This window comes from Microvirga sp. P4_A5 (assembly GCF_056402495.1).
The window spans coordinates 1-57,671 of sequence record NZ_JBFUHH010000006.1; the positions used below are offsets into that span (position 1 = coordinate 1).

Sequence of the window (57,671 nt, forward strand, 5' to 3'; positions counted from 1 at the left end):
GGACTGAAAGGCCGCCTGGTCGAGTAGCCGTTGCGAACTCTAACCCTTGAGGCCGTCCACCTAGAAGTGAGGGCCGATTGCTGATTTTCGGACTGCAAGTCTGTTCGCGCGCTAGTGGCCGCACATGCGCAGTCGAGTCTTCTCAACAATTCGCACCATAATCACTCAAATCTGATCTGGCACGCCAGTTTTGCCATCTCCGCTATGCCAACACCGAAACTGCCGAATCGCCGCCGGAACTACGCCCGAGCGAAAAAGTGGAAAATAATCCGATGGCGAAAAGCATAGTAACGATGGCAGCCGTCGGTTCAGAAGTCCGAATCGCTTTACGGTGGAATGGTCGAGTTTGACCCAAGGCAGACAGCGCATAGTCGTGGTTGAACGGCCGCTCTGCGCCGATGTCGGCCATTGAGGCAAACTTTGTTTCAGCCCGGAAGCAGACGCCGTCGGTGCCACGTCCGTTGTCGAACGTGGGGTGGAATGGAATTCCACTTCCGAAATTAAGTCCCCCCGGCACCTGCCTGCGATGGCGCAAGACAAGCCTCAAGCAACACACGGAGATCACCAGCAACTTCATGGTTATTCGAGACGCGGTAAGCGTTCAGCAGCTTGTCGTCATGACCGGCAGCCTTGACGACCTCCTTGAGTGCCGCAAGCAACTTCTTGCCCTTCACAGTGTTCGGGCCCGCTCCGCCAGCGGCGTCCCATAGGGTATCCGAGTTTGGCGATCCGCCGTCCGGATACAATTCGCGATTTACCAGCTTACGCTTTGAGAAGAAGGTGTCCTTCGCCTGCCCGACCTTAGCCGCTGCGGCGGTCCTCCAGCCTTCCGCGACATCCATCGTCACGCCGTAGAGGGCTGCAAGGTGCGACGCGATGCAGAAATATGCCTCCACGTCGCATCCCGATGTCACCCATGGGAATGTGCCATTGGTGTTGAAGCGGTCAGACCACATCTGCGCTTCATCGGCACTCATGAAATCGCCGTCACGGTGGATGATGGCCTTTATCTTGAGCTGGCCGTCGACCAGCAATCCACTCAGGAGCTTGTCCTTGGGAAGATTATCAATCCCGAAACAGCGACAAACGGCGAGTTGCCTCGACAGCTCCGGCCACTGACGGAGGATCGCGCGAAGCGCCGTATCGTCCTCGTCCTCGACAAAGAACAACGCGGACTTGTCGAGACCGCCCCAGCCTAGCAGACGGCGGATTGCCTCCCCGTCGTCGGTTTCGACCTTCCCTTCGTTCATCCACACCAGCTTTACGGATGGACTCGCCCCACGGGTAATGTGGGGGCTGTGGGTCGTCAGGATAATCTGAGTCTCGGACTCCTCCGCCGCTAATTCCAAGGTCTCGATCAACCGCTCCTGCTTGTCGGGATGCAGATGAGCATCAGGCTCGTCAATGAGCATGATCTTCGGCTCGAAGAGGATTAGGTACGCGAAGATCTGGATTACCTGCAGTAACCCAGTGGCCGCGGTTTCCAGAGGCCGATCCTGATTGCCAAGGCCGGGTGAGGAGTACGTCGCCGAGATGTGATAGTCCTCACGTTCATCGAACGACACGTTCACGCTGATCCCAGGATGGACCGTGCGGACATACTCGTTGAGCCGCCTAAGGCGCGCGATGCCCTCGGATTCGTCAGTCTCGTTCACACGACGGCTGCGAAGGTTCAGAAGGATGTTCCGCATGACGCCGCCAGCATCTCCGCTCGCTGCCTGCCTGCGTAGAGACGGCTGGGCGAGGATGCTCTCCCGTTCGGCGAGACCCGCAAGCCCCGGAATGTAAGCCGTGATAAACTGGAAGCGCTGCTTGTAGGGCGTAACTGTGCCCCCACCCTCCATGTACGCCGTGATGCCCCCGCGATTTCGGGCCGCGCGGATCTTGACCGTGGCATGGGCTCGTTCCTCCCCGACCGGAACATGCGCGAACACGACCTCAACTGGCGAAGATGTCGAATCCGTCTTTAGTTCGCCTTTGTGCGCCGTGCGCAACGGTTCACTCGAGGGAACGTAGTCGAGGCGCTCGAAGGAGATCATCTCCTTTGTGTTCTTGGGTGCGACATAGCTCGCTGCACGCGCGGCCCAATGCACAGCCTGAAGAACCGAGGATTTACCGGAGCCGTTGGGACCGACCAGGATCGTCACCTGGCCGAGCGGGATTATGGCCTCCTGCGTGGCCTTGGAGTTGCGGACCGTAATCGAGTCGAGTCGGGTCCACGGCGCGCACGGTTAGAGCGGGTGTCGGTGACACCTAGCGCAGGCTGTTCATCACGGATCTCCGCCTGATAGTCCGCCTCAGGAATGTCGCTGACGAACGCAACGGCGCTAGTAAGATCGCCGGCCTCCTTGAGGATTTGCACGTCGCTTGGTGCCGCATGCGGCGCGCCTGCCTCAACGGTCTCAATTGCTACAATTCCGGTGACAGGAATGGCAATCGCGCCATGTTCGGATTCAGTCTCGCTCAAACCGCTTTCCCCCACCCAACGACAAAGACGTAAACTGAACTCGACATGACGCCAATAGGAACAACGATTCAGTCTCGCTCAATGGCAGCTTTTGCCCATGTGTTCCGAAAACCCGCCAGTCTGCAATCGGCCCAGTGCGGTCATGTCCAAGACACGGTTTGCAGGAGAAGGTGGCTCAGCGGGACCCTCGGCAAAGCTACCGCGTCTGTTCGATGCGCGAATCGCATTCAAGGTGTAGAGCGAGCGTCCCGTATCATGCTGGCAAGAAGGCTCCCACGTTTGCCCTGATCACGATTCGTCGGAAGAATGGGGGCATGAAAATCCTCCCCACAACGGATCCATCAACGCAATATCGCGGGAAAACGACGTTTCCACTTCTCGGATCTAGCCAAGTAGGTGGCCTTTGGCGGGCGTCGGCGGCGCCACGGGCTTGGCGCAACTCTGTCTTCGTCACGTTGTTTGTTTTCTGGTGCCGGAGCCGAAATTGCCGCTGGTGTCATGTCTGTCGCTAGGAATGTCGAATCCTTTTGCCCAGTAGCTTTCGGTAAACGAGGCTCACGCTTCTTGCGTGTTTTAACCGGCTTAGACGGGGTGTCTGAACAGACACTAACCGACCCAAATTCGGGAACCAGACTCGGCAGAATGCGCCCTTTGGACGGTTTTTCGGCATCGATCGTCGCGTTGTTCGGCGGGCTGGATTGCGAATTCTTCTCCTCGCCGATCGGCGAGGCGGTTACCTCTTTGGAAATGAGGTCTGCCCAGGACAGAGGAGCGGGTTTACGACGACCGCGGATTTCGACCGTGAAGGAGCGACTGGGACGAGACATAAAATGATCGATTTCAGACGGATGGAAGTGCTAGAGACGCTGACGGGTTGAAGAATTGCGGCGCGCTTCTGTCGTGGACGAGGCCGTCTGCGGTAACCCTCACACAATGGCGGTTTGTAGAAACCCGAATAGCTTTGCGATGACTTAGATGTCCATACACCTCGAGCGCTCCCGACGCCAGTTTTGGCAAATGGCACCGCTGGGATCCCCCTTATGCTCCCAGCATTGCTGTCATCTGTTCCTGCCAATCGAGGGGCGGATCGGCAAGACGCGAGAGACCTGTGCCGCGAGGAAGCGTTCCTTCGACAGCAGCTTTGACAAGAACCGGATTCAGGAAGGCAAGGTTCAGTGTCATGCGGATCGACCGCGCGGTCGCCCCTTCCTGTGCCGCAATGTCTTCGATGGCGGTGATCCGCCCAGTGACGAGATCTTCGAGCCAGGCGCGCCCTTTGGCGACACCCTCGAGAAGCCGGGCTCGCGCCTCGGCACGTATGGGATGGAGAGCGACCGGGGAAGTCTCGCCGGACGCCGTCGGAGCAGGAGCGATCACCTCCCGCCGACGGATGATGCGGCGAGGCTCCCACGCGAGGGTCGTTCGTTGCTCCGATCCATTTGCAGAAGGCCGATAGTCGATCTTCAGTGAGCCGGGCGACAGTGTTACGCGGATCAAGTGTTGCTCCACGAGAGCGGCGTCGGACAAAGGCTCATTCACATTATCGATGACGATGATATCGCGCAAAGCGCCCACTACAACAGCTTCGATCTCCGGAGCAGAGATGCGGGGGATGGTGCCTGCCTCTTCTTTGCGCCCCTGAGCGAGAACGCAGGAGACATAGTATCGATAGCGCGCTCCGTTCTTGCGGGCATGGCTCGGTGTCATCGCATGTCCCCGGTCATCGACCAGCCTGCCCATGAGAAGAGCATCCGATGGGATCCGCAGCTTCTTCGCATGGTGGTTCGCCGTCAGTCGTTCCTGAACGGCCTGGAACAGTCCCTTGTCGATGATCGTGTCATGATCGCCAGGATGGCTTTTGCCCCGGTGATTGATCTCGCCGCGATAAACCCGATTGCGCAACAGATGCGCGAGGGGACCATTGGTAAAGGGAATATCACCGCTCGCCTGTCCGGACGAACGGTGGCGTAAACGGGTCCGGATCCCCTGTTGCCGCAATTCGCCCTGCAAGGCCGGCAACGATCCAAGCGCCAGATAACGCGTAAAAATCTGCCGCACGACAGGAGCCTCCTCCGGATCGATCACGAGCCGTCGGTTATTGACCCGGTAGCCAAAGGGCACGTGGCCACCCATCCACAATCCCTTGCGCTTGGAGGCGGCGATCTTGTCGCGGATGCGCTCGCCGGTGACCTCGCGCTCGAACTGGGCGAATGAAAGCAACACGTTGAGCGTCAGCCGACCCATGCTGTTGGTGGTGTTAAAAGCCTGCGTCACCGAAACGAAGGAGACACTATTGGCGTCGAACAGATCGACCAGCCGCGCGAAGTCAGCCAGCGAGCGGGTAAGGCGGTCGACCTTGTACACGACAATGATGTCGATCAGGCCCGCCCGCACGTCGGTGAGAAGCTTTTGGAGGGCAGGGCGCTCGAGCGATCCGCCCGAAAATCCACCATCGTCGTAACGGTCCGGATGCAGTCGCCAGCCCTCATGGGCCTGGCTCTTGATATAGGCTTCCGCGGCTTCACGCTGGTTGTCCAGAGAGTTGAACTCCTGGTCAAGACCATGATCCGTCGAGACGCGGGTGTAGATAGCGCAGCGCTGGGCTTTCGGTCGGTCGCGGCTCACTTGTTGTCCTTCGTAGTGGATGGGTTTCTATCAGCGCGCAGTCCGAAAAAGCGCGGTCCGTTCCACCGGGTTCCCGTGATGCCGCGAGCAATCTCGGAAAGGCTGCGGTAAGATCTACCATCCCAGGAATAACCGCTCTCAGCGACTGTCACCCGGTGGACCACCCCGTCGTATTCGCGCACGAACACGGTTCCCGGCATAACGGATCGGGGCGCCTGCACCGCGGGGACGTGAGCTCGTCCGTTACCATCCGCGCTGCGTTGACGACAGATACCGTCAAGAAGCCGTATCGTATCTCGGTCGAGATCGCCGAGCGCCTTGGCCTGAATTCGGTAGGCGATAATGCGTAGCAAAAGCGCCTTCGAGAGGTGCGGTGGAACGTCAGTTCGAAACAGCTTGCGCCAACGGACACGAAGGCCGTGGAGGTCGAGGGCGACTAGTGCCGCTACTTCGGACGAGAGAGCTGCGAGCTGGTCGGGAGTGACAGATGTCACCCCCTTCGTTGGAGCGAGTTGCGACATTAGGGACCTCATTCGCCAGATCGGATCCGGTAGACGCTCGTGCCATCGCGGTCCTCCCGGCTAAGCACGATCCCCGCTTGGCGCAGCCGGGTCAGAGCGGCTCGCATGGTATGAGCCAGCCAACCGGTTGCCGCTGTGAGTTCCTGTATTGTGGCTCCCTCGTCGCGGGAGAGGAGATCCTGGACAAGCGCCTGCTTCGACCCCGGCTTGGGTGTTGTTCGTTTCCGGGCAGCCGGGGCGGGTCTCGGATCGGGTGGCGTCTGCGAGGTCGGTACATCGGGAGCTTGGTCTTCAGACACGATGCCAAGTGCTCCAAGGCCCGCCGTTGTTAGACGCAAGCCGACATGCTCGTCTCCCTCCTCACGCCAGGAGGGATCATTGCGAGTGACGGTGGTTTCCTCGATCAATCCGTGGCGAAGAAGCTTTTGGGTGGCCTTGCCGATGCCGCCACCGGTAGAGCCCGCGGGTCGAGTGAGAAGCAGATCGTCGCGCTGTGAAGCGGCAGATAGAAGCCGAAGCTGGGCATCGGTGAGTTTGAGCGTGGTAACCATGCGGATTCCTTTGAGATCGGCAGCGTCATTGCTGTCCTCGCCCGAGGGCGCATTCTAGGTGGAGGAGCGAGAGTGCTTCGGGCCAGTGTCAGACGGCGTGAACGTACGAGGCATGGGGCTTGCTCTTCACCGCGACCGCCCAGAGTTCAAAGGTGTCGGCATATTCGCCCGGTCGGATGAAGTGTTGCGAAGAGCAAGGAGTGCGGCTGAGAACCCGCATCTGGTAGATCTGCATCTCGCCATTGGCATCTCGCCAAACCGAGGAAAGCGCGAAGCTGAGTTCGCCCTGATAGGAACCCTTGCCTCGTCTGGACCGCTGATGGGCGCATGCCAGGATCGCAGCGAGATCGTAGCGACCTCGTGCGGTGATAAAGCGAAGTCGGTGGTTAAGAGTGTCGGTCATGGCGATCGCCCTTTGTCAGAAGAACGGCATCGGCGCCGTCACTGACGCGGGCCCCGGTCAGCGGGGCGGTTAAGGGATGATCATCGCCTGCGAGGCGCGTTAGCGCTCACGTGGAAATTGGTTAGCCTTTCTTGACATCGAGACGACCGTAATCAGGGCTTCTCTCTCGCTGAGCAGCACATCGAGCTGTGTTCAACATCATTCGGAATGCTGTCGCCTAGCCACACCGATCGTCCAGCGATACCCATGGATAACCGCAGTCTCACCAGGCTGTGGACCCCTTTCCTACAGCTTGTCCCGCCCCTTCGAACTCGTTCCTGCATCGGCCTCCACCCCATGTTGACACTCACCATCAATGCTCGGCGGGCGGGTGAAGTCGAGCCGAATGACAGCAATGAAATGGCGTTGTTCGGCGTTGAAATGTCCGAATGTGATCTGTGCGCTGCGGCAAGTATTTAAACGTCCGAAGCAGCTCGTCGAGCGCCTCATCTGGGTCGAATCCGGTGATCTCGTCGAGCTCTAACAACCCTACAACGTCGATCCGCCGCGGACATTTTCCATGTGGGTGAGCAAAGGATGATAGCAGGCGAGGGCTGACGCCACGTTGCACTGCTTTAGCCTCGGTGCAGATTTGCATCGACCAGTGTCTCGGCCAGCAACTGGGAGCGGACGGCGAGGGACATGACGGGACCGAGCAAAGAGGTGCTCGCAAATTGGGTACATGAATGAAAGTAATGACAAGCAGTTAGATGCTCTAGTCAAAAATGGGCTGGACTTGTTCGGTATTTTTATCCTGTGATGATTCATGATCGAAGCTTTAGCGCGAGCCTCCGACCTTAACGCTAGGTTGGAATCCATCCGTCGCATCAGGTTTGGCTTTCCTTTTGATAGTCCAGTAAACGCCCTAACGGCGCACAAGAAAATCCAGATGCTCTAATCGAGCTAAAGTTGGTTAATGCTGGGAGGCGGATGGGACCGTCTCGAACATGTCAGCAACCACGCTGCTCCTTACCGCGTAGAGCTTGCTCGGTTGTTCGTGAACCTGAGCAGCTCGTTGTGTTCCTCGGCGGCGCGGACGCAATTTCGCCCTTCCGCCTTCGCCCGGTAGAGGGCCGCATCGGCGGCGTTCAGAAGGGTCGCACGCACCATCTCCGAGGACGGCTTGACCGAGGCGACGCCAAGACTGACGGTTGCAATTCCGTCGTGCCGAACGCCTAATGCCATGACGGCTTGGCGGATCGTCTCCGCGATCAACAGCGCACCGGCCCGATCTGTCTCGGGCAACAGGACGGCGAACTCTTCGCTGCCATGCCGGGCACACCGTCACGCGGTCGCCGAACGTCGTCGTTCAAGGTGTTGGCTATGTCCCAGTTCAGAACGCTGGTGACCTGCCTCTGAACTTTCATCCGGCGACAATTAGAGCCTCGGCGGTTGATACGCCTTGTGGCGCGCGAGAAGCAAGAGGCCAGCGCGCGGAGCTTTCCCGTTGCGCAGCGTGATGGCCTCTTGCGGTTTGGAGACCCTCGGCAAACGCCAAGGGTGTTCGATAGCCCAACGAGGAGTGTGGCCTCGTGGTGTTGTAATCCCGGACCCACTCAGTGATGAGCTTGCGGGCGTATCAGCAGGATGTGCAGCGGCCCGACCCTGTGAACCAGAACAGCCTCTTGCGGCGACCGGAAGGCAAGGGGGAAATCGACCGGGCCAGACACGGCGGGCGACCGGTAGAGTACTATTCATTGTGTCCGTTTCCGGAACGACAAACGCTTAACTACGTTGCCTGCAAGCAGGGGGCGGCACATGACAAAGTTGGGGGTCGGGCTACGAACGTGGGTGAAGCCTTCGGGCATCTTTGCGTCGGCCTTCGTTCTCGCGGTCGGGACCTTCGCCCTTCCTGCAAGAGCCCAAGATATTTTCGGGGTTTCCAAATTTTTGTCTCCGGCTGTTGCGGCAGTTCCGGTGCGGCCATTCGAATCCCGCACGATTGAGAGGCCCAAGCGCCGGGCACAATCCCATCCGAAGCCGGTTCCTATTGAACAAATTTCGGTCAAGACCACGGAAAAACTGAAGGCTCCGGGGGAGATCGACAACCCTTTTCCTGCTCTCATGACCGATAGCACCCTCCGACCCGGAGACATGGTGATGTTCCCCGATGGTTTGCGGGTTTTCACCGGGCAGCCGGGAAATCAGCACAAGCTGGCTGCGTTCAAACCTATAGCGCAGGCGGGAAAGGCTGTTCCCACCGATACTCGCAAGCTCGTTGCTAACCTGCGTCCGAGCGTGAACAGCGCATGGACGACAGATGGGTTTCGATCAGGTGACAAGTTCGCGGTCAACACGATTGATGTCGAAACGACCGGAAGTACTGCATCAAAAGCGAAGCGAGGCGGTTCACGCTCGCTGCGATAGCGAAACTCGCAGGGTAGCGATATAACGCTTGCGCGCGCTCGACCGCAGCCTACTCCCGAGTTATTGACATCTTGTTTGGGGAGACCACTTGCGTCGATGTCCGATCCCAGAGCCAATCCTGTCTATAACGGTGATTGTTATGAAGAGATTGTGCCTGATTGTCGTCTCAACGACCTTGCTTACAACCGTAACACTTGCCCAACCGCGTCCCCGAACGCTCGGAATGAGTTGTCGTCAAGCCAGTTCCCTAATTACCAGTCGGGGGGCGGTTGTCTTAGAAACCGGGCAGTACACGTATGATCGCTATGTCAGTAGCGGAGCCTTCTGCTTAGCAACTGAGTTTACCCGACCAGCTTGGATACCCACGGCTGATACCCCACAGTGCTTTGTTGGTTATACCTGCGTGGAGCAGCCACCCAACGTAGGATGGCTGTCGCGTCGACCACCTGTTGAATTGAAGCCAGGCGCAGATGATAGTTTCCTGTAAAGCTATTTATCACTAGCTCGGAGGGAGCCTTACTAGGGTCAGCCGATCAGCCAGTCGGTGAGGGGCCGAAGCCTCCTCCGTGTCCGCCAGCAGGCGGTTGGCGCGATGCCCTTATCCTTTCGGAGCCAGCGACATGGCAGACAGCTTTCTGAGGCGGGAAGGTTATCCTACCACAGAGCAGTTTCAGAGGCATTCTGGACGGGGATCAATCTCGGTTCGCGAATAACTTGCGTTTGCTGAACCCGCACTCCTGTCCCCAAAGCATCAAAACGTTGCGACCGATCAAAGAGGAACGAGACACGCACGTTTAGAAGTGTTCGATACCAATCGACCTTGGACCATGGCATGCCGCCCCGACCGAACCACTTGAGGAACACGATTTCGGCGGCGTTTTCGCTGGCACTGCACGCTTTGCTCCTCGGGTCCGGTGTCTCGGCAAAGCCGCGCGACACCATTCCATCCCCTGTCGGCCATGCTCATATTGTCGATTGCCCTGACGAGGCCGGAGAACCCGCGCCGGTCGATGACCAGCACAAAAAACATGACCGGCGGTTCTGCTGCATTCTGTGCGGAAAGCTCGGCGTCGATATCGGCCCCACTCCTGAACTACTTCTTCCTCCAGTTCCGCGTCTGGTCGCCATCGCGATCAAGTTCGATCAGGACCCACCAGCATGGGGCCGAGCTTCATCCGTGTTTCCAGTAGGAGCCCGCGCACCGCCGCCCCTTGGTTGATCTCCAATCATCTCCGATCAATTCCAACAACTGGACCTTAGCCATGTCTCTCATCAATCGCTTCGGCACGTTTGGTGCTGCGGTATCCCTGTGTCTTGTCGCCTCTGCGGCCCTCGCGCACTCGACCCTTGAGGTGCAAGAGGCTCCCGTCAAATCAACCTACAAGGGCGTCGTCCGCGTCGGCCACGGGTGCGATGGCGCTGCCACCCTCAAGGTGCGCGTTCGCATCCCTGAGGGCGTCATCGCGGTCAAGCCGATGCCTAAGCCCGGCTGGGCGGTGGAGACGGTCAAGGGGCCGTACGCCAAGGCGTATGACAACCATGGCACGCCTGTGTCGGAAGGCGTCCAGGAAATCATCTGGACAGGCAAACTCCTGGATGAGCACTACGATGAGTTCGTGTTCCGAGGAGCCCTGACCGACAGCCTCCAGGCGGGGACGACCCTCTATTTCCCGATTGTCCAGGATTGCGAAGGCGGCAAGGCTGATCGATGGATCGAAATTCCAGCCGAGGGCAGGAAGGCAGACGACTACAAGTATCCTGCCCCTGGGGTAAAACTGCTTCCGGCGAAAGCCTCGCACTGAAGCACAAGACGCGCGGGTGCTCGTCGCATGCGCGCGTCCAACCCGGTATGCCAAATGACCCTGCGGACGATCCTGGTCTTGCTGCTGATGGCCGTCGCGGTTGTGCTTGCTCCGCGAGGAGCGTTCGCTCACGCATCTCTTGTCGCCGCCGAGCCGTCTGACGGGGCTGTTCTCCAACATAAGCCGGACCGAATTGTTCTCCAGTTCAGCGAGCCGGTCTCGCCTCTCATCTTGCGGTTGATCGGCCCAAAGGGCGACGCAACCGATCTCAAGCAGTTCAAGTTGCTCCACCAGTCGGTCGAGATCACGCCACCGACGGGGCTCCCTGATGGAACGTATGCCCTTAGCTGGCGCGTCGTATCGGCTGACGGCCATCCCATCAGCGGCTCGCTGCTGTTCTCCATCCGGTTGCCGGTCGCTGACAACCGGTCAACCGAAGTCACATCGAGCGGCGCAGTCCAGGTCGGCCTGTGGTCGGCGCGGCTGCTCATGTCCATCGGTGCCTTTGCGGGTGTCGGGGGTGCGTTCTTTGCCGCGTGGGTCGCAGGCTCGAAGCCGCATGGGTCTGCCCGTCAGGTGGTTGTAGTTTTGATATGGGGCGGCATCTTCGCCACGTTTCTGTCAGTGGGCCTGCAAGGGCTCGACGCTCTTGCGCTTCCGCCCACCGCGCTCGGCAATAAAGCCGTTTGGCTCCAAGGCTTCGAAACCGCTTTTGGGACCACCGCAATTCTTGTGGTCCTCGCTCTTCTGAGCAGCCTTTTTTCGGTCGTGGTGGTCGAGCATCGGCAGGCAAAGGCGCTCTCGGCGGCTGCTTTAATCGCAGTTGGCATCGCCTTCGCCGCGAGCGGTCACGCGGCCACGGCAGAACCGCAATGGCTCACGCGCACAAGCGTCTTCATCCACGTGGCCGGTCTGGTCTTCTGGATTGGTTCTCTGATGCCACTCTTCATGATGATGCTGCGCGCCGATGACCCGTACTGTGTAATCGTTTTGCGCCGCTACTCGGTCGCGATCTTGCCGGTCGTGATCCTTCTGGTGCTCACAGGAGGAATTCTTACGGTCATTCAGGTTGGGTCGTTTCAGGCGCTCTGGAGAACCTCATACGGCAACCTCCTGCTCGTCAAATTGCTCGCCGTCGGTGGTCTTCTGGTCCTTGCGAGCCTCAATCGCCTTGTGTTTTCGCCAGCCTTGGCCAAAGGCGTTGAGAAGCCGAGAAAGCGGTTCGCCCAATCTATCGGAGCGGAAGGCGTGCTTGTCCTGCTGATCCTCGGGTTGGTGGCCGGGTGGCGGTTCACGCCGCCTCCACGCGCGCTTGCTGCAATCCCCGGCAGTTCTCAGAATACGGCACCTCAACCTGTCTCTGTCCACATCCATACGGACAGGATGATGGCGCAGGTGACCTTTGCTCTGGGAAGCGCTGGCAAGACGGTGGCGACGGTCAGACTTGCGTTGGGGTCAGGTGCTCCCCTCAACGCCAAAGAGGTGGTGGTCGCCTTGTCCAAGCCGTCCTCGGGTATTGAACCGTTCGAACGACATGCCGTCAAAACGAACGAGGGTACGTGGCGCGTCGATGATCTGCTGATCCCCATGCCCGGACATTGGCAGGTGCGGGTTGACGCGCTCGTGTCGGATTTCGACAAAGTCACGCTGGAAGGCGCAATCGAGGTCCGTCCCGAAACACTGGCACGTCAAGGTGAGCCGAAATAGTTTCCGTCGACGGGAATGCGAGGCGTTTGGAGCAAGATGACCTGAAAGTCAGCCATGCCGAGGCTACGATTCGCAAAACCCATCATCGAGGCTACCTTGAAGCCTCGCCCACCAGCTATTCTTTTTATTCTGGAGGCTACGTCCTACCGGGCAATAGGAGTGGCATCAGTGAAAAGCTGGTCCAGAGGCGCGTGAGGAATACGGGGCTTTGCGTCGTGCTATCTCCCGGCAGAAAACATCAGACCCACCCACCCGATTCCTCAGATCAGCCGCCGGCGCTGACGTCAGGCTCCCGCTGCCAGCTCACGCGCTCAGGAACATGACGGCCGAGAGCAGGGTCTGGGGCTCGCTGTGGAGGACGCCGATGTCGAGATCAAGCATCATCCGTATAGCCCCTGTCCGCGCCGCCCTCGGCGCCGATGAGGCGCCGCGTGCGCTGGCGCCTTGTCGAGCCGGTGATTAGCCGCACGTAACGCTCGGTGGTGGTGAGCTCGCTTCGCATCTGTAACTCCCCGTGTTGTCGTGCCCACATAGTGCGTGCCCGACAGCCTAAGTCGAGCCAAACGAGAGCAAGAAGAGTGCGTTGTTGAAGCGGTTCCTGTCATAGTGTGATCAAGGCGAACCGGCCACATGCCGGTTTATCAAGGCCGCGTTGAGTAGACCCGCGATGGCGAACTCCGTTGCAGCAAGTGCGTACTTACGGAGTTCAACCGCCGGCGGTCTCCCGACGCCCGATAAGCTGCTGACATGGCTGGACAAAATCGGTCAGGTGGGGCCATCGCTTCTCACCCGCGGCGGAGGCAAGATGGCGCGTGAAATCGCCGACGGCGGCCTCCCGTGGTCCTCGGCCGTCTCTGCTGCCTTGATTGGGCGCCGCGTGTGAGGCCGGTGGTCCCCCCGGCTCCCGCCACGTTCGCGACTACGATCTGCTGACCCAGCGTGCGTGGCATGTGCTCGCCGACGTTGCGGGCGATGACATCGGTCGGGCCGCCGGCCGCAAAGGGCACGATCATCGTGATCGGACGGGTGGGATAGCCTTGAGCTTGGGCAGCCGTGGCGATGACACCTGTGAGCGCGGCAAGAACAAGCGTTACCTTCTTCATCAGTTTCCTCCTGTGGACGTCTAATCTGATTACATTCCCGTGAGGCAGCGCCTCTTGCTTCGGATCCCGTCTTTGTTGTTGGTCTCGCGCGATGTCTGCATTTCCTATGCAGACATCGCGCCGGGCCGCGCCCCTTGGGTCGAGAGTCGGTTACTCGGCCAGTTCCCGCATCACCTTGATCAGGTCCGACTTGCCCTCGAAACCGATGCCGGGCAGATCCGGCATGACGATGTGGCCGTCCTCCACCCGAACGCCGTCGGGGAAGCCGCCGTAGGGCTGGAACAGGTCGGGGTAGCTTTCATTGCCGCCGAGTCCGAGACCGGCTGCGATGTTCAACGACATCTGATGGCCGCCATGCGGGATGCAGCGGCTGGGGGACCACCCGGCGACCTTCAGCACCTCGAGCGTCCGAAGATACTCGCAGAGACCGTAGGAGAGGGCGCAATCGAACTGGAGCCAGTCGCGGTCCGGGCGCATGCCTCCGTACCGTAGCAGGTTGCGGGCATCCTGGTGGCTGAACAGGTTCTCGCCGGTGGCCATCGGTCCCGGATAGAACTCGGCCAGCGCCGCTTGCAGCGMGAAGTCGAGGGGATCGCCGACCTCCTCGTACCAGAACAAAGGATACTCGCGCAGCATCTTGGCGTAGGCGATGCCCTGCTCGAGCGTCAGCCGCCCGTTCGCGTCGACCGCGAGTTGGGCCTTGCCGTCCAGCTCCTTCAGCACCGCCTCGATCCGGGGCTGGTCCTCGGCGATGCTGTTGCCGATCTTCATCTTGACCACGTTGTACCCGCGATCGAGATAGCTCCGCATCTCGCCACGCAGTTCGTCGAGGCCCTTGCCCGGGTAGTAGTAGCCGCCCGCCGCATAGACGAAGACCCGCGGATTGGCCTCGCGGCCATGTCGTTTGGCCAGGAGCCGGAACAGGGGCTCACCGGCAATCTTGGCCACCGCGTCCCAGACCGCCATGTCGATGGTACCGACCGCGACCGAGCGTTCGCCGTGACCGCCGGGCTTCTCGTTTTTCATCATGATCGCCCAGATGCGGTCAGGATCGAGGTTCTCTCCCGTATCGTCGAGGAGGGACTCAGGAGCCGCCTCCAGGATGCGCGGCGCGAAGCGCTCGCGGATCAGGCCACCCTGGCCGTAGCGGCCATTCGAGTTAAACCCGTAGCCCACCACCCGGCGGCCATCCCGGACCACGTCGGTGACGACGGCGACGAGCGACAGCGTCATCTTGGAGAAGTCGATGTAGGCATTGGCAATTGATGAGGCGATCGGCGCCGTGACTTCGCGGATCTCGAAGATTTTCATGACTTGGTCTCCTGTTGCTGGATTGAGCCAGGTTGGGTACGTCGTATAGACATCCCGTCAGCGGCCGCCCAATGCCAAGACCGAGGATCGACATGCACGATCGGCATTGCCCATGGATGCGACCTGGCTGGAAGATTTTCTGGCGCTGGCCGAGCACAAGACCTTTGCCCGGGCCGCCGAGACCCGGCACGTGACGCAGCCGGCCTTCAGCCGTCGTATCCAGTCCCTTGAGGATTGGATGGGGACGCGCCTGTTCGTGCGATCACCGCAAGGGACCACGTTGACGCCGGCCGGGGCCTTCCTGCGCGCCCATGCCGAAGACCTGACCCGCAATATCTACAGGGTGCGCCAGGAGACGCTTGAAGTTGCGGGGCGGGAGGCCTCGGCCATTTCCATTGCCGCCACGCACGCCCTTTCGTTCGTCTTCTTCCCCGACTGGATCCGGAGCCATCCCCAGTTCGCAACCCTGGGCCCCCTCAACTTGATCTCGGACACCATGGAGGCGTGCGAGCAGATCATGGCGAGGGCGACGCCAACTTCATGCTGTGCCACTACCATCGCGATGCCATGCCCCGCCTTGAGGCCAGCCAGTTCACGAGCGTCTCGGTTGGTCGCGATGTTCTGCTGCCGCTCTGTGCTCCCTCAATGATGGCACGCCGCAATGGTCGATGCCCGGAGATCCTTCGTCTCCATCGCGCCTGCTGTCGTACAGGCCGCAGTCTGGCCTCGGTCGGATTGTGACCGCCGTCCTAAAGAAGAACTGGCCGACACTTTCACTCCAGAAGACACTCACGGCACAGTTGGCGGCGACGCTGCTGACCATGGCGCGTCAAGGCGATGGCATTGCATGGCTCCCGCAAACCCTCGCCCACGACGACATCGTGGCCAGCCGTCTCGTTGATCCGGGGCATGGCAATTACTCGATTGACGTCGAGATCAGATTGATCCGACCCTTGCGCCGGCAGGGCCCGACAGCGGAAGCTTTCTGGAAAGCCATCGCCGGCAGTGTCAACGCTTCCGAGAAACCCTCTCCCACCTGAGGTCCTGTCATCGGTTGACGCTGGCATAGGCCAGAGGCGCACCTAGGGGCTGTCGCCTTAGACACCAGACTTTGCTGGCTAACGGCCCTATGTACCCGGAAGGTCTTCAAATGGCACATTGCGGAAGTGTAGCCTTGGGCCTCTCACGGCCGGTAAGCCGACGTCAATCACGAAAGTCGAAATTTGACGGGTACGGTTTCGGGCGAGATAGAGTTACGAACTCTCGACATGCGCGACTTTGTCGCCGATTAGGTTTAGCAAGTCTCGATTTCAGGTCCCCGCAACCACCGATACTTGACACCCCCGAACGCAACCGCGTCGGGGGTGTCTTGTCGTTGGGGGCCTCCCGTACCAGCCTGGCACAGCACCAGGATGCGGGCGAGATCGCCGCTTAAGATCGCCTCAAGACCGCCAGCGTCGTCCCGTGGGGTTAAAACGATCCCCTCGATCATAGCGCGGATGATGGTCATCGCGTCCTCACGGGCCGTTGCATCGTCCAGAAGCGATTCAGTTCCTCCACCTTGCGGCGATAAAGTCTGGCAAGATTGGGATGCACCGACACTTTTGGATTGGGCCGTGGCGCCTTCTGGCGCGACAGCAAAGCCGCCTTCTCGGCCTCAAGGTCCGTCAGGCGTGTCTTCATCGCCGGTTGATACATCCCGTCTTCGATCGCCCGCATCAGACCATCGATCTTGCGTTGCACCGCTGCCAGCTTCCCCGACAGGGCGGCGTCCTCGTGATTAGCARCGGCGACCAGGCGGTTGTCTCCTGGGTGTAGGCGTGCGTGAACTCGGCCACCAGCTCCGGCGTCAGTAGGTTCTGCTTGATCGCCTTGAGGATGCGGCCCTCGATCTCTTGGCGGGTGACGGTGCGGTCGTTCCGGCAAAGCCCTTGGAGCGGTGCCCGGAGCAGCCGTAGCGATCCTTGGCCATGATGGTGTAGCTGCCGCCACAGCATCCGCAGACGAGCAGGCCGGAGAGCAAGAAGCGGCGACGATGAGCACGGTTCATCGCCTGACCGCTATCGTCGAGAGATACCGCGAACGTGATGCTCTCCTGCCGACGCTTGACCGCCAGCCAGAGCTCCTCGCTAATAATCCGCAGGTCAGGAACCCGCATTCGCTCCCACTGCGACGAAGGATTGGGGCGCGCGACGCGCTTGCCGGTGCGCGGGTCCTTCACATAGGAGCAGCGGTTCCAGACCATCTCGCCGATATAGAGTTCGTTGTTGAGAAGACCGGTGCCGCGCTCCTTCTGGCTGCGGATGGTGGTGTCCTGCCACAGCCTTCCCTCCGGACCGGGCACGCCCTCTTCATTGAGCCGGCGGGCGATCGCCCGTGGGCTCACGCCCAGAGCGAACATCGAAAAGATCCGTTCGACGATCGTGGCCTCGGCCTGGTTGATCGTCCGGCCACCGCGCTCGACACCCGCGACGACATCATAGCCGAAGGCCTTACCGGCCGCCGACTTGCCCTGCAGCACCCGGCCGAGCTGGCCGTGTTTGGTCTTCGAGCGCAGGTCCGACAGGAAAATCTGCGCCATGGTGCCGAGCATGCCGACATGCATGGTGGTGATGGCGCCCACATTGACCGCATGCAAGCTCGCCCGGTGAAACGAGAGTTCATCATGGACCCCGGCGATGTCGGCCAACTTCCTCGCGAGTCGGTCGACGGCCTCAACGATCACCACATCGAACGAGCCCTTGCGGGCTTCCGCCAGCAGCTGCTGATAGCCGGGCCGATTGTTGTTCGAACCCGAGATCGGCCGGTCATTGAAGGTCGCCGTGACCTCACAACCCAGCCGCGCCGCATACCGACGGCAGACCTCGATCTGGTCCTCGATCGATTCCTCGCGCTGGTTCTCGCTCGAGCAGCGGGCGTAGATGGCAGTGCGCATTGTGCTTCCTTCGTGAGCCGGAGGAGTTTTGAGATCATAGGCGCGCGCGCCTGAAGCGACGTGGCCTTTTGATAATAGCGCTCGGTTGTGGAGAGGCTTGCATGGCCGAGGAGCGGCATTGCCGTCAGTGGCGCGGTCTGGAGCCTGCGGACCCGGACCCGGAACCGGATCGAGAGCGTGGCCTTGACGCTGATTTTTGCCGGAGCGTTCGGCAATCTGATCGACCGGGTGAACCGACCCGATTTGAAGCCTTGATTTCAGTTGGCGTCCATGAAGCGTTTGAAGGCTTCCAATGTCTCGACACTGACGTGATGCTCGATCCCTTCGGCGTCGATACGCGCCGTCTCCGGGCTGATGCCGAGCGCGCAGAGGAAGGACTCGACGATCTGGTGGCGCAAACGGCTCTTTTCGGCCAGCTGACGTCCATCCTCGGTCAGAAAGACGCCGCGGTACGGGCGCTGCACGACGAACCCATCGGCTGCAAGGCGCTTCAGCATCTTCGCGACAGTCGGCTGAGCGACCCCAAGACGTTGTGCGATGTCGACCTGTCTTGCCTCGCCGCCATCGTCGAGCAGATCGGCGATGAGTTCGACGTAATCCTCCGCCAGCTCGGTGCGACGCGCCTGTCGTGCCTGTCGGAAGCTTTCCACCTGCGTATCGGTCTGAACGAGGGCGCCTTCGGCTGGCTCGATTCGTTTCAACTTTGCCGTCATTCCACCTTATCCAAACCGCGCGGTCGGACAGACTACGCCACGGCCTAAATCTTAGCAATTGCTATAAAACACATACTGTGGAGACAGTCAGCCTTCCAACCCAAGGACCTTTGACCGAAAACATCAGAAGGGCTTGCCTAGGCTGAGTTCCAAAGCCTCGCCTCGCTATTATAGTATTTGCTATATTTAATATGCCGTGCTTTTCTACGCGGGTTAGCTCGGGGACGTTGGTGATGAAGACGCGCAATTGGCTGGAACAGACATTGAACCGGCGCGGCCTGCTCTGGGGTGGGCTAGCGGCAGCCGGGGGGACGGCCATCGCGATGGGCAGCGCGGTCGGTCAGGCCCCTCATGCGGGACATACGGGTCACCCGGCGGCTGCCCCCGCCGTCGGCAACAACGCGCCGGCCCATACGAATGCTCATGGTGCCATGCTGACCGTGGGCGACGTCGACAATGCGACGAACGGCTTTGATCCGACGGCGCTCCTGACCGACTGGGACATTGGGACCCTTTCGACTCTCCCGGGCGGCCGCACGCTGCGAACCTTCGAAATCGTCGCCGAGGACAAGGAGATCGAGATCGCGCCGGGCGTCATGTTCCCGGCCTGGACCTTCAATGGTCGCGTGCCAGGACCCTCATTGCGGGCAATGGAGGGCGATCGCCTGCGGATCGTGTTCAAGAACTATGGCTCGCACCCGCATTCGATGCATTTCCATGGCATCCACGCCGCGCGGATGGACGGCGTTCCCGGCGCCGGCCTGATCGGTCCCGGCGAGGAGTTCGTCTACGAGTTCGACGCAAAGCCTTTCGGCTGTCATCTTTACCATTGCCACGCTTTGCCGCTGAAACGGCACATGCACAAGGGCATGTACGGTGCCTTCATCATCGACCCGGATCCGGCCCGTCATCCGGAGCACCAGGCCGTTGCCCGCTCGCGCCTCCTCGGCACGCCCGAGAACGCCGAGTGGCAGGAACTGATGATGATCATGAATGCGTTCGACACCAATTTCGACGGCGAGAACGAGTTCTACGCGGCCAACACCATCGCCCATGCCTACGCTAAGAACCCGATCAGGATTCTCCGCGATCGGCCAGTGAGAATCTACCTTATCAACGTGACCGAATTCGATCCGATCAACTCTTTCCATCTGCACGCGAACTTCTTCGATTATTTCGATCAAGGCACGACGCTGACGCCGACGCTGAAGACCGTCGACCTGATCACACAATGCCAGGCGCAGCGCGGAATTCTCGAATTCAGCTTCAAGGAGCACGAGACTGGCCAGTACATGTTCCACGCCCATCAATCTGAGTTCACCGAGCTTGGATGGATGGGGATGTTTGATGTCGTTGAGGCCGTGTCATGAACGAAGCCGTGCGCCCCGACCTGACGGGAAGGCCGATCATGCCGACTCCGAGATCGTCCACCCCAGCGAAGCTCGCCTGGATCGCGCTTCCGCTCGTGCTGCTCGGTCTCGCGATCGCGTGGCTCGTGGTCGCCGATCCCCTGAAGAGCTTCAACAACGGCGCCCCCCCGATCGAGAAGCTCACCTTCGAGCGCACGATCCTCGACAGCAACGGATTGCATCTCCTCGTCCGCGGCGGCGGCTCGGAGCCGATGTCGATCGCCCAGGTTCAGGTGGATGACGCCTATTGGCAGTTCGTCCAGGATCCACCCGGCAAGATCGCCCGGGGCGCCACCGCATGGCTGCATCTGCCCTTTCCATGGGTCCGAAGCGAAGCTCATGCGGTCAAGGCCGTGACAGGCTCTGGTGCCACTTTCGAGCATGAGATCGAAGTTGCGGTCCCGACGCCGACGGCGACCTCTGGCCAGCTCATATCGCAGGGCATGCTCGGCATCCTTGTCGGGATTGTGCCCATCGCCATCGGTCTGATGTTTTATCCGGCTCTGCGCGGCCTCGGTCAGAGCGGCATGAACTTTCTGCTCGCCCTGACGATCGGCCYGCTGGGCTTCCTGTTCGTTGACACCGTCGAGGAGTCGCTTGAATTCGCCGAGCGGGCCGCAGCCATCTTCCAAGGTCCGGCGATGGTGGTGCTTGCCGCCGCGGCGAGCTTCCTGTTGTTGATGGCTGTCGGTCGCCGCGGCGGAACACCGACCGGGCTTGCGCTTGCGACCTACATCGCCCTCGGCATCGGCCTGCACAATCTTGGCGAGGGCCTGGCGATCGGCGCTGCCTTCGCCGCTGGTGCGGCCGGGCTTGGTTCCTTCCTCGTCATCGGCTTCACGCTGCACAACATCACGGAAGGCATCGGCATCGCGGCGCCGATGCTGAAGGTGCGCCCGCCGCTTTGGGTCTTTGCTGGATTGACGCTGCTCGCCGGCGGGCCGGCGGTCGTGGGCATGTGGCTCGGCAGCCTTGCTTATGCGCCGCATTGGTCGGCACTGGCACTGGCGATCGGCGCCGGCGCGATCCTCCAGGTCATCATTGAGGTCGGCGCCTACCTGATGCGAATGACTGGCGAAGGAACGCGCACCCTGTTCGCGCCGAGCACGATGGCCGGGCTCGCGACCGGTGTCACCTTCATGTACGTCACCGCGATGCTTGTGAAGATCTGAGCCTGTGGGGACAGCCGTGCGTCGCTTGAAAACCAAGCCCATGTCCCACCTCGCCAAGCAGAGTGTTGCGGCGACCGGGGTCCATTTGCGAGGGACATGTCTGACGATGATCAATCAGATCGAAACGCAGTGCCGTAGACGGGGATTGAGACTGACGGGTCAACGTCGCCTGATCACCCAAATCCTGACGGAAGGGGAGGATCACCCGGATGTCGCCGAACTGCATCGCCGGGCAGTCGAACGCGACCCGCACGTCTCTCTCGCCACTGTCTATCGGACGGTAAAGCGCCTTGAAGGCGAGGGCATCCTAGAGCGCCATGCGTTCCGTGGCAGCCGGTCCCGTTACGAGGTAGTCACGAAGACGTCCCACGATTACTTGATCGACATCGAGACGGGAAGGGTCGTTGAATTTCGGAACGCCGAGATTGAGCGGCTGCAAAATGCGATTGCCCACGAGCTTGGCTATAAACTCATCAATCATCGCCTTGAGCTATACGCGGCGCCGTTGAAGTCGAGTAGGCGGGTCACCGACTGACATCAGTCCGTGGTGAATAAGGAGCTGAAGCTCGGCGAATCCGTCGTCGCGGTGCGGCTCGTCGACAAGCGCTCCGGCAAGCCGGTGCCGGACGCGGTGATCTTCGCCAAGCGCATCGACATGGCTCCTGATGGGATGCCGACGATGGACTCGCCCATCGAGCAGGTGCCGTCGACCGAGCCGGGCGTCTACCAGTTCAAGACAAGGCTGACGATGGCGGGCGGCTGGCAACTCTCGCTTGGTGCCAAGGTCCAAGGCGAGAACGGCACGGTCGAGAACAAGTTCGTCCTCAAGGCCACCAAATGAGCCGGGCCGCATTGTTTGCCGGAACCCTCGCCGCGCTAGCGGCGGGGGAGCCGGCTATTGGGCGGGACAGAACAGGCCTGACGTGACGGCAAGGATCTGTCTTCCGGCGCTGATTTCGACCGTCCGCACGCATCTCGGTATCGGGTCGCCCGCGGCCCCGGTTGTGACCAAGGCCGCGTCGAGCGAGCCGGTCGTGTATTACCGCGGCTGCCGATCCTGTGGAGCACAGGTACCGGGTCGGAGGTCTTGCGGCGCATCGCGGTTCCGATGATCGGGGGAATGGTTTCGTCGACCCTGCTCACCTTTATCGTGATTCCGGCAATCTATGAGCTTGCCAAAGAGCGAGGACTTCCGAAAGAGGCGGCAGTCGGTAGCGGGACAATCGATCCCGAGACGCGAGGGTTAAAGCATGCCGCGGAGTGATTACATGAGGAGGACATCATGATGCACGACTCTATGGGCGGCGGAATGATGTGGGGCATGGGGCTGTTCGAGCTCTTGGCGCTTGTCCTGGCTCTGGTCGTCATCGCTGCCCTCGTCAAATACGTCTTCTTCCGGTGAGGGCCGACAGCCTTCGACGGGTACGAAAGCAGAGACCAAGGAGAACAACGTGCGAAAATCATTGGCATGTACCCGGCGAACCTTCGTTGCCGGACTCGCGGGAGCAGCCTTTGTGACCCCGCTTTGGGCGGCCGGAGGCTTGCCGAAGGTGGTGGTGATGAAGGATCCGACCTGCGGCTGCTGCTCCGGATGGGCGGACCATCTGAAGCAGGCGGGTTTCCCGGTTGAGATCGTCGAGACGTCGGACATCAACCGCGTCAAGACACGCCTCGGCGTGCCGCGGGCGCTCGCGTCGTGTCATACTGGCGAAGTCGGCGGCTACGTGATCGAGGGGCATGTGCCTGCCGCATCCATCAAGCGTCTGCTTGCCGAGAAGCCGCAAGCCAATGGACTGGCCGTTCCCGGAATGCCCGTTGGATCGCCCGGCATGGAAGTCGAAGGCATGGAGCCGGACATCTACAAGGTGATCCTGTTCGGGCCGTCCGGCCAGCGCACCTTCGCGCGCTATCGCGGTGATCACGAGGCCTGACGAATTCCGGGTCTGCCCTGGCGACGATACGAACGGCGGGGCCGATACTGTCGTTGTTGACAGGCGCCCGGAAGGAAAAAGCGAGACGAAGTGATCAGAGGTCGATTGAAAACCTAGACACGACAACTCCGAACAAAGCTCCACTCGGTGCCCACAGATTCGGATGGACCGAAACCTTCAGGTTTGGTCCCGGCGCACGCTGGCGTGCCAACCGCGACGCCTTCTCCGCTTCCAGTTCGGCCCGCCGCGCCTGAGTATTCCGCGTCGGAAGGAAGTTCTGTTGGAAGCCAACGCAAAAGAAGAGAATGCTTCATTTGCTCGTTCTTTAAAAAGAACATTCTGGTTGTAAAAAAGGAATTATCATCAAATAATCTGGTCCAGCGGCAAGGCAATTCGCCCCAGCCCCCAGGTGGGTGGTGGCAACAGAAGGATCAGACATGGCCCACTTGAATACGCACACCGGCCTGACAGTTTTGCTTGCGGCATCCTTTGCAACCGCGATGGCTTTGTCGGCATCGGCACAAGCCCAGACTCCGGTTAAGGGCGGCACGCTTGTCTACCTCGAGCAGCAGCCGCACACCAACCTCTATCCACCAGCCGGCGGCTTTTATCCGAACGGCGGAATCCTCAACCAGATCACCGACAAGCTGACCTACCAGAATCCGAAAACGCTGGAGATCGAGCCGTGGATCGCCGAATCCTGGGAGATCAACAAAGCGGCGACGGAGTACACGTTCAAGATCCGCAAAGGCGTGACGTTTTCGGATGGATCTCCGGTCGATGCGGCCGCAGTAGCAAAGAATTTTGACACCTATGGACTTGGCAACAGCAAGCTCAAGTTGCCCGTCTCCGAAGTCATCAACAATTATGACCGCAGCGAAGTGATCGATGCGCTTACGGTGAAATTCTACTTCAAGAAGCCGTCTCCAGGCTTCCTGCAAGGGACCTCGGTCATCGGTTCTGGCCTGGTTTCCTTAAAGACGCTTGAATTGCCGTTCGAGAGTCTGGGCGATGCCACCAAGATCATCGGGTCGGGTCCCTTCGTAGTGTCAAACGAGGCGCTCGGCCGCGAATTGAATCTCTCCGCTCGCAAAGATTATGCGTGGGGACCGGCGAAACTTCCGCAGCAGGGGCGGGCCCTTCTTGATGGCATCAAGTTGATCGTCGCGCCCGAAGACAGCGTTCGCATCGGCGCCTTGCTGGTCGGACAAGCGGATTTCATTCGACAGGTTCAGGCCTATGACGAGAAGCAGGTCGAGAGCCAGAAGTTCAAAATCTACGCGCCTTCGACGCGCGGAGTGAACAATAGCGTGGTCTTCCGCCCCGACAACCCGCTGGTCGCGGATCTCAGGGTTCGAAAGGCCCTGCTCCACGCGACGAACGCAAAGGAAATCGTCTCGACGCTGTTCTCGCCCAATTACCCGCAAGCCTCTTCCGTGATCGCCAAAAGCGCGCAGGGTTATGTGGATATCTCGTCGAAACTTACCTACGATCTCGACAAGGCCAAGGCGCTCCTCGACGAGGCAGGCTGGACCCTTGGGCCCAACAACACGCGGCTGAAGGATGGCAAGCCCCTCGTTCTTACCGCCTATGAATCGCCGCCCCAGCCGCAGAACAAGGAAACGCTGCAGCTCGTGGCTCAGCAATGGGCGAAAGTCGGCGTCAAGTTGAACGTTCTCGCGGGTGATTCCGGAAGCCGGGTCCTCGACAATCTCGATCCGACCAAGACGCCCGTCTCTCCGGCCATGGTGGGCCGCGCCGATCCGGATGTGATCAAGAGCAATTTCTACCCGACCAATCGCAACGTGCTGCTTCAGAAAGGCGGAACGGGCGAGAAGGTTCAGACTTTCGTCGACGAGAAGCTCAACCGCCTGCTCGACGAAGTGGCGTCCGAACCTGACACGGAGAAGCGGCTCCTGCTGACCGGCGACGTGCAGACCTACGTCATCGATCAGGCCTATGCGATCCCGATCTTCGAAGAGCCGCAGGCCTTCGCTGGTGCTCCTTATGTGAATGGCGTCGCCTTCGAGGCGGTAGGCCGTCCCAGCTTCTACGGCGTGTGGCTCTCGAAGCGCTGAGTATCCGGTCGCCTCCGGACGCGACTTCAGGGCGTCCGGAGCGCCACACCAGGGAAAGCAATGGAAATGGCCACGTGGCGATATCTCCTTAGCCGGATCAACCAGGCGGCGGTCGTTCTCTGGGCTGCTTTCACCGTCTCGTTCATCCTGCTTCAGGCGCTGCCCGGCGATGCCATCCTCATCAAGTTCCTGAGTCCCGAGCTCGGTCTCAGCCCCGCGCAGCTCGCGGAAATTCAAGCGGCCTATGCATCGGATACGCCTATCCTGACGCAATACGCGGGCACCATCGTCAACTTCCTGACCGGGAATCTCGGCTATTCCGTCCAGGCCGGCGTGCCGGTCAGCCATCTCCTTTCGGCCAATCTACCCTCGACCCTTCGCCTTGCTACGCTCGGCTTCCTCGTGGCGGCCATCCTGGCCGTTTCGATCTCGTTCCTCGCAGCCATGTCTCGCTTCTCATGGCTTCGCTCTCTCCTGCAGTCGCTGCCGTCCCTGTTCGTCTCCATCCCGGTCTTCTGGCTCGGCATCATGCTGATCCAGATCTTCTCCTTCCAGCTGCGGCTGATCCCGGTCATCAATCCCGGGGAATGGCAGGCCCTCGTGCTGCCGGTCCTGACCCTGGCGATTCCGATCTCCGCTCCCCTGGCGCAGATAGTGATGCGGAACATCGATGCGGTTCTCACCCAGCCCTTCGTGGCGGTGGCGCGAGCGAAGGGGGCGACCCGGAGCTGGGTGTTGTGGAAGCACGTGGGACGCAACGCCCTCCTGCCGACGCTGACCATCGCCGGCATCCTTTTCGGCGAACTTCTCGCAGGTGCGGTGGTGACGGAGGCGGTCTTCGGGCTGAACGGAATCGGAAGCCTCACCCAGCAGGCCGTCGGCAACCAGGACGCTGCCGTGCTTCAGGCACTGGTCGTCATTTCGGCGACAGCCTTCGTGGTCATCAACCTCGTGGTCGATCTTCTCTACCCGGTCTTCGATCCCCGCTTGAGGATTGGAAAGGAAGCGACCGCATGACAACATCCGACATCATCCTGCAAGATTCCATTGGAACGTCCGACGCTGGCCTTCGCGACGGATTGCGCGGCAGGTTGGTCGGCTGGCGAACCGCCATCAGAAAAGCGCGCCCCTTGCTGGTCCTGTCCTGGCTCATGGTCGGGACGGTGGTGCTCTGGGCTGTCTTCCCGCACCTTTTCACCAGCTTTAACCCGATCGAAGGCATTGCGGGCATGCAGTTGCGTCCACCGGGCCCGCAGCATTGGCTTGGAACGGACGCCCTGGGCCGCGACGTCCTCTCCCGGATCATTCACGGAGCCGTGCATTCGCTGTCGGGCGCCTTCATGGCTGTGAGCGTCGGTCTCTTCGTGGGAACGAGCCTGGGTCTCGTGGCCGGATCGGCCGGCGGCCGTCTGGATGCGGTCATCATGCGTGTTGTCGATGTGCTGCTGTCGATTCCAAGCCTGCTGCTGTCGCTGAGCATCATCATTCTTTTGGGCTTCGGCACCATAAACGCCGCCATCGCGGTCGGTGTCGCGTCCATTGCGAGCTTTGCCCGCGTATCCCGATCCGAGGTCGTCCGGGTGCGCCGAAGCGACTATGTCGAGGCCGCGTTTGGGAGCGGCGGAACCTTTATCCGCGTCTTGTGGCGGCATATTCTGCCGAACTCCCTGACATCGGTCATGGCACTGGCCGCGCTGCAGTTCGGCTCAGCCATTCTGGCGATCTCGACCCTGGGGTTCCTTGGCTACGGTGCTCCGCCACCGACTCCCGAATGGGGCCTTCTGATTGCCGAAGGGCGCAACTACATGGCCCGCGCCTGGTGGCTCACGACGGCCCCTGGTGTGGTGGTGATCCTGGTCGTGCTGGCGACGAACTGCATCAGCCACTCGCTCGGGAGGACGAGGCTATGACGCTGCCAGAACCACGCATCGACGGCCGTCATCCGGTCCTTGAAATTGAAAATCTCGCCGTCTCATACAGGGACAATGACGGCTATCGGCCTGTCGTGCATAACATCTCGCTCAAGGTCGAGCCCGGCCAGGTGGTCGCGCTGGTGGGTGAATCCGGCTCGGGCAAGACCACCACAGCGTTGAGCGTCATCGGCCTCCTGGCCGAGAACGGGCGAGTAGATTCTGGCGCCCTTAGACTGAACGGCATCGATATCGCCGGCTGGTCGCAGAAGCGGCTTGAGAGCATTCGGGGCAGTCATGTGAGCCTCATCCCGCAGGATCCTGCGAGCTCTCTCAATCCGGTCAAGACTATCGGCGCGCAGGTCGGTGAGATCATGCAGATCCACAAACGCGGGAACCCAGACCTCATCCGGACCCGGGTGATCGAGCTACTCGACCGGGTCGGTCTGTCGCAACCCCGGCTCCGTGCCAGGCAATATCCCCACGAACTCTCCGGTGGAATGCGCCAACGGGTTCTAATCGCCATAGCCATTGCGCTGCGGCCCTCCTTGATTATCGCCGATGAGCCAACCAGCGCGCTCGATGTGACCGTGCAGCGCCGGATTCTCGATCTCATCGACGACTTGAGGCGCGAGTCCGGCACTGCGGTTCTCCTGGTCACGCATGACCTGGGAATTGCCGTTGATCGGGCCAACCGGCTGGTGGTGATGAAGAACGGACGGATCGAGGAGCAGGGAACGACAGCCGGTGTTCTGGTTTCGCCGAAGAGCTCGTATACGCGAAAACTCCTCTCTGACGCTCCCTCGCTGTCGAACCCATCTCTCCGTCCCAAGAGACCCGCGTCGGGCGCCGAAGTCCACGTCATCGTGGTGGAGAATTTGGTGCAGGAATTCTCAGTTGGGTCTGCGGACCCATTCCGCGCCGTCGACAACATCTCGTTTCACGTCTCCAAGGGCACGACGCACGCCATTGTCGGTGAATCGGGCTCCGGCAAGACGACGACAATCCGGGCAGTTGTCGGATTTCAGAAGCCGAGCTCGGGGCGCGTGATCATCGACGGCGTGGATCTCTCGAGCCTCAAGGGCGAGAAACTGCGTCAGTTCCGTCGCAAGATCCAGCTCGTCTACCAAAACCCATTTGGATCCCTCGACCCTCTGCAGACGAACTACGCGATCATCGAGGAGCCGCTTCTCAATTTCAGCGTCCCGACCAAGGACGAGCGCCGCCGCAGGGTGGAAGCGATGATCGACCGCGTGGGTCTTCCTCAGTCCGTCCTTGCGCGCAAGCCCACTTCGCTTTCCGGTGGTTAGCGGCAGCGCATCGCCATTGCCCGCGCTCTTGTAATCGATCCCCCGGTTCTCGTTCTCGATGAGGCCGTGTCGGCGCTCGACGTGACGGTGCAAGCCCAGATCCTCGATCTTCTCAACGAACTGCAAAAAGATCTCGGACTCACCTACCTCTTTGTGTCCCACGATCTGGCCGTGGTCCGGCAGATATCCGACACCGTTTCGGTGCTGCATAACGGGCGCATCGTCGACGAGGGGCCGGTTGATCGGGTCTTCCTGGAGCCATCCACTGCCTACACCCGAGAATTGATCGCAGCCATTCCGGGCATGAGAAGCTTGGCGAGCGATAGGTCTCTCATCGGAGCGGAGCTATGAACATTCTCACCAATACGCGCCTCGGCTTCTTTACCCGGCTGCTCGACAAGGGCAGCGCCGCAGAGCGCTATCGACTCGCGATCGAGCAGATCCGCCAGGCCGAGGCGTTCGGATTTGAATCGGCCTGGGTCGCGCAGCATCATTTTCACGAGGCTGAGGGCGGCTTGCCGTCGCCTTTCGTCTTTCTGGCGCATGCGGCAGCCCAAACCTCGCGCATCCGTCTGGGGACCGGGATCGTGACATTGCCGCTTGAAAATCCCGTCCGGGTCGCCGAGGACGCGGCGGTGCTCGACCTCCTGTCCGGCGGCCGTCTTGAGATCGGTGTGGGAACGGGCGGGACCCCGTCATCTTTTACGGCGTTTCGGCAGGACAGCGCGCGGCGATCGGAGATTTTCGACCAGCATCTCAGAGTCGTTCGCGGCGCCTGGAAGGGTGAGGGCCTCGAAGGAGGCGACACGCTCTATCCGGCGGCGCCTAAACTCGAAGATCGCGTCTGGCAGGCGACCTTCTCAGTTGGGGGTGGAATTCGTGCGGGCAAGGCCGGCGACGGGCTCATGCTGTCGCGCACCCAGCCGCGCCCGGCTGACAATCCGACCGCGTCGCTCGCGGAGATCCAGCACCCGATCGTCGATGCGTATCTCGCTGCTCTCCCTTCCGGACGCGAGCCCCGAATTCTCGGATCGCGCAGCCTCTTTGTGGCCGACAATCGCGAGGAAGCTCTGGAGATCGCCCGCGTGGGACTCGGGGCGGTCATCGACCGCTACATCGTCGGGGGTCATACGGTGACAGGCAACAGCCTTCCTGACATTCTCGCCGCCCTCGATACTCATGTGGGAACGCCCGAGGACGTGATCCTGTCTCTCAGCCAGGACACCACCTTGCGGCGGGTGACGGATCTGGCCTTTCAGGTTCACTCTGTCGATCCCCCACATCCGCTGATCATGCGCTCGATCGAATTGATCGCCAGGGAGGTTGCGCCGGCTCTCGGCTGGCGGGGCGGCACGAAGCAGCCGGATCGCCGAATCGCGCTCGTTGGCTAACCTCTCGCAGGAGAGCTACCACGCCTTGTTCGAGTCCCCTAACAGCGAGGCGATCACCGCGACAGAACGGTTTGCCTTGGCAACCTTCGTCATCGGTCTACATCGGCAGACGGAGATTTTCCGACTTCTACGCGACGTCGCCGAAACGCCTGGGCGGGCACGATATCGCCCAGGGGCATCATCACCCACCAGCCCTCGAGAGACCTGCCCGCTGTGGAAGCAGATCGCAGATCCCGACACGCCCGGAGGATCGAAGCTGCGTTTCGAGTTCCACCGGTCGATCCGGCGCAGCAGTTTGCGGGCACACAGGAGGGCTGGAGCGGCATTGCCCGGGCGGGGCTCAGGACGCCGAAGATGATGAGCGCGCCGTCCCCGATGAACTTGTCGACGACCCCGCCTATTTCCCCCCTGGAGCACCCGCCGGCGGAAAGAGGCCATGAAGACCGACAACCTCATGGGATCCATATACTAGGGGGTCCCCAACCAGGATTCGGACTGGGGCCTAAATTGGGTTTCGAAAAGCTATGGTTTAAAAATATCCGCTGATGTCGAGCACTGAACCGGCGGTTATGGCGGACGGGGAGCAATTCGAACTCTCGAGACGGTCGATCGTGTCCCGCATTTCGAGCGCGGCGTATTCGCCGACGAGCTAGCACGCCCTTGCAAGTCTCGGTGGTTTCAGGTCCCCGCAATCGGCTTTAAGTGTCGACCCATAAAAGCCGAATCCGAAAGGGTCCGGCGTTTGGAGCGCACAGCGCAAGTATCCCCGTAAGCTCGCCGCGCAACTAGACCTTCAACTCGCCACGCGAAGGCACCAACGGATCACCTCGATCAGACTCAGATCGGATCCAAGGCGGCCATGTTTGGGCACCGGCTGAGACTGCCAACCAAGGCCGCGCCTGTCGTAAAAGGAAAGCCCCAACCAGAGTGACGTTTGGTTGGGGCCGCTTGGGGGGATAAGACCTCCGGTTAGTTACCTGAACTAGGGTAAGTGTCTGTGCCTTCGGACAACGGCGGCCACCCGTTTCTAAAGTTACACCCGCTCATTGGCGTTGACTCTTCACCAGTTCGAGGATGCCAGTTTCGGTAACGACTTGCCGTAGCTTAGCTGTCTCCGACGCCCAGCGATCGCCGAAGCCGGCAGCATCGAGATAAACAGGCTCTGACCCTAACTTCGCGATTGCATCGGCGACTTCGCGGTCGGCCATAGCGGCCTTGAAAGCGTCGTTGAGCTTGGCTGTGACGTCGGCAGGCAGTCCCTTAGGGGCGGCCACCCCGGTCCAGGAGACAATCTCTGCGTCATAGCCGAGCTCCTTTGCGGTCGGCACGTCCTTGTAGAGGGGATCTTCACTCCGAGTAGGCCCGAAGTTAAGTAGCGGACGCAGCTTACCGGCCTGGATATGAGGCTTGTAGTCCACGGTGCTGCCCGCAGACACCGCGATGTGGCCGCCAAGCAACGCTGTTAGCAGAACGCCACCGCCGTCGAAAGTCACCGCCTCGATCTCGATGCCAGCTGCACGGGCGAGCTGTGTCGGTCCGATATGAGAGGAATTGCCGAACCCCGTGATGCCATATTTGATACTCTTCGGATTAGCCTTTGCGAAGTCGACGAGGTCTTTCGCTGTCTTCCACTTTGTATCGGCGCCGGTGACGAGAACGGGCGGCGTGACAGTAACCTGCGCGATCGGCTGCAAAGCGGTCGGGTAGTCGTGCCTTGATCCGCCATAGAGCGGCTGCAGCACCATCGTGCTCGTCACCATGCCGATCGTATACCCATCCGGACGGGCGCCAACGAGCTCGTTCAGGCCGGTCATGGTGCCTGCGCCAGGCTTGTTCTCGATGATCAGAGGCTTTCCAAGACGCGCCTCGACGGCCTTCGTCAAAATGCGCCCCATGATGTCGGTTGCGCCGCCTGCCGGGAATGGAACGATGACCCGGATCGGGCGCTGCGGATAGTCCTGAGCGCTAGCTTGCAGCGCCGCGAAAAGCGGGGCGACACAGACAACGGCAAGAACGGCGCGACGGGTCGAAGTTAGGTACGTCATGTTTCTCTCCCTGATGCTCGATTTGTTGTTGTAGGTGATAGGCTATCATGAGGTCGGGAAGCCGACTTCAAGCTGTTTGCCTCGAAAGCGGCGGCGGACACCGACGCTGACGCGGGCAACAATGAACAGAGCCGCTGCCCCCAGCATGATGCCGCTGAAAGGTCGGGCCATCAGCGTCATCAAGCTGCCGTCGGCAAGGACCATCGACTGAATGAAGCCCCTCTCAATTAGTGGACCGAGGAACAATCCGATGATCAACGGCGCTACGCTGTAGCCCGTGCCCTTCAGAAGCCAGCCGAAGAGGCCGAATGCGATCGCGAGCCACAGGTCCGAAATGTTGTTGTTGATGAAATAAGTGCCGCTCAACACGATGACAGCGACCAGTGGCATCAAGATGCCAAGGGGGATGCGCAGAACGGAAGCAAAGAAGCCGACGAAGGGAAGGTTGATAATCAGCAGCATAACGTTGCCGATGAACAGACTCGCTACAAGACCCCAGAATAGATCAGGGCGCATATTGACGAGGTCGGGGCCGGGCGTGATGCCATGGATGAGAAAGCCACTGAGCAGCAACGCGGCGCCGGCGTTGAAGGGGAGGCCAAGGGACAATAGTGGAATCAGGGTCGAGGTATCGGCCCCGTTATTGGCGGATTCCGGGCCGGCGACCCCTTCTATGGCGCCGGACCCGAACTGCTCGCGCCCCCGGCTGAAGCGTTTCTCGACCGCGTAGGACAGAAAGGTTGAGATTGTGCCGGATGGTCCAGGCACCAGCCCGATCAACAGGCCGATGATGCTGCCCCGGCCGATGGCTGGTATTGAACGGCCGAGTTCCTCGCGTGTCGGATAGAGGTCTCGGAACGCGACCCGTGGCGGCGTGACTGCGAAATCACCGTCCGCGGCGGTCTGCAGCACTTCCGCCATCCCGTAGACGCCCATCACCACAATGATAAACGAGATGCCATCGGCCAGAATGTCACTCGACATGGTGAACCGCTCGACGCCGGTCATCGGGTCGACGCCGATCGAGGCCAGCATGATGCCGATCACCACCATCAAACCCGACTGAATCATCGATTGTCCGCTAATTCCCGAGAGCACCACCAGCGCCAGAACCGCGACGCAGAAATACTCCTGCGGACCGAAGGCGAGGGCCCAACCCGCGATGGTCGGCGCGAATAGGACCAGCCCGACAAGGCCCAAAATGCCGGCGAAGAATGAGCCGATGGCAGCAACCGACAGCGCAGCGCCCGCGCGCCCGCGTCGGGCCATTGCATGACCCTCGACGCACGTGACAACCGATGCTCCTTCGCCCGGCACGTTGAGAAGAATTGCGGTAGTCGAGCCGCCAAAGGCTGCGCCGTAATAGATTCCTCCAAAAATCACGAGCGCCGTAAGGGGTTCGAGCCCGAAGCTGATCGGGATCAGTAATGCGATCGTGCCAGAGATGCCCAGACCAGGCAGCATGCCGGCGAATGTGCCAAGAAACACGCCGATGCCTGCCGCAACAAGGTTGGCAGGTGTGGCCGCCAGATGGAAACCTTGCAAAAGTGCGTCGAGCGAGGTCATGGCAGAGGCAGGTTCAAAACGCTGCCGAAGAGCAGCCAGATGCCAACCGAAAACGCGCCGGCAATCGCCAGTGTCAGCGCGAGACCCCTTACGCCTCGGCTGACGAGCATCAGCGCCAGTGTGGCGGCGAAGGTGACGGGGAGAAAGCCGAGCTTGCCCAACAGCGCTACATAAGCAACGAGAACGCCAAGGAAAGCGAGAGCGCGCTGCGGCGAGAGGCCGAGATCGACCGGCCCCGGATTTGCGGTCCACAAGACGCGGGCGACATTGCAGGCGGCCAGCGTCACTCCAAGGCAGCCGGCGATCCTGGGTATGAAACCGGCCTTTGGACTGCTCCATACACCAAAGGAGAAACCCATCGCGGCGTAGAGATAAAACGAGCAGCCGGCGAACAAAGCGAGCGCTACGGCCAGTTGCACAGTTGGGGTGGATGGCTTCGAGCGATCATTCTCGTTCAACCGCCTCACTCCACCGCCGCCGGCTGTTTAGTTGCCTGCGGCATCTCCAGGATACGCCCAGCAAGATCGTCGTGCAGGGTCATCAGACGCTCCCAGCCAAGCATGTTATAGGCAGCAAAATGCTGATCGGTTGCGGCAGAATAAGCCTTCATTTCATCTGCCAGGGTGCGCAGCAGATCAAAAGCGCCGCCGATCCGTGACCGCACCTCCTGAGCGTATGCGTCAACGTCGTCCGGACGATCCAGCAGGAACTTTGTCAAGATGCAGGCCTGAACAACTGCCCGCCATCCTGCCACATACAGCCTGAAAGTTTCCATGCGGCCGACGAGATCCGTGTGGGCCGCCTCGGTGAGGCCAGCGGGTTTTTCGCGAGCCAGCATTGGCTGCAGCTCCACGAGCCTCAGCGCCTCGTCCTTGTCGGCCAGGATTGCACGGACATTGTTCTCCGATATTTCAAGCGCGTTCTCCTTTGACGGATCCCAATCCTTGAGACTGTTTTTCTTCTCGGCCAACCACCAGGCGTGATCGAGGCTGACTGGGTAGTTGCTCGAGTCGGAAAAGACGCAGTCATTTACGAAAAGGCTCTTCGCCACGATGTCCCAGGAGCGAGCGAAAAGGCGGGCGCTCCAGTCAGCCGCAGCGTCAAGGTCGACGTCGCTTGTGTCTTGCCTAACCATCCCCGTCTCGGTCAGCCATCCTCGGTGGATCGTCCGATCGGTGACGGTTCCATCCACGGCCAACGCCGCAGCGGCGTGGAGATTCAGCCGGTTAGGCGTGTGGAAGCAGGAGTGTCCGTCCAAGCTTTCCCAATCGGTGCGCAGAATGACGCCTTGGACGCCATGGCGCAAAGCCGTCTCCATGCGCTTGCGATAGTCGTCGATGATAATGGCAGGCCCAATGCCCCAACCGAAATACTGGCCCATCGTGTCGAACTCGACCCATTGCCGGTGATCACCCACGTCACCGAGGCGCGGGTTGTCGGGGAAGGTCGGATAGTAGTCGTGCGGCGTGTTCTTGAGGCTGACGATGACGTCGTCGGGTAGATCGGCGATAGTCTCAGCTAACTCAGTCTGCGTTTTCTTCTCGAAGACAAAGTCGCGGACCACCAACTCACGGCCGGCGGCGCGGATCGGTGCGTGCATAGCCATGATGAGATTGCGGTACCAGGATTGCGGGGTACTATTCTTGCAGGCCTCACATGTGCAGCGGTTGGAGGAGATCGCAAGCCGACTCTCACCTGTTCCCGGCGCTGTGATAATGCCGGCTATCTCAGGAAAATCCTGAAACAACTCGGTGTACTTGGTATCGACGAAATTCCACCAGAATGGATCATTCGGGCAGAGTGTTCCATCCTTCACAAGCTGCGGATTGAGCTCGAGAAGGATGTCCGGAAAGGACAGCTCCTTGTTCTGGAACCAGACATCAATGCCATGTCGTCCAGCGAGTTCGATGACGCGGCGAAGATAGTCGCGACGCTGATAGGGGCCGCTGCGGCGCGTAGGAGTATATTTGTAGAGCTTAGGATAAATATCCCGGTAGCGTTCAAATATGTTTTGCGCCCCTTCGGAAGCTCCGAAAAGCTTGCCTGGATACACCACCATATCAACGATGTCGTTGCGGTGAAGGATGAGCGAAGTCATCTCGTGACGGCGCGCAAACTCCAGACCTTGGCGTACCCAGTCGAAATTCCATACGTAACCGCTGTGAAACTCGATTGCCCGCGTCGAGAATCTGGCCATCCATCACTCCCTTGGCAGCGAGCCAACCGGCCCGAATGGCCGCGACCCGAGCGCGAGCCCTCGCAATGTTGCTGGCCCACGTTGCGCTGTACCGCGCTACTTTGCTGCTCTGTTACCCAGATGCTGCGCGAGGGTTACCGGTACGTCGAGTACTAATTGATGCGCTTGTCATAACCTTAGGCTATGGTGATGCATGTTTACTCTCCGCCAGCTCGAAGTGTTTCGCTCTGTCATGCTGACAGGCAGTCTCACCGCAGCCGGTCAGCAACTGCAAATGTCGCAGCCCGCCGTGTCCAAAGCGGTCCAACGGATGGAGGATCTCGTTGGGTTCGCACTTTTCCAGCGAGGTAAAGGACGGGTCCAGCCGACACCCGAGGCGCTTAATCTGTTTCGCGAGATCGAAAAAGTTTTCCATTCCGTTGGTGTCGTAGAGAAGTATGCCCGCGACTTGAAGGAGTCGAAGGCCGGCGTGCTGACTCTGGCGTGTACGCCGACGCTCGCCTGCAGTTTCGTCGCCGACGCGATCGCGCGATTCCGACTCGAGCGCCCAAGAGTGCGGATCTGGCTGCAAGTCACGAAAACTAAAGAAATACTCGAACTCGCAAGCAGCGGGCAGATCGATTTAGGCGTTATTTTCACGCCGGGGGACCATGCGGGGATCGTAACGATCCCGCTATTCGAGACCTCGCTCGTTTGCGTAATGGCGCCTGGACACCGCCTAGCTGGACAGACCGAAATTCAGCCTAGCGATCTGGCCCAGGAGGCAATCATCACCAACATCCAAAGCGAACCAATCCACGAATTGCTTGGAGAGGCCTTCCGAACTGTGGACCTGGATCGGAATGTGATGATCGGCAGCAACTTTACGGTCAGCGCCTGCGCTCTGGCCATGAAGGGCTGTGGCATTGCCGTTGTCGAGCCTATGGGTGTCGCTGAGTTATTTCCACAAGCAATACTCCGTCGTTTTACCCCTGAAATTACGGTCGTGCCGCGTGTCGTCTACGCACGCCACATTGAGCTTTCGCGCACCGGACGGGCGTTTCTCGACGTGATACAGCAGGAGGCAGACATGTCGCTGGGAGGGGCACAAAGGCCCGCGGCGGCAGTACTCCCCAACAGCGGCGCCGAAGCATCGTAATCGATGTCCGGGGCGACGAGGTGAGCGGGCGCGCCATCACTCTCACATCAGAAGGATAGATTGATCGAGAGCGTCACGTATCCTGAGGGGCATCATGGAGGCGTAGAGACCGGCACTCCGCTCTTTTGCCGCGGCCATCGTTTGTCCGATGACGGTCGCCGCTAGCGACCTTTTTCTGACGGAGATTCGTTGTTATCTCCTGCGAGGATTACCGCATCCAACGTCTGTCGCCGATCCGCGCACCGAAATGGTGGGCAAACGACATGACTTCGTCGACGATGGTTTGATCGCCCGCGCCCTCGAAGGAGAATAGCGGATACGATACGCTAATGGCGATGCTCATCGCCTTTTGTGGATCTTCGAATACGACCGCAATGGCTTTTACTCCGCTGAACAACTCCTGGTTGGAGATCGCGTAGCCTCGGAGGCGCGTGTCGGCGATTTCCCGCATCAGATCGTCGACCGATCGGACGGTCTGCTTTGTCTCGGGGATCGGCGTCGAATCGTACAATGCGCGGATCTCGTCGTCGGTTTTGATGCTGAGCAAAGCTTTACCCATTGCCGCGGCATGCGCAGGCAAGCGGTGGCCCGGCTCGACATTGAACTGGATTGGCTGAGAACCGCGCACGGTTTTGAGTACGATGACCTCGGCGCCTGAGAGCACGCCGAGCCAGACCGTGTGCTGGGTCTTGCGTGCCAGTTCCTCCATGTCCTTTTGAGCCTGTTCGACGATGTCGAAATTGCGGTGAAAGCTGGCCGCGAGCCGTACCGCGAGGATGCCAGCTCTGTAGCGCTGGGTTCCCAAGTCTTGTTCCAGCAGCCCTCCCTTTGCCAAGGAAGACAGAAGCCGGGACGCACTGCTGCGGGTGACCTTCAAGTGGCGGCTTGTATCGCCTACGCGGATCTCTCCCCCGGAGTCGACGAGCAGTTGGAGTGCGCCGATGGCCTTATCGATGGACTTCATTTGCGCGCACTTTCACGGCTTGACGAGATATGTAGCAGAAGCGTAGCTTATTATTCAACGTGTTGCGTAATAAGCAACACTTTTTAATCAGGGAGAAGACAATGCGGGGCACCGGTGGCGCGCTACTTTACGAAACGCTCAAAAGCTACGGTGTCACATGCCTGTTTGGCATGGAGGATCCAATCCATGTCTTTCACGCGGTTGATCGCGATTTCACGAAGATCGTTACGGTGCGAGACGAAAAGCACGCGGCCATCATGGCCCACGGTTACGCCCAGGTGACAGGCCGTCCCGGCGTATGCGCCGCCACTTTCGGACCCGGTGCTACCAATTTGATCACCGGCCTCTTAGAAGCTCAGCGGTCGTCCGTTCCTGTCATCGCGCTCGTCCAGGACCACCCTTTGCGGCTCAAGGACAAAAACGCGAGTTCCGCGTTGGATCACGCAACCGCGCTTTCGCCCTACGTTAAGAACGTCACCCGCATCGATGCTCCCGAGCAGGCCGCGGACGCGGTGCGAAAGGCTTATCGGATCGCGACTTCCGGGCGCCCGGGACCAGTGGTGCTGCTCTGCCCATCCGACGTCATGGCCGCCGAAGCCGATGCGGATACGTGGGCTGATAAAACTTATACTCACTTTCCTGCGAACCGGGTGCGGGCAAGCCGAGAGGCTACGGAGGCAGCGGCCGAACTTCTAGCGAAGGCAAAACGACCTCTCCTGATCGCGGGTGGGGGCTCGATCATCTCGGGAGCATATGAAGAGATCCGCATGTTGGCGGAGTTGTTCGATATCCCCGTCGCGACGACCATGACGGGACGTGGCGCCATCGAGGATTCGCACCCCCTCGCGGTAGGCCCCCTCGGTTCCACGACTGGCGGTCGATATGGCCGCGGTCAGATCTCGAATGCGCTGTTTGCCGAGGCCGATGTCGTGTTCGTTCTCGGATCGCGCACAGGGCAGCTCTGCTACAGTGACTGGTCGCTTCCGAAGCCTGAGACCAAGCTGATCCATCTCGACATCGATCCGGCTGAAGTCGGGCGCAACTTCGCGACCGAGATTGCCTTGGTGGGAGACGTGCGCGACACGTTGCGCGATGTCCTCGCCGTATGCGCCGATCGCGGGCTCGCAAGTACGCATTCCGCCACGAGGTCGCGGACGGATGACTTGAAGCGCGTTTGGGAAGCGGAATTCCGGCCGATGGCCGAATCGGAGCAGACGCCGATCCGGCCCGAGCGCCTTCTGGCGGAAATTTCCGCGCAGGTGGACGACTCGACCCTCATCGTTACCGATGCCAGTTACGTCACCGGCTGGGCAATGAGCCATATCGACGTACCGGTTTCCGGGCGTTTCATTCTGTCGCCGAGGGGAACGAGCGGCATCGGTTGGAGCCTTCCTGCTGCTATCGGGGCAAAAATGGCCGATCCATCCCGCCAGGTGATTTGCGTGACCGGGGACGGCGCCTTCGGCTACGTCCTCAACGAACTCGAGACGGCAGCTCGATACGGCGTAGAGGTCCTCGTCGTCGTTTTCAATAACGGTACCCTCGGTTTCCAGCGACATTGGGAACAGAAGGTGATGGGAAGCTATCTGGAATGCGACTTCCTTGACGTCGACTATTCGGAAGTTGCCCGAGCTCTCAAATGCGGCGGACAACGCGTCACGGATCCGGAGGCGATCGCGGCCGCCTTGTCCACAGGTCTGGCCGCAGGGGGTCCGTATGTGCTCGACGTCGTCATCGATCCCGATGCCACGGCGCCTATCGTCGGAATGGAGAAGGTTCTCGCTGCCGACGCCGTCCACTAGGTGGAACTAGCCGACAACAAATCGCCGACGAAAATCAACAAGGGGAAGATCATGCTGAAAACTGTTACGAAGACACTTGCTTCGGTTGCCGTTGCCGCGGTCGCCGCGTTTTCGGCAACGAGTGCGTCGGCCGGACCAACACTCGATCGGATCATGTCCGAGAAGAAACTCGTGGTCGGCGTGGCGCCGTGGAACAAGTTCGTCTTGCTCAATCCCAAGACGGGCCAGTACGAAGGCCTGATTGTCGATGATATCCGCAATCTCGAGACGATGACCGGCCTCAAGGTGGAATTGGTTAACACCACCTGGAGCGGCCTCGTTGCCGGTCTTCAGGCGGGCAAGTGGGACGTCGTCATGAGCGGTCTCGGCGCAACTCCGGAACGGGCAACCGCAGTCGCATTTGGAGAGGCATTCGGCTATCTCTCGTCTACGGCGATGGTGAAGGCGGGTAGCCCGGTCCAGTCGCTCGCCGACCTGGACAAGGAGGGGAACACTATTTCGGTGGTATCCGGTACCTCAGCCCAGCAGTTCAGCCAGCGCACCTTCAAGAAGGCAAAGGTTACCCCATTAGCGGACACCGGGGCGGCGGTGCTCGAAGTCATGCAGGGAAGGTCAACGGCCTATATCGGCGATTCCGTTTCGAACGAATTGCGGGCTCAAGAGCGGCCAGACGAACTTCGCAACGTCAAGTTCAAGGCCGACGAAACCGAATGGACCAGCATGAACCACGCCGTTCGGTACGCCGATCTTGACCTGCTGGTATTCCTCGATACCTACACCCGCGCCATGAAGCTCAAAGGCTGGTATCGCGAACTCGCTGCCAAGTGGAAGCTGCCGCCCGAGCTGGCAACCGGCCCGCGCTAACTCCGAATCCTCACGGGTGCATCAACAAATATGTACCCGTGAGGACAATGCCACTGCGTCGGATAGGTCAGGTCGAGATATCTCATGGACTACAAATTCCAGTTCGGGGTTTTAGCGGATTACGGACCTTATCTCGCAGGCGGGCTTTGGCACGCTTGGTGGACAAGTTTCCCGAGCATCATCTTCACGACCATACTTGGCGTGTTGCTCGCGGCGCTGAGCATCTCGCAGCGACGCCTTTTGCGTGGCGTGTCCATTGTCTTCGTAGACTTGTTCCGTACCCTTCCCGTGGTGGTTTTGCTGATTTGGATCCATTACGTGATGCCGATCCTCACGGGTTTTTCGTTTTCCCCGACGGTCAGTTCCATCATCGCCTTGTCGTTGAACGGTGCGGCACTCGCCTGCGAGGCATTTCGCGGCGGCCTTGAGGCCATTCCAACGACTCAAGCCCAGGCGGCGCAGTCCCTCGGATTTTCGAGGTGGCAGGTGATGCGATACGTGACGTTGCCGCAGGCCTTTTTTGCCACCCTCCCATCGCTGACAAACGTTCATATCACGGTCATCAAGAACGTCACCGTCACGGTATTGATCGCCGTGCCCGAGGTGATGTTCCGTGCCCAGGAGCTGACCGTTCAATTCTTCCGGCCACTTGAATTCTATACCGGTGCCGCGGTCCTCTATGTGGCTCTGATTTGGGGTTACGCCCTGGTCATGCGGATGCTTGAAAGGCTGCAAAAATGGCAACCGATCTGATGACAGCCCCGACAATCCCGACGGACGCAAAAGGCCAACTGGCTCCGGGATTCATTCGAATCAACGATGTTTACAAGTCATACGGCTCCGTCAGCGTGCTTAACGGTATTTCCATCGAAATCGCTCAGGGCGAAGTGCTTGTTTTGTGCGGTCCGAGTGGCTGCGGCAAGAGTACTCTCCTGCGATGCATCAATGGCCTCGAGACCATCAATAGCGGCACCATTGCCGTCGACGGTCGGAATGTCGAGAACGCCACGCCTGAGACATTGCAGAGAATTCGGCTTTCGACCGGATTCGTCTTTCAAAATTTCAATCTGTTCCCGCACATGACGGCGCTCGGTAACATCACGATCGCGCCGATGAAGATCCTCGGCCTCTCCAGGAAGGAGGCAACCGAACAGGGTAGAAAGCTTCTGGAGCAAGTCGGCATGGAGGAAAAGGCGGACGTGTACCCGTTCCAACTTTCCGGCGGGCAGCGCCAGCGAGTCGCGATCGCCCGGGCCCTGGCAATGAAGCCCTCCCTGATGTTGTTCGACGAACCGACGTCGGCCCTTGATCCGGAGATGCGTGAAGAGGTTCTCCACGTCATCCGCAAGGTGCATCAAGAACACGATATGACGATGATCGTGGTAACTCACGAAATCGGCTTTGCCAAAAGCGTAGCGAGTCGGGCGATGCTTCTGGACGCCGGGAGAATTGTCGAAGAGGCGCCGGCTCGCGCCTTCTTCGAGAACCCGGCCGAAGAACGCACGAGGCGCTTCCTGCGCGCGATCATTAACGATTGATCGAAGTCCAATTCCGAGGCCACAGCGACTGAGTTCTGTTATCCGAGGGCAACGTGTTTAAATGATCCAGCGCAACTACATCGGCGGTGAATGGCTCCTCGGAAGCGAAGCCGTGCCCAATATCAATCCGTCGGATACCAACGATACGATCGCCGAGTACGCGCACGGCGATGCACTAGATATGCAGAGGGCGGGCGCTGCCGCCGCAGCGGCTTTTCCGGTATGGTCTCGCTCATCCATCCAGCTCCGACACGATATCTTGGCGAAGGTTGGTAACGAGCTTCTTCTTCGCAAGGAGGAACTCGGAACTCTTCTGTCGCGCGAAGAGGGAAAGGTTCTTGCCGAGGGGATTGGCGAAGTTGTCCGAGCCGGTCAGATTTTTCTCTTCTTCGCAGGCGAGTGCCTGCGAATGGCTGGCGAAAAGCTTGCCTCGTTGCGCCCTGGCATCGAGGTTGACGTAACGCGTGAACCGGTAGGGGTCGTGGGTTTGATCACCCCGTGGAATTTTCCGCTCGCAATCCCCGCGTGGAAGGTTGCCCCCGCCCTTGCATTCGGGAATTGCGTGGTGCTCAAGCCCGCTGAATTAGTTCCCGGCTGTTCCCATGCCCTCGCGGAGATACTGTCGCGATCAGGTCTTCCGCCCGGAGCGTTCAATCTCGTCATGGGATCGGGCGGGGTGGTCGGCGGCGCGATGTCGAGCAGCAAGGCGGTGAACGCGATCTCATTTACCGGATCTGTCTTCACAGGTCGCAAGATTGCGCAAGCTTGCATCGGATCCGATCGAATGAAGAAAATTCAGCTTGAGATGGGGGGCAAGAACCCGCTTATCGTGCTGGACGACGCCGACTTGCATACGGCTGTGGAATGCGCGCTCAACGGCGCGTAGTTCTCGACTGGCCAGCGCTGCACAGCTTCGTCCAGGCTGATCGTTGTGGACGGAATCCATGACGAGTTCGTGAGGCTTCTTACAGAACGGATCAGGGGATTGGTGGTCGATCACGCCCTAAAAAGCGAGACAGATATTGGACCGGTGGTTGATCGTAGGCAGCTCGATCAGGATCTCTCCTATATCAAGACCGGCCTCGAAGAAGGCGCCACGTTGATCTGCGGCGGAGAACCGATCGCCCGCGAAACGCCGGGCTTTTATTTGTCTCCCACCCTGTTTACAGACGTCGATCCATCGATGYGCGTGGCCAAAGAGGAAATCTTCGGTCCCGTTGCGACGGTCATGCGCGTCAAGGATTACGAAGCCGCCCTCGACGTCGCGAACGATACGGAGTTCGGCCTCTCCGCGGGAATTTGTACGACGAGCCTGAAATATGCGAGCCATTTTAAGCGGAACGCGGAGGCCGGGACGGTCATGGTCAATCTCCCGACCGCTGGAGCGGACTACCATGTGCCATTCGGTGGGCGAAAAGGGTCGTCCTATGGCTCACGAGAACAGGGTCGTTACGCTCAAGAATTCTATACGACCGTGAAGACCGCCTACACTTTCCCGGGCACCTAGACGACCACAGCAGAAGGAGGCAAAGCGTGATCTCAGATAGCTCATGGCTGACAGTCTCTCGCGGCGAAGCCCCGCTTATCATCAGCCTGCCTCATACGGGAACGGCAATCCCTGAACCATACGCGGATGGGCTGCGCTCAACATGTTTAGCCCGCCGGGATGCGGACTGGTGGGACGACAAGCTGTATGCTTTCGCAGATGGGATAGGGCGACCACCATTTATACGGCGACGTCGCGGACGGTAATAGACGTCAATCGTGACCCGTCTGGCGCTTCCCTCTACCCAGGTCGGTCCTCTCCCGAACTTTGTCCCACGACGACATTCGATGGGGATCCCTTGTATCATCCTGGCATGGAGCCGGATGCGGCGGAGATCGCCGAGCGCCGCTCTCTCTACTTTGATCCCTACTTTGCGGCACTGGCGGCCGAGGTATCGCGGTTGAGGGAGTTCACCCTTGCATCGTCGTCTATGACTGCCATTCCATCCGCTCCGAAATTCCTCGCTTGTTCGATGGGGTGCTACCCCATTTCAACATCGGGACGAATGACGGCACCACTTGCAACCCGGAGCTAGCGAATGCCGTCCACGATTGCTGCGCGTCCACCGGTTTCAGCCATGTGATGAACGGACGAATTGAAGGGCGGGCTTATCACCGGATCCATCGGCAACCCCGACGCAGGCGTTCATGCCATTCAGATGGAACTTTCCTGCCGGGGCTATTTACGCGAGCCGCAAGAGGGCATTTCGGAAAGAAACTGGCCCCAGGCCTATAACGAGAGGACATCAGAGCGGATGCGCGCCGCACTCGAGCGGATTTTGGCCGTCTGTCTCTCCTTTGCGTCCGGGTCTCGGTTTTACCCCGTCGGAAGTTGAGCTCAAACGACACCCATGGCTGCACATCTCTTTGACCACTAATCCGCGGCGGCGAGGTGATCCTCCCGATCATCGAGCGGATCGTTCCGGTCACCTCAGCCCGGAAATCGACACCGGGTAGCAGGCACTCGAGTTCCGCGACTTTGCGCTGGTAGATAGCTGCCAGGTTCTGCGCTTCCATCGCGCGCCATAGAGGGATGGGTGTCAGTTTGCTGATCGCCTTGGGCTGTTATCCAGGGGGAATCAGCTTCATGCCGTCTTATCCGCGTCTATCGTCCTTGATCCCGCTAGGGCTCGCCGTCGAGGCTCTCGCTGAGAGTACAGACGCGATCGTGGTGACGGTTCGATCTGGATCGACCGAGGGTCGGTGTCCGGAGTGTGGGGCGGCATCCCGCGGCGTTCACAGCCGCTACCTGCGTCAGGTGTCGGATCTGCCGTGCTCCGGTCGAGAGTGCATCTGCGCGTCATGGCGCGCCGCTTCTTCTGCGTTGTGGAAAGATGCCGACGGCGCATCCTTGTCGAACGGTTTGACGACAGGGTTGTCGCCCGACGATCGCGGCGGACAGCGCGCCTGGAGTGTATTGTCCATCATCTCGGGCTTGCGCTTGGCGGCCGGCCGGCGGCCAGTTTTGCGAAGCGACTGATGCTTCGCGTCAGCAACGACACGCTGTTGCGGGTTGTGCGCCGACGGGCCCACTGTCATTCCGAACCCCTTTGGGTTGTCGGCATCGATGATTGGGCTATCGCCGGAACCATCGCTTCGGCAGCATTGTCTGTGACCTTGAGCGGCGGCGGATCGTGGCGCTTTTGCCGGATCGGGAGAGAGCGACCGTCGAGGCGTGGCTGGCGGACCATCCAGAGATCGAGATCATCTCGCGCGACCGGGGTGGCGGTTACGGAGAAGCCGCAGCCAGGGCCTTGCCGCATGCGGTCCAGGTCGCTGACCGTTGGCACCTCATGGAGAACGCCAGTGCGGCCTTCCTCTATGCCGTCCGGAAATCGATGCGGTCGATCCGCGCCGCGATCGGCGCGACGACAATCAGTCCGGAGCTGCTGACTTGCGCGGAGAAGCTGCAATATGGCGGCTTTTTGCGACGCGAGGAAACCAACGCGGCGATCCTGGCACTTRAAGGCGAAGGCATCGCTATCAAGGAAATCCGTCGCCGCACAGGTCATAGCCGAACTCGTCCCTCAAATCAAGGTCGCGCATGTCCGCCTGTGCCACAGTCGGATGTTCTTCATCCTGGCCTATCCGCGCGAGACGCAGGAGATGGTGTTCGACGCCCATGACCGGGCGTTCGCCTTCTTCAAGGGGGCCTGCGCCCGCGGCATCTACGACAACATGAAGACGGCGGTGGAGACCCCTTTTACGACGATCCCGAGGCGAGCCTAAAGCGGCGATTCACAATTTTAAGGCTTAAAACCCAAATTTGTCCACTTGTCTGAGAAAATACGTATCGGTCGAAAGGCCGCAACTTCTATTGCGATTGCACCTTAAAGATCTGCGCAACCGAGCCGAGTTTGGACTAACTGCCGGGTGGATCACTTTTTCGGTGCACGGAACGTTCTCCGAAACGGACGCTCGATCTCAGTCGTCCTTCGCGCCGCGGTCGATAACGCAATGCCACGGAGACAGGCCAACATGGAATTGATGCTCCTGTTTCTAGGCGCCGCTGAGGTCCAGACTCTCCGCAAAATGGCAAGCAGCAGCGCTCTTGGGCGTGATCTGGCGGAGGGGTGGACGATCGGATTTGCAGATCGGCTGCGCGTATCTGCAGCGTGGATGAAACGGGCATCCGGATGGTGGCTGGATTGGGTCGGGCGGTTCACCCTGAAGAGCGGCGCGGTCGCCGACGGCACCCGGAACCGCCTCGATGAGAGCCTCTGTGTATGGGTGTCTTGGGCGGGCGAAGAGCGCGTCGGTCTCGGCGAGCTCAACAATCCGCCCGAGGTAGAGGACCGCAATTCGGTTGCTCACGTAGCGGACGACTGCGAGGTTGTGCGCTACGAAGAGGTAGGTGAGTCCGCGGGCCCGCTGCAGTTCAATGAAGAGGTTCAATACCTGCGCCTGAATTGAGACGTCCAGCGCAGAAACCGCCTCATCGGCGACGATGAATTCCGGCTCCAGAGCGAGCGCGCGGGCGATGGCGACACGCTGGCGTTGCCCGCCCGACAGTTCATGCGGGAAACGCCGCATCAAATCCGAACCGAGGCCGACATCCTGCAGGAGCTGGGCGACCTTCTGCTGCCGGTCGCCAGGGTTGAAGCCTGCGGCGCGGAGGGGCTCGGCTATGTTCGTGCCGACCCGTAGACGCGGGTTCAACGAAGAGAAAGGATCTTGGAACACGATCTGCATGTCGCGACGGATCAGCTTCATCTGTTGTCTGTCCGCCGCCAGYAGGTCAACGCATTCAGGCCCCCCCGCCGCCGCAAGCGTGCGGCTCCTGAAATGCGCCGTGCCCTCGGAGGCCGTGAGCAGGCGAAGTATGACCCTCCCCGCCGTGGTTTTCCCGCTGCCGCTCTCTCCGACTAGACCGAGTGTTTCACCAGGGGCGAGGTCGAAGTCGACGCCGTTCAGGGCATGCACGTCACCCACATGGCGCCGCAGTAACCCCTTGTGGATAGGGAAGCGCTTCGCAAGCCCGCGGACTGAAAGCAGGCTCTCGTCGGGCGACCGTTTCTTCATGTGGTGGCCTCATGAAGCAACCAGCAGGCAGCGCTGTTGCCGGAAGGCGTTTGCCGCACCGGCGGATCGGTCACGCAGATGTCCATGGCATTGGGGCATCGGGTGCGGAACCGACACCCGGTGGTGATCGAGCCGATGGGCGGTACCACGCCCGTAATAGGTTGCAGCAACCGGTCGCGCGGCATGTGGAGGGTGGGAATCGATGCGATGAGGCCCTGCGTATAGGGATGGGCGGGCTGCGAGAGCACGGCCGCAACCGGTCCCTGCTCCACCACTTTCCCCAGATACATGACAATGACATCGTCAGCCATCTCGCCGACGACGCCCATATCGTGGGTGATGAACAGAATGGAACTACCGAAGCGGCTCTGCAGGTCTTTCATGAGTTGCAGGACCTGGGCTTGCACCGTCACGTCGAGGGCGGTAGTGGGCTCGTCCGCGATTAGCAGGGCGGGGTTGCACGCAAGCGCGATGGCGATCACGACCCTTTGACGCATACCGCCGGAAAATTCATGCGGATATTGCAGCACGCGCTCTTTGGGGGAGGGCACTCCAACGAGCCGCAGCAATTCGATCGCCCGCACCAGAGCCTCTCTGCGCGACAAGCCCTCGTGTTCCGTAAGAACCTCACCTATTTGATCGCCAATAGGATAGACCGGATTCAGAGACGTCATCGGCTCCTGGAAGATCATGGCGATGTCCTTGCCCCGCAGGCTGCGCATGGTGCGCGGGTCGAGCGTGAGGAGGTCGCGTGGCGGAACGCCATCCGGGGAAAACAGGATGTGTCCACCGGCGAAGCGCGCCGGCGGTTGCGGCAGGAGCCGCATGATCGAAAGCGCGGTCAGTGACTTCCCGCAGCCGCTTTCCCCGACGATCCCCAGTGTTTTTCCGCGTTGGATGGTGAAACTGACCCCGTCAATCGCGGGACGGGCATTGGGTCCGTCGCCGAAGGACACCCGCAGGTCCTGGACGTCGAGGAGCGTGTCGGGCCCCATCATTCCCGCGCCCCGGCGACGAGGTCGCGCGTCGCGCCGGTGCGCGGGTCGAACTGGTCGCGCAGCCAGTCACCGATGAAGTTGAACCCGACGACTGTGAGCATGATGGCGATCCCCGGAAAGGTGGTGAGCCACCAGGCGATGTTGATCAGCGCACGGCCTTCCTGCAGCATCCCGCCCCAGGATGGGATTTCGGGCGGAGTGCCGAGACCGAGGAAGGACAACCCGGACTCGATCAAGATCACGAATCCGAGTTCCAGCGTCGCCACCACGAGCAGTGGGCCCGCCACATTGATGAGGACGTGCCGGAGCAGGATGTCGCTCGTGGAAAGACCGGCGGCAATGCACGCCTGAATGAACTCGCGTTCGCGCAACTCAAGCACCAGTCCGTAGACGATGCGGGTGTACTGGACCCAGCGCGCCGCCACGAAGGCGATGATCACGTTCAGGAGGCTCGGCCCGAACACAGTCATGAACACGAGAGCCAGCAGGATGAACGGAACCGCAAGCACGATGTCGACGAGGCGCATGATGACGGTAGCAACCCAACCGCCGTAATAACCCGCAAGGAGTCCAAGGCCCGTCCCGATGGTGGCGGAGCCTGCAACAGCCGCGAACGCTGTGATGAGCGACACGCGCGCGCCGTAAATGATCCTGCTCAGGACGTCCTGCCCCAGACGGTCAGTGCCAAGCCAATGTTCCGTCGTACCACCGCCCATGAACGGGGGCGCGATGGCATTGAGGAGGTCCTGCGCGTTTGGATCTACCGGCGCCAACCACGGCGCGGCAATGGCGCAGACGAGCACCAGGGCAAGGATGATGAAACCGATGCTCCCCTTGGTGTCCAGACGTCGTATGAGCCAGGTCATGCCGTCATCCTAAGCGGATCCGCGGGTTGAGGCGCGCATAGAGAAGATCGACGACTAGATTGATGAGCGAGAAGGCGAGGGCGATCACCACCGTGACAGCCTGAACGACAGGAAAATCCCGCTGCTGCACGGCGTTGACGGCGAGCCGGCCAACCCCTGGCCATGCGAACACCGTCTCGGTGATGACCGCACCGCCAAGAAGACCGCCGAATTGCAGGCCGATTATCGTGACAATCGGAATCGAGGCGTTCCGCAGAGCATGCTTGATGAGCACCTTCGCTTCCGACAAGCCTTTCGCTCGCGCCATGCGGATGTAATCCTGATGCAGAACGTCGAGCATCGCCGATCGTGTCAGTCGCATGATGCGGGAGGCCGAATAAATCGCAAGCGTACTTGCAGGTAGAATCAGCGCGGCGAAGGAGCCGCCGCCCATCGAGGGTAGCAGTCGCCACTGGACCGAAAACAAGAGGATGCCGAGAAGCCCGAGCCAGTAGACTGGCATTCCCTGGCCGATCAGACTGATGCTGGTTGCGAGCGTATCCACCCATGTATTTCGATAGACGGCCGCGAAGATGCCGAGCGGCAGCGCGATGACCAGACTGATCAGAAGCGAGGCACCGGCCAGCAGCAGAGTCGATGGGAGACGTTCAAGAACGAGGCCGAGCGCGGGCTGACGGAAGCGGTAGGACGTTCCCAAATCCCCCATGGCTACGTTGCCCAGAAAACGGATGTACTGGGTCAGTAACGGCTGATCGAGCCCCAACTGCCGTCGCAACTCCGTGCGGACTTCCTGAGTGGCATCCACGGGAAGAAGAAGATTCGTCGGATCGCCTGAGAAGCGCTGGAGCACGAACACGATCGTCAGCACGCCGAGGATCACAATCCCGAACTCGAACAGCCGCCGCGCGAGGTAACTCAGCATCACGCCCCCTTCGCCAAGGCAAAGAGGAACGAGGTCACGCACTTGAAATAGTCGCGCATGCTATCCACCAACAGATACTCGTCAGCCGCATGCGGTCGCCCGCCATGTCCAAGCCCGCCGAACGCAAACGGAATTCCAATCACATCGCTGAAGAGGTACAGAGGCGCCGCGCCCGCATGGATGGGGAACACCGTGACATGATTCGAATGCTTTCGGCATGAAGTGACGAGAGCCTGCACGATCGGCTCGCCGACAGAACATTTTGACGATGGATAGGCGTTGCGGACCTCCATCTCCACATGACCAAAGCCGCGTCGATCGAGGTGCTGGCGGATAAGAGAAAGAGTGCTCTCTACGTCCATTCCAGGCACGAAGCGCAAGTCCAAGATGGCGCTGGCGCGGGGGGCGAGATGGGTCGCAGGCTCGGTGCCAGGCGGCGTGGAGCCAACCCAGATCCCGTCCAGATTGAGCGTGGGATCAAACAGGAAGTGTGTCAATTGCTCCTCGAACGTCCCTTCGTGTTTGAACCGCCTCGCGCCCAGTTCGCTCAGGAAAGTCTCGGGCCGAAGATCCCGCGCGGCAAGCGCGAGAAGCCGGCGATCCTCTTCGTCAGGCCCCGGAGGCGTTGGCAGACCGTCGATGGTGAGCCGGCCTTCGCGGGTCTGGAGCGTCGAGAGCGCGCTGAGCAATTCCCAGCCCGGACTCGAGAGCCAGCCCGAATGCATCGCGTGAACGTCGTGCTTCGCCGGCCCGCCCCAGGCTCCACCCTCAACGGAAAGCTCAAGGAATCCCAGTCCCTTGAAACCGAGGCGGATTGGCGTCTCACCTTTCGTGTTCGTTCCGAGATAAGGCAGGAAGGCGCCATCGCAGCGGCGGAAGCGGTCGAGATTGGCTCTGATGTGAGGTTCGAGAGAGGGGCTGCCGATTTCCTCCTCGCCCTCAATGAGGAAATGGATGTTCACCGGCAATGGCACGCCGGCGCCCCGAAACGCCCGCACGACCGCGAGAAATCCCACCAGCGGGCCTTTCGAATTGAAGGCGCCGCGTCCGATCATCCGCTGTTTTCCATGCTCGTCCCTCACGATTTCGGCGGAAAACGGCGGCGATGTCCATTCCGCCGCATTCGCGGGCTGAACATCATAGAGAGTATAGAACAGCAGCGTGTAGGAGGCCCCGGGCGATCTCAGGTGTCCTTCGACGATGGGCGCCACTTGCCCCGGATAAAGAGACACCTCAGCGCCGAGCGTTCGCAGATACTCGCCGACCCAAGCCGCCATCTCATCGAGCCGCTCGCCCGCCTTGCTTACGCCTGGAATTCGGATCGCCGAACGGATGTCCTCGATGGCGCGATCGAAACCCTCGTCGATCGCGGCCAGCACACGATGCTCGGTGTCGATCGTCATATCGCCACCTCGCCCCCAGAAACTGACCACGCCACGATGATTCCTCGGTTACTTCTTCTTCATCTCGGAGGCGAGGACCTGTTCATCGGGGCGCGGCTTCCAGTCGACGCCGCTGCGGACGCCGTAGAGGTTCTGCTGCGCATAGAGTGGAACGGCGGCAGCGGTCTCGTTCAAGCGTTCCAGCATTTGACCGAACAATGCCGGGCGCTGGTCGGCCGGGACCTCGTTCGATTTCGCCAGGAGCTCGTCAATCTTCGGATCGCTCCATGCAGACAGGATGCCCTTCGAGGAATGGAACGCTTCGATCTGAGGGTAGGGGTCCAGCCAGACGTTTCCCTGGCCTGAAAGATAGACCGGCGACATTTTGTGGTTCTTCAGACCCTCGAAGAACGTACCCCATTCTTCAGGGCGGACCTTGACGTTGAGCCCCGCCTTCTGGAGCTGCGCGCCGATAGCAAGAGCAGTCTCGCGATCGTTGGGATAGCGCCCGGCGGATGTCCGCATGACGATCTCCTTCCCCTCCAGCCCAAGCTCCTTCACGAGGGCCTTCGCCTTTTCGAGATCGTGCTTACGCGTAAAATCCTTGTCGGAGGGCCAATCCGGGATGCCGGGGCTGAGGATGGCCTTGGCCGGCACGCCATAGCCACGCAGAAGGCCCTTGATGATGGCGTCGCGATCGATCGCATAGGCAACCGCCTCGCGGAATTTCGGATCATTGCCCGGCGCCTCGTCGCTGTCGAACTGAACGGCCATGACGCGGGTGCTGGCGGCTCGCTCGACGCGAACCCCGTCGCTGGTTTCGAGCGCCGCAGCCTGGCTGGGCGACAAACCCGCCACAACATCCGCCTCGCCGGTTTGAAGCGCCGCAATGCGCGACAACTCCTCCGGCACGACCCGGAAAGTAACCCGGTCGATCTCCGGCTTCGGACCTTTGTAGTTCGGATTGGCCTCGAGAATAACCGCGTCGTCGCGCTTCCAGTCGACCAGCCGATAGGGGCCGCTGCCGATGGGCTTGAGCGCGAAAGCGTTGTCACCGACTTCGCGCAGGTATTTCGGGGGAACTGGAGCCAACAATGTCATCCGGGCAGGCAAGAGCGGGTCCGGGGCCGACGTGGTGATCTTGAGGGTGCGGGCGTCCGTCGCCTCGATGGTCTTAAGCCCCGTCCACCAGCCACGGATCGGCGACTTGACGTTGGGATCCTGCATTCTCTCGATCGAGAATTTTACCGCCTGCGCGTCGAGGGGCTCTCCATTCGAGAAGGTCAGCTCGTCCCGCAGCCGGATCGTCCAGGCGCTCGGCCCGTTCTGCTGGACGGATTCCGCCAATTGCGGCTGAATCTTCATATCCGGGCCGCGATGCAGAATGGTATCGAAGATATGCTTCTGAACGTTACCGGTCGCCGTGTCAGCGCGAAAGGCCGGGTCGAGCGATACAGCGTCCGTGCTCTGGGCTATCGTCAGATCGACCGCGAGGGCGAGCCCGGGCAGGGCGAAGGTCATCGCCAGGGCCGAGGCGCCGATCCGGGTTGCGGAAATCATGCGTTGAATGCAGTGGGCGGTCATATTCTGTCCTCCTCGCGCTGGAAATGGTGCTCAGGCCAGCCACCGCGTGTGCTTTGGCTCGAGACCAAAGACGTCCGTCACGCTACCGCCGGCCTCGACCTCCTTCAACCGCGCTAACTCGCCCTCAAGGTGGATATCGGCAAGGTCGGCAATCCGCTGCGCATCCTCCCGGGGAACCACCACGACGCCATCGCGGTCACCCATGATGATGTCGCCGGGGTTCACGGTGACGCCACCACAACTCACGGGCACGTTGATCGCGCCAGGTCCTGTCGATCCGAAAATGCGCAGGCACGTGGAGCGTGCGAACGTCGGGGGCGCGTCGGCAACCATCCCGATCGCATCGCGGATCGCCCCATCGACGATGATGCCTACGGCTCCCTTGCGCTTGAAGAAATAGCCAAGCCGCTCACCGATAACGCACACATCCTTGTAGCCGCCTGCGCTGATGACGATGACATCGCCCGGCCGGGTCTCGTCGATTGCCTTCTGCACGTAGAGCGCGTCCCCTGGACGGGTAAGGACCGTGAGCGCCGTCCCGAGCACGCGCATGTTGTTCTCAAGCGGCTTGATCTCGTAGTGCATGGCACCGTAACCGGCCATGGAATCCACAAGCTTCGCGGTATCGTGCTTGGCAAACCGCTTCACCAGTTCAGGCGAGGCACGCTCAAAGTCTGTCTCTATGCGTCCGTGAAGCGCGTGCTTTTCGATTCCGGCCATGCTCTGTACTCCTTTGCGCCGCGGCGCGGCTGGGATCCATTATCTAAAGCGTAAGCGGTGCGCGGAACTCCGTCCAATGACGATCACTGGACGTTCCATAACCTGAGGGCATAGTATGCCCCGGTGAAGGGGAGCCTCGAATGAACTATCGGCAGCTCGAAGTTTTCCGTGCGGTTATGCAGACGGGATCTGTCACGGCCGCGGCCCGGACGCTCAACCTCAGCCAGCCCGCGGCGTCCAAAATTCTCCAGCACGCGGAAAATCAGCTCCGGTTTAGTCTGTTCGACAGGGTAAAGGGACGACTTGTGCCGACGGCTGAGGCGCAGGCGCTCTTTCCTGACGTCGAGCGCGTGTTCGACGATCTGCGGAGTGTCCGGCAAATGGTCGATTCGTTGCAGGCGGCCAAGACGGGCGCTCTGACAATAGCCGCAATACCGACACTAGGAGAAGTCGCTCTGCCGCGCGCCATTTCGGCATTTCTCGAAACACGGCCCGATGTTCGCCTGGAATTCGAGGTTCGGCCACGCCGGGATATCATTCAACGGATCGCGACCGAGCGGGTCGAACTTGGTTTTGCATTCCTTGCGGAGGAGCACGCCAACGTCGTCTCGACGCCGCTTTGCGCCGGGCGGGTCGCTTGCATCGTCCCAGCCGGCGACGCGCTCGCCTCCCTGAATGTCATTACACCCCCTGATCTGACGAGCCGTCGCTTGATCACCTATTCGGAGACACAGGGGCTGAGGCCCGTCCTCGATGCGACCTTCGCTGCAGCCCGTATCCGTATCGACTCCATCATCGAAGTCGGTTGGGTGGCAAATGCGTGGGCGCTCGTGGACAAAGGAGTCGGGATCGCTCTCGTCGACGACTTCTCCCGACTCGACGAGCTCTATCCGGGGGTCGTCATGCGGCCGTTCGAACCTATCATCCCTATCCTCGCGGAAGTTCTCCATCCTCGCTCAAAACCGTTATCGCGACTTGCCGCCGAATTTTTGAAGGGAGCCCGCGCGATATTCTCTCAGGACACGCCAGAAAACAGGGCCAAGCGGCTTTCGGCGCGTCGCGTGGGCGCCGCGGCCTCTTAGGAGGGATCTGTCAGTTAGCTTTTGGCGAACCGCCTACTGCGCCTCCATGAGAGGCTGGTATTAGGTTCCATAAGTTAAACTTTCGGACTCGCCGATATTGCTGCAAATTTCTTTCGTGTTGCATCAGCCGATGCAGGAGTACGGAACGGGTTCGCACCGGTTTGAGGCCACTGCCGGCGGCCAGACGCTGCTGACCCTGGCGCGTCAAGGCGATGGCATTGCATGGCTCCCGCAAACCCTCGCCCACGACGACATCGTGGCCAGCCGTCTCGTTGATCCGGGGCATGGCAATTACTCGATTGACGTCGAGATCAGATTGATCCGACCCTTGCGCCGGCAGGGCCCGACAGCGGAAGCTTTCTGGAAATGCATCGCCGGCAGTGTCAGCGCCTCCGAGAAACCCTCTCCCACCTGAAGTCCTGTCATCGGTTGACGCTGGCATAGGCCAGAGGCGCACCTAGGGGCTGTCGAATTAGACACCAGACTTAGCTGGCTAACGGCCCTATGTACCCGGAAGGTCTTCAAATGGCACAAGGTGGACGTAAGTCCTGCGTCTCGTCTTCTGTTCTAAGCGAACCTTCGCGAGCTCCGCTCATAGTCGAACTGGGCTGAACCAGATCGACTGCACTCGATGAACCGGACCCGGGTCGCCGGGGCATGAGTTGCACTAATGCCGATCTGGAAGGGATCAGCTAGAACCAAGCTTCGGTGTTGGGGCTATCGTTGGGTCAATCCGCAAAGTCTGAAATTTGATGCGAATAAAGTTACGTAGGCCGAAATAGTGCGACGCGGGGGAGATTCGAACTCCGGATACCTTGTTCCTAGGCCGCATTGCGAGTGCGGCGCATTCAATTGTCAGGAAAACTTGCCTAGACAAGTCTCGGTGTTTCAGGCCCCGCAACCGTCGATACAAGACACCCCCGAACGCTAACCGCGTCGGGGGTGTCTTGTTGTTGGGGGCCCGTTGATGCAGCCTGGCACAAAGCCAGGATGCGGGCGAGATCGCCGCTTAAGATTGCCTCAAGCCCACCAGCGTCGACACGGGGCGTCAGCACGATGCCGTCGATCATCGAGCGGATGAGGGTCATCGCCTCTTCGCTTTCCGTGGCGCCCGCCAGCAGCAACTCCGCCGGGAGGTTGATCGATATGCACGTGTGCTGAAGGAGAACGCGGAGCTAATGTCGAACCAGTTCGCCGCAGGAGGCGACGCGCGGCCTGTCGGGTCCCGCCGAGTTGGTTACCTTTCCGGTCCCCGTCCTCTCATGGCCGTGAATCTCGGACATCTAGCGGGAGTATCGGCCGCCGAGATGACGACTGCGGGATAAGCGGCATTTTGAGCCAGAACTGGAGCTGTTCCCAAACACACGCGGCCGTTTTCAACCAAAGTCAGCAAACACTTGCTATTCCCGCACACCTCCTAGCATGCGGGCAAGGTCGCAAACGAGGCAGACCTCCCCCTCCCACCCATCGAGCAGGAGACATGGTTCCGTTCGCTGCCCAGCCTTTTCCGGCAATCCAGGGATAGAGTGACCGAGAATTGAGCTGGGCGCTGGCTGTTCCGCTTGTAACCCGTCCATTGCGTCTGCGCTTTCCCATGAAAGTCATCGTCACTGAGCCACTGGGACAACCGCGGACCCGCGTCGGCCAGCGCTTGCTCGATCTAGCCAGGAAAGAAGCACGCCAATCAAATGGCAAGGGTCGCGACATATTGCATGTTCGAGCGGGAACACTTTTCATGCTACGTGACCGACAGCACGATCTTGCCGAAATGGCGGCCGCTCTTCAGAGCCGCCAGCGCTTCGCCGATATCGGCCCACGTATAGACCGAATCGACCATGGGCCGCAGGCGGTTGGCCGCGATGGCGCGGTTCATGGCCTCGAAGGATTGTCTCGATCCGACCGATATGCCGCGCACCCGTGCGCGTTTGCGGAAGATCAGAAGCGGATCGACGACGCCATCCTTGCCGCCGAGATATCCGATCACGTTGATCTGGCCAGCCACGCGGATCGACATCAGGGATTTTGTGAACGTCTGGGCGCCGCCGACTTCGATCACATGATCGACGCCGCGTCCGTCGGTGAACTCCATAACTCGTGCGGACCATTCCGGGTCGCGGCGGTAATTGATGAAACATGCAGCTCCCAGCGCCATCGCCCGTTCGGCCTTTTGGTCACTGCTCGACAACACGATGGCGCGCGCGCCCGACAGCACCGCGAACTGAAGCGCGAAAATCGATACGCCGCCTGTCCCCTGCACGAGCACGTCGTCGCCGGCTTTCAGTCCCCCTTCGGTGACAAGCGCATGCCATGCGGTGACCCCCGCGCAGGGAAGCGTTGCGGCTTCCTCATCGGTCAAATGGTCGGGCACCCGCACGACGCCGTCCTGATCGAAGGCGACGAACTCGGCCAGCACGCCCTGCATGGCGCCGCCGAGCTGGCGCGCCGCATCGGCGAGATCGGAAGAACCGCCCAACCAGCCCTGCCAGAACGTACCGCATACCCTGTCGCCCACATTTACGCGCGTGACTTCAGCGCCGATGGCCACGACATGACCCACGCAGTCGGAAAGCGGCACGAGGGGCAGAGGGAATTCTCGGTTGAACGTACCGGTGATGATTTCGTAATCCCGATAATTGAGCGAGGCCGCCTTCACCTGGACGACCACTTGATGAGGGCGCGGTTCGGGAGGGTCCCTCTCTACCATATGCAGATGTTCGATTCCGCGTCCGCCGTCGAGTACGATCGTTCGCATTGGGGGAAGTCCTTCTATGACAGTTTGGACAGCGTGCGGGCCGCAGGACCCTCGTAGGTGTAGGTCGAGGTCTTAGGCACCGGTCCCTTGATGCGCTCCTTGCGGGTGCTCTGCTCCCAGGCATGAGCGACGATGCCGAGGCTGCGCGAAAGGACAAGCAGCGCCCGTCCCATCGTCGGATCGAAGCCGAGCTCGAGATAGACGGCGCCCGCGGCGGCATCGACATTCATGGGAATCGGCTTTCCTTTCACGGCCGCAATCGCCGCCTCGACGCGTTCTGCCATGCGCACATACTTGCCATCGATATCGCCGCGACGGACCGCTTCGTCCGCAAGCTCCAGTACGCGCGGCGATCGTGGGTCGCGCTGATGGAACCGGTGCCCGAAGCCGGGCACAAAGCCCCCATAGGCCTTCGAACGTTCGAAGACTTCGCGTCCCA

At 60.5% G+C, this 57,671-nt stretch carries 47 protein-coding genes and 9 pseudogenes (1 of these 56 running past the window's edge); 28 read left to right on the forward strand and 28 right to left on the reverse strand.

Features of this window, described 5'->3' with window-relative positions; genetic code table 11:
- Window positions 1-202 precede the first annotated feature (202 nt).
- The 8 genes and pseudogenes from AC1DVM_RS03430 to AC1DVM_RS03465 all read right to left on the reverse strand — a co-directional run bounded on the left by AC1DVM_RS03430 (window position 203) and on the right by AC1DVM_RS03465 (window position 8,170).
- Window positions 203-409, reverse strand: coding sequence for a hypothetical protein (locus AC1DVM_RS03430; RefSeq protein ID WP_477252064.1), 207 nt, complete (start codon window positions 407-409; stop codon window positions 203-205).
- Between the two features lie 91 nt (window positions 410-500).
- On the reverse strand, window positions 501-2,201 hold the full coding sequence (locus AC1DVM_RS03435) for an ATP-dependent nuclease (RefSeq protein WP_477252172.1): 1,701 nt from the start codon (window positions 2,199-2,201) through the stop codon (window positions 501-503).
- Between the two features lie 1,304 nt (window positions 2,202-3,505).
- A complete protein-coding gene (locus AC1DVM_RS03440) occupies window positions 3,506-5,092 on the reverse strand; it encodes a recombinase family protein (RefSeq protein WP_477252066.1) in 1,587 nt (528 codons plus the stop codon).
- Window positions 5,089-5,625 (reverse strand): DUF2924 domain-containing protein, encoded by a 537-nt coding sequence (locus AC1DVM_RS03445; RefSeq protein WP_477252068.1) that lies wholly within the window; start codon window positions 5,623-5,625, stop codon window positions 5,089-5,091. The genes AC1DVM_RS03440 and AC1DVM_RS03445 overlap by 4 nt, the downstream gene beginning before the upstream one ends.
- A complete protein-coding gene (locus AC1DVM_RS03450; RefSeq protein ID WP_477252070.1) occupies window positions 5,622-6,164 on the reverse strand; it encodes a DUF3489 domain-containing protein in 543 nt (180 codons plus the stop codon). The genes AC1DVM_RS03445 and AC1DVM_RS03450 overlap by 4 nt, the downstream gene beginning before the upstream one ends.
- An 88-nt stretch (window positions 6,165-6,252) precedes the next feature.
- A complete protein-coding gene (locus AC1DVM_RS03455) occupies window positions 6,253-6,567 on the reverse strand; it encodes a hypothetical protein (protein WP_477252072.1) in 315 nt (104 codons plus the stop codon).
- 1,008 nt (window positions 6,568-7,575) lie between these two features.
- Window positions 7,576-7,872 (reverse strand): annotated as a pseudogene (locus tag AC1DVM_RS03460) (diguanylate cyclase); the annotation flags it as partial.
- Window positions 7,873-7,969: 97 nt separating this feature from the next.
- Complete coding sequence (locus tag AC1DVM_RS03465; protein ID WP_477252174.1) at window positions 7,970-8,170, reverse strand: integrase core domain-containing protein; 201 nt, start codon at window positions 8,168-8,170, stop codon at window positions 7,970-7,972.
- 194 nt (window positions 8,171-8,364) lie between these two features.
- On the opposite strand from AC1DVM_RS03465, the gene AC1DVM_RS03470 reads away from it, so the two are divergent.
- The 3 genes from AC1DVM_RS03470 (at window position 8,365) to AC1DVM_RS03480 (ending at window position 12,482) form a co-directional block, all read left to right on the forward strand.
- Entirely contained in the window at window positions 8,365-8,973 is a 609-nt protein-coding gene (locus AC1DVM_RS03470) for a hypothetical protein (protein ID WP_477252073.1), read from the forward strand.
- 1,262 nt (window positions 8,974-10,235) lie between these two features.
- Window positions 10,236-10,775 (forward strand): YcnI family copper-binding membrane protein, encoded by a 540-nt coding sequence (locus tag AC1DVM_RS03475; RefSeq protein ID WP_477252075.1) that lies wholly within the window; start codon window positions 10,236-10,238, stop codon window positions 10,773-10,775.
- Between the two features lie 54 nt (window positions 10,776-10,829).
- Entirely contained in the window at window positions 10,830-12,482 is a 1,653-nt protein-coding gene (locus AC1DVM_RS03480; protein WP_477252077.1) for a copper resistance CopC/CopD family protein, read from the forward strand.
- 373 nt (window positions 12,483-12,855) lie between these two features.
- Here AC1DVM_RS03480 and AC1DVM_RS03485 read toward each other — a convergent pair whose 3' ends face one another.
- The 3 genes and pseudogenes from AC1DVM_RS03485 to AC1DVM_RS03495 form a co-directional block, all read right to left on the reverse strand.
- Complete coding sequence (locus AC1DVM_RS03485; RefSeq protein WP_477252078.1) at window positions 12,856-12,984, reverse strand: hypothetical protein; 129 nt, start codon at window positions 12,982-12,984, stop codon at window positions 12,856-12,858.
- Window positions 12,985-13,345: 361 nt separating this feature from the next.
- Window positions 13,346-13,585 (reverse strand): annotated as a pseudogene (locus AC1DVM_RS03490) (tripartite tricarboxylate transporter substrate binding protein BugD); the annotation flags it as partial.
- 150 nt (window positions 13,586-13,735) lie between these two features.
- Window positions 13,736-14,896, reverse strand: a complete 1,161-nt coding sequence (locus tag AC1DVM_RS03495) for a mandelate racemase/muconate lactonizing enzyme family protein (RefSeq protein WP_477252080.1) — start codon at window positions 14,894-14,896, stop codon at window positions 13,736-13,738.
- Window positions 14,897-15,008: 112 nt separating this feature from the next.
- Between AC1DVM_RS03495 and AC1DVM_RS03500 the strand changes: the two genes are divergently transcribed.
- On the forward strand, window positions 15,009-15,545 hold the full coding sequence (locus AC1DVM_RS03500; RefSeq protein WP_477252082.1) for a LysR family transcriptional regulator: 537 nt from the start codon (window positions 15,009-15,011) through the stop codon (window positions 15,543-15,545).
- An 88-nt stretch (window positions 15,546-15,633) separates the two neighbouring features.
- Window positions 15,634-15,936: a LysR substrate-binding domain-containing protein gene (locus AC1DVM_RS03505; protein WP_477252083.1), complete on the forward strand. Its 303-nt coding sequence runs from the start codon at window positions 15,634-15,636 to the stop codon at window positions 15,934-15,936.
- Window positions 15,937-16,402: 466 nt separating this feature from the next.
- On the opposite strand, the gene AC1DVM_RS03510 is transcribed toward AC1DVM_RS03505, so the two are convergent.
- Window positions 16,403-16,639, reverse strand: coding sequence for a hypothetical protein (locus AC1DVM_RS03510; protein WP_477252084.1), 237 nt, complete (start codon window positions 16,637-16,639; stop codon window positions 16,403-16,405).
- 106 nt (window positions 16,640-16,745) lie between these two features.
- Window positions 16,746-17,831: a recombinase family protein gene (locus AC1DVM_RS03515; protein ID WP_477252086.1), complete on the reverse strand. Its 1,086-nt coding sequence runs from the start codon at window positions 17,829-17,831 to the stop codon at window positions 16,746-16,748.
- Window positions 17,832-17,918: 87 nt separating this feature from the next.
- Between AC1DVM_RS03515 and AC1DVM_RS03520 the strand changes: the two genes are divergently transcribed.
- The gene (locus AC1DVM_RS03520) at window positions 17,919-18,086 is read left to right on the forward strand and encodes a signal peptidase II (RefSeq protein WP_477252087.1); all 168 of its coding nucleotides are present in this window, start codon (window positions 17,919-17,921) and stop codon (window positions 18,084-18,086) included.
- A 2-nt stretch (window positions 18,087-18,088) separates the two neighbouring features.
- Here AC1DVM_RS03520 and mntR read toward each other — a convergent pair whose 3' ends face one another.
- Entirely contained in the window at window positions 18,089-18,544 is a 456-nt protein-coding gene (gene mntR / locus AC1DVM_RS03525) for a manganese-binding transcriptional regulator MntR (RefSeq protein ID WP_477252088.1), read from the reverse strand.
- Between the two features lie 233 nt (window positions 18,545-18,777).
- Here mntR and AC1DVM_RS03530 point away from each other — a divergent pair, with 233 nt between their 5' ends.
- The 11 genes and pseudogenes from AC1DVM_RS03530 (at window position 18,778) to AC1DVM_RS03580 (ending at window position 29,745) form a co-directional block, all read left to right on the forward strand.
- Window positions 18,778-19,914 carry a multicopper oxidase domain-containing protein gene (locus AC1DVM_RS03530; RefSeq protein WP_477252090.1) on the forward strand — a complete coding sequence of 379 codons (1,137 nt, stop codon included), beginning with the start codon at window positions 18,778-18,780 and terminating at the stop codon, window positions 19,912-19,914.
- A gap of 38 nt (window positions 19,915-19,952) precedes the next feature.
- A complete protein-coding gene (locus tag AC1DVM_RS03535; RefSeq protein WP_477252175.1) occupies window positions 19,953-21,125 on the forward strand; it encodes a ZIP family metal transporter in 1,173 nt (390 codons plus the stop codon).
- Window positions 21,126-21,231: 106 nt separating this feature from the next.
- Window positions 21,232-21,660: a Fur family transcriptional regulator gene (locus AC1DVM_RS03540; protein ID WP_477252092.1), complete on the forward strand. Its 429-nt coding sequence runs from the start codon at window positions 21,232-21,234 to the stop codon at window positions 21,658-21,660.
- A gap of 9 nt (window positions 21,661-21,669) precedes the next feature.
- Window positions 21,670-21,966 (forward strand): annotated as a pseudogene (locus AC1DVM_RS03545) (FixH family protein); the annotation flags it as partial.
- Between the two features lie 207 nt (window positions 21,967-22,173).
- Window positions 22,174-22,389 (forward strand): annotated as a pseudogene (locus AC1DVM_RS03550) (efflux RND transporter permease subunit); the annotation flags it as partial.
- 187 nt (window positions 22,390-22,576) lie between these two features.
- The gene (locus AC1DVM_RS03555; RefSeq protein WP_477252094.1) at window positions 22,577-23,056 is read left to right on the forward strand and encodes a DUF411 domain-containing protein; all 480 of its coding nucleotides are present in this window, start codon (window positions 22,577-22,579) and stop codon (window positions 23,054-23,056) included.
- Between the two features lie 437 nt (window positions 23,057-23,493).
- On the forward strand, window positions 23,494-25,134 hold the full coding sequence (locus AC1DVM_RS03560; protein WP_477252095.1) for a TIGR04028 family ABC transporter substrate-binding protein: 1,641 nt from the start codon (window positions 23,494-23,496) through the stop codon (window positions 25,132-25,134).
- A gap of 66 nt (window positions 25,135-25,200) precedes the next feature.
- A complete protein-coding gene (locus tag AC1DVM_RS03565; protein ID WP_477252097.1) occupies window positions 25,201-26,151 on the forward strand; it encodes an ABC transporter permease in 951 nt (316 codons plus the stop codon).
- Window positions 26,148-27,044: an ABC transporter permease gene (locus AC1DVM_RS03570; RefSeq protein WP_477252098.1), complete on the forward strand. Its 897-nt coding sequence runs from the start codon at window positions 26,148-26,150 to the stop codon at window positions 27,042-27,044. The genes AC1DVM_RS03565 and AC1DVM_RS03570 overlap by 4 nt, the downstream gene beginning before the upstream one ends.
- Window positions 27,041-28,705: pseudogene (locus tag AC1DVM_RS03575) on the forward strand (dipeptide ABC transporter ATP-binding protein). The gene AC1DVM_RS03570 and the pseudogene AC1DVM_RS03575 overlap by 4 nt, the downstream one beginning before the upstream one ends.
- Entirely contained in the window at window positions 28,702-29,745 is a 1,044-nt protein-coding gene (locus tag AC1DVM_RS03580) for a putative FMN-dependent luciferase-like monooxygenase (RefSeq protein WP_477252100.1), read from the forward strand. The pseudogene AC1DVM_RS03575 and the gene AC1DVM_RS03580 overlap by 4 nt, the downstream one beginning before the upstream one ends.
- Window positions 29,746-30,788: 1,043 nt before the next feature.
- On the opposite strand, the gene AC1DVM_RS03585 is transcribed toward AC1DVM_RS03580, so the two are convergent.
- The 4 genes from AC1DVM_RS03585 to AC1DVM_RS03600 are packed head-to-tail and all read right to left on the reverse strand — an operon-like array spanning window position 30,789 to window position 35,553.
- On the reverse strand, window positions 30,789-31,790 hold the full coding sequence (locus AC1DVM_RS03585; protein WP_477252102.1) for a Bug family tripartite tricarboxylate transporter substrate binding protein: 1,002 nt from the start codon (window positions 31,788-31,790) through the stop codon (window positions 30,789-30,791).
- Window positions 31,791-31,835: 45 nt separating this feature from the next.
- Window positions 31,836-33,356, reverse strand: a complete 1,521-nt coding sequence (locus AC1DVM_RS03590) for a tripartite tricarboxylate transporter permease (protein ID WP_477252104.1) — start codon at window positions 33,354-33,356, stop codon at window positions 31,836-31,838.
- On the reverse strand, window positions 33,353-33,814 hold the full coding sequence (locus AC1DVM_RS03595; protein ID WP_477252105.1) for a tripartite tricarboxylate transporter TctB family protein: 462 nt from the start codon (window positions 33,812-33,814) through the stop codon (window positions 33,353-33,355). Before AC1DVM_RS03595 ends, AC1DVM_RS03590 begins: the two co-directional genes overlap by 4 nt.
- 5 nt (window positions 33,815-33,819) lie before the next feature.
- Window positions 33,820-35,553, reverse strand: coding sequence for a hypothetical protein (locus AC1DVM_RS03600; RefSeq protein WP_477252106.1), 1,734 nt, complete (start codon window positions 35,551-35,553; stop codon window positions 33,820-33,822).
- A 193-nt stretch (window positions 35,554-35,746) separates the two neighbouring features.
- Here AC1DVM_RS03600 and AC1DVM_RS03605 point away from each other — a divergent pair, with 193 nt between their 5' ends.
- A complete protein-coding gene (locus AC1DVM_RS03605) occupies window positions 35,747-36,691 on the forward strand; it encodes a LysR family transcriptional regulator (RefSeq protein ID WP_477252108.1) in 945 nt (314 codons plus the stop codon).
- Window positions 36,692-36,899: 208 nt separating this feature from the next.
- Here AC1DVM_RS03605 and AC1DVM_RS03610 read toward each other — a convergent pair whose 3' ends face one another.
- A complete protein-coding gene (locus tag AC1DVM_RS03610; RefSeq protein ID WP_477252109.1) occupies window positions 36,900-37,655 on the reverse strand; it encodes an IclR family transcriptional regulator in 756 nt (251 codons plus the stop codon).
- Between the two features lie 101 nt (window positions 37,656-37,756).
- On the opposite strand from AC1DVM_RS03610, the gene AC1DVM_RS03615 reads away from it, so the two are divergent.
- The 8 genes and pseudogenes from AC1DVM_RS03615 to AC1DVM_RS03650 form a co-directional block, all read left to right on the forward strand.
- Window positions 37,757-39,457 (forward strand): thiamine pyrophosphate-binding protein, encoded by a 1,701-nt coding sequence (locus AC1DVM_RS03615; RefSeq protein ID WP_477252110.1) that lies wholly within the window; start codon window positions 37,757-37,759, stop codon window positions 39,455-39,457.
- On the forward strand, window positions 39,458-40,321 hold the full coding sequence (locus AC1DVM_RS03620; protein ID WP_477252111.1) for a transporter substrate-binding domain-containing protein: 864 nt from the start codon (window positions 39,458-39,460) through the stop codon (window positions 40,319-40,321).
- An 84-nt stretch (window positions 40,322-40,405) separates the two neighbouring features.
- A complete protein-coding gene (locus AC1DVM_RS03625; protein WP_477252112.1) occupies window positions 40,406-41,074 on the forward strand; it encodes an amino acid ABC transporter permease in 669 nt (222 codons plus the stop codon).
- The gene (locus tag AC1DVM_RS03630) at window positions 41,074-41,859 is read left to right on the forward strand and encodes an amino acid ABC transporter ATP-binding protein (protein ID WP_477252176.1); all 786 of its coding nucleotides are present in this window, start codon (window positions 41,074-41,076) and stop codon (window positions 41,857-41,859) included. Before AC1DVM_RS03625 ends, AC1DVM_RS03630 begins: the two co-directional genes overlap by 1 nt.
- Before the next feature lie 61 nt (window positions 41,860-41,920).
- Window positions 41,921-43,366, forward strand: a pseudogene (locus AC1DVM_RS03635) (aldehyde dehydrogenase family protein).
- A 142-nt stretch (window positions 43,367-43,508) separates the two neighbouring features.
- Window positions 43,509-44,140, forward strand: a pseudogene (locus tag AC1DVM_RS03640) (N-formylglutamate amidohydrolase).
- Between the two features lie 351 nt (window positions 44,141-44,491).
- Window positions 44,492-45,422, forward strand: a pseudogene (locus tag AC1DVM_RS03645) (ISL3 family transposase); the annotation flags it as partial.
- A gap of 13 nt (window positions 45,423-45,435) precedes the next feature.
- Window positions 45,436-45,609: pseudogene (locus AC1DVM_RS03650) on the forward strand (IS21 family transposase); the annotation flags it as partial.
- Between the two features lie 294 nt (window positions 45,610-45,903).
- Here AC1DVM_RS03650 and AC1DVM_RS03655 read toward each other — a convergent pair.
- The 7 genes from AC1DVM_RS03655 to AC1DVM_RS03685 are packed head-to-tail and all read right to left on the reverse strand — an operon-like array spanning window position 45,904 to window position 53,398.
- Window positions 45,904-46,926 carry an ABC transporter ATP-binding protein gene (locus AC1DVM_RS03655; RefSeq protein WP_477252113.1) on the reverse strand — a complete coding sequence of 341 codons (1,023 nt, stop codon included), beginning with the start codon at window positions 46,924-46,926 and terminating at the stop codon, window positions 45,904-45,906.
- On the reverse strand, window positions 46,923-47,924 hold the full coding sequence (locus AC1DVM_RS03660) for an ABC transporter ATP-binding protein (protein ID WP_477252114.1): 1,002 nt from the start codon (window positions 47,922-47,924) through the stop codon (window positions 46,923-46,925). The genes AC1DVM_RS03655 and AC1DVM_RS03660 overlap by 4 nt, the downstream gene beginning before the upstream one ends.
- On the reverse strand, window positions 47,921-48,790 hold the full coding sequence (locus tag AC1DVM_RS03665) for an ABC transporter permease (protein ID WP_477252115.1): 870 nt from the start codon (window positions 48,788-48,790) through the stop codon (window positions 47,921-47,923). The genes AC1DVM_RS03660 and AC1DVM_RS03665 overlap by 4 nt, the downstream gene beginning before the upstream one ends.
- Before the next feature lie 4 nt (window positions 48,791-48,794).
- Window positions 48,795-49,712: an ABC transporter permease gene (locus tag AC1DVM_RS03670; RefSeq protein ID WP_477252116.1), complete on the reverse strand. Its 918-nt coding sequence runs from the start codon at window positions 49,710-49,712 to the stop codon at window positions 48,795-48,797.
- Complete coding sequence (locus tag AC1DVM_RS03675) at window positions 49,712-51,115, reverse strand: M20/M25/M40 family metallo-hydrolase (RefSeq protein ID WP_477252117.1); 1,404 nt, start codon at window positions 51,113-51,115, stop codon at window positions 49,712-49,714. Before AC1DVM_RS03675 ends, AC1DVM_RS03670 begins: the two co-directional genes overlap by 1 nt.
- A gap of 48 nt (window positions 51,116-51,163) precedes the next feature.
- The gene (locus tag AC1DVM_RS03680) at window positions 51,164-52,678 is read right to left on the reverse strand and encodes an ABC transporter substrate-binding protein (RefSeq protein ID WP_477252118.1); all 1,515 of its coding nucleotides are present in this window, start codon (window positions 52,676-52,678) and stop codon (window positions 51,164-51,166) included.
- A gap of 30 nt (window positions 52,679-52,708) precedes the next feature.
- Window positions 52,709-53,398: an RraA family protein gene (locus AC1DVM_RS03685; protein WP_477252120.1), complete on the reverse strand. Its 690-nt coding sequence runs from the start codon at window positions 53,396-53,398 to the stop codon at window positions 52,709-52,711.
- A gap of 140 nt (window positions 53,399-53,538) precedes the next feature.
- On the opposite strand from AC1DVM_RS03685, the gene AC1DVM_RS03690 reads away from it, so the two are divergent.
- Together AC1DVM_RS03690 and AC1DVM_RS03695 are read left to right on the forward strand one after the other, a co-directional pair.
- Window positions 53,539-54,480, forward strand: a complete 942-nt coding sequence (locus AC1DVM_RS03690) for a LysR family transcriptional regulator (protein ID WP_477252121.1) — start codon at window positions 53,539-53,541, stop codon at window positions 54,478-54,480.
- 97 nt (window positions 54,481-54,577) lie between these two features.
- Window positions 54,578-54,895, forward strand: coding sequence for a LysR substrate-binding domain-containing protein (locus tag AC1DVM_RS03695; protein WP_477252122.1), 318 nt, complete (start codon window positions 54,578-54,580; stop codon window positions 54,893-54,895).
- Window positions 54,896-56,218: 1,323 nt separating this feature from the next.
- Here AC1DVM_RS03695 and AC1DVM_RS03700 read toward each other — a convergent pair.
- The gene (locus AC1DVM_RS03700; protein ID WP_477252123.1) at window positions 56,219-57,232 is read right to left on the reverse strand and encodes a zinc-dependent alcohol dehydrogenase family protein; all 1,014 of its coding nucleotides are present in this window, start codon (window positions 57,230-57,232) and stop codon (window positions 56,219-56,221) included.
- Window positions 57,233-57,246: 14 nt separating this feature from the next.
- Window positions 57,247-57,671: the 3' portion of a citryl-CoA lyase gene (locus AC1DVM_RS03705; protein WP_477252124.1), read on the reverse strand. The gene runs 400 nt beyond the window's last position; the window shows 425 of its 825 coding nt (coding positions 401-825); the start codon falls outside the window, past its right edge — the gene reads right to left on this strand; its stop codon occupies window positions 57,247-57,249.

Coding starts and splice junctions, on each gene's coding strand:
- AC1DVM_RS03590 (WP_477252104.1), bottom strand. CDS start 33,356: ATGACCTCGCTCGACGCACTTTTGCAAGGTTTCCATCTGGCGGCCACA.
- AC1DVM_RS03560 (WP_477252095.1), top strand. CDS start 23,494: ATGGCCCACTTGAATACGCACACCGGCCTGACAGTTTTGCTTGCGGCA.
- AC1DVM_RS03660 (WP_477252114.1), bottom strand. CDS start 47,924: ATGATGGGGCCCGACACGCTCCTCGACGTCCAGGACCTGCGGGTGTCC.
- AC1DVM_RS03565 (WP_477252097.1), top strand. CDS start 25,201: ATGGCCACGTGGCGATATCTCCTTAGCCGGATCAACCAGGCGGCGGTC.
- AC1DVM_RS03630 (WP_477252176.1), top strand. CDS start 41,074: ATGACAGCCCCGACAATCCCGACGGACGCAAAAGGCCAACTGGCTCCG.
- AC1DVM_RS03665 (WP_477252115.1), bottom strand. CDS start 48,790: ATGACCTGGCTCATACGACGTCTGGACACCAAGGGGAGCATCGGTTTC.
- AC1DVM_RS03600 (WP_477252106.1), bottom strand. CDS start 35,553: ATGGCCAGATTCTCGACGCGGGCAATCGAGTTTCACAGCGGTTACGTA.
- AC1DVM_RS03680 (WP_477252118.1), bottom strand. CDS start 52,678: ATGACCGCCCACTGCATTCAACGCATGATTTCCGCAACCCGGATCGGC.
- AC1DVM_RS03605 (WP_477252108.1), top strand. CDS start 35,747: ATGTTTACTCTCCGCCAGCTCGAAGTGTTTCGCTCTGTCATGCTGACA.
- AC1DVM_RS03430 (WP_477252064.1), bottom strand. CDS start 409: ATGGCCGACATCGGCGCAGAGCGGCCGTTCAACCACGACTATGCGCTG.
- AC1DVM_RS03625 (WP_477252112.1), top strand. CDS start 40,406: ATGGACTACAAATTCCAGTTCGGGGTTTTAGCGGATTACGGACCTTAT.
- AC1DVM_RS03455 (WP_477252072.1), bottom strand. CDS start 6,567: ATGACCGACACTCTTAACCACCGACTTCGCTTTATCACCGCACGAGGT.
- AC1DVM_RS03610 (WP_477252109.1), bottom strand. CDS start 37,655: ATGAAGTCCATCGATAAGGCCATCGGCGCACTCCAACTGCTCGTCGAC.
- AC1DVM_RS03570 (WP_477252098.1), top strand. CDS start 26,148: ATGACAACATCCGACATCATCCTGCAAGATTCCATTGGAACGTCCGAC.
- AC1DVM_RS03580 (WP_477252100.1), top strand. CDS start 28,702: ATGAACATTCTCACCAATACGCGCCTCGGCTTCTTTACCCGGCTGCTC.
- mntR (WP_477252088.1), bottom strand. CDS start 18,544: ATGACGGCAAAGTTGAAACGAATCGAGCCAGCCGAAGGCGCCCTCGTT.
- AC1DVM_RS03540 (WP_477252092.1), top strand. CDS start 21,232: ATGATCAATCAGATCGAAACGCAGTGCCGTAGACGGGGATTGAGACTG.
- AC1DVM_RS03480 (WP_477252077.1), top strand. CDS start 10,830: ATGACCCTGCGGACGATCCTGGTCTTGCTGCTGATGGCCGTCGCGGTT.
- AC1DVM_RS03700 (WP_477252123.1), bottom strand. CDS start 57,232: ATGCGAACGATCGTACTCGACGGCGGACGCGGAATCGAACATCTGCAT.
- AC1DVM_RS03515 (WP_477252086.1), bottom strand. CDS start 17,831: ATGCGCACTGCCATCTACGCCCGCTGCTCGAGCGAGAACCAGCGCGAG.
- AC1DVM_RS03500 (WP_477252082.1), top strand. CDS start 15,009: ATGGATGCGACCTGGCTGGAAGATTTTCTGGCGCTGGCCGAGCACAAG.
- AC1DVM_RS03450 (WP_477252070.1), bottom strand. CDS start 6,164: ATGGTTACCACGCTCAAACTCACCGATGCCCAGCTTCGGCTTCTATCT.
- AC1DVM_RS03530 (WP_477252090.1), top strand. CDS start 18,778: ATGAAGACGCGCAATTGGCTGGAACAGACATTGAACCGGCGCGGCCTG.
- AC1DVM_RS03485 (WP_477252078.1), bottom strand. CDS start 12,984: ATGCGAAGCGAGCTCACCACCACCGAGCGTTACGTGCGGCTAATCACC.
- AC1DVM_RS03445 (WP_477252068.1), bottom strand. CDS start 5,625: ATGAGGTCCCTAATGTCGCAACTCGCTCCAACGAAGGGGGTGACATCT.
- AC1DVM_RS03475 (WP_477252075.1), top strand. CDS start 10,236: ATGTCTCTCATCAATCGCTTCGGCACGTTTGGTGCTGCGGTATCCCTG.
- AC1DVM_RS03685 (WP_477252120.1), bottom strand. CDS start 53,398: ATGGCCGGAATCGAAAAGCACGCGCTTCACGGACGCATAGAGACAGAC.
- AC1DVM_RS03670 (WP_477252116.1), bottom strand. CDS start 49,712: ATGCTGAGTTACCTCGCGCGGCGGCTGTTCGAGTTCGGGATTGTGATC.
- AC1DVM_RS03690 (WP_477252121.1), top strand. CDS start 53,539: ATGAACTATCGGCAGCTCGAAGTTTTCCGTGCGGTTATGCAGACGGGA.
- AC1DVM_RS03615 (WP_477252110.1), top strand. CDS start 37,757: ATGCGGGGCACCGGTGGCGCGCTACTTTACGAAACGCTCAAAAGCTAC.
- AC1DVM_RS03470 (WP_477252073.1), top strand. CDS start 8,365: ATGACAAAGTTGGGGGTCGGGCTACGAACGTGGGTGAAGCCTTCGGGC.
- AC1DVM_RS03675 (WP_477252117.1), bottom strand. CDS start 51,115: ATGACGATCGACACCGAGCATCGTGTGCTGGCCGCGATCGACGAGGGT.
- AC1DVM_RS03585 (WP_477252102.1), bottom strand. CDS start 31,790: ATGACGTACCTAACTTCGACCCGTCGCGCCGTTCTTGCCGTTGTCTGT.